Raw genomic sequence first — 57,671 nt, forward strand, 5'->3', positions numbered from 1 at the left:
AGCAGTGGGACGATGGCAACAACGTGGTGGCCTTGCAGCCCGGTGTCGTCATAGCCTACAACCGCAACGAGTGGACCAATGCGCGACTGCGCCAGGCCGGCGTCACCGTGCTGGAGATCGACGGCTCCGAACTGGGCCGCGGCCGTGGCGGCGGCCACTGCATGACCTGCCCGGTTTGGCGAGAACCTGCCTACGACTGACCAATGAATTGATTGGGATTAAGGAGTTTGAATGATGGCTGAAGTAAGCGAGCAGAAATCCAAGATCAAACCACCGTCGATGATCGATGCCCTGATTCCCGTCATCACTCTGGTTATCCTGCTGGCCTTGGCGGTCTATCTATACGGCGGAGATGCCACCGGCGGGCCGTTTCAGATCGCGCTGATTCTCGCCGCCATCGTGGCCAGCCTTGTTGCCCGCAAGAATGGCCATAGCTTCGAGAAAATCGGAAAGGCGGCTGTCGATGGTGTATCCACCGCGATGGGCGCCATCTTCATCCTGCTGGCGGTCGGGGCCCTGATCGGCGCCTGGAGTATGTCCGGCACCATCGCGACCATGGTTTACTACGGCATTCAATTCCTCAGTCCCACCTGGTTCTATGTGGCCAGTGTGGTGATCTGCGCTGCGGTGGCGCTGGGGATCGGCAGCGCCTGGACTGTGGTGGGTACGCTGGGCGTCGGGCTGGTCGGCATCGCCACGGCCATCGGCGTTTCGCCCGCGATTGCGGCCGGCGCCGTCATTTCGGGCGCTTATTTCGGCGACAAGGTCTCGCCCCTGTCCGAGACGACCAATCTGGCCCCAGCCGTGGCCGGCACCGACCTGATCACCCACATCAAAAACATGATGTCCACCACGGTTCCCTCTATCCTCATCGCCCTGGCGATATACGCGTTTATCGGACTCAGGGAAGATGTCGTGGCTACGATCGATCTGACGGTGGCGCTCGAGGTCATGGAGAGCATTTTTTCCATCAGTTTATGGACACTACTGCCGCTGGCTGTGGTGATGGTGCTGGCCTTCAGAAGATTTCCAGCAACATCTTCGATTATGTTCGGCGCCTTGCTGGGAGGGCTCGTTGCGGTGATCTGGCAGCCGGAAGTGGTTCTGGCGTTTGTGGACGACCCCAGTCTCAGCACGCCCTTGGCGATGGTCAAAGGCGTGTGGTCGGCCATGGCCACTGGATTTACCATCGAGACAGGGTACGCCGGCTTGGATGATCTGTTTTCCCGGGGTGGCATGGAGAGCATGTTGGGGACCGTCTGGCTGATTCTGGCCGCCATGGCCTTCGGCGGAATCATGGAATACACGGGCATGTTGGCCAGATTGATCAAACCGTTGGTGGATAGAGCCAAAACCGACAAGTCCCTCCTTATCGCGACCGGACTGACGGCCATCGGCATCAACATCGTCGCCGCTGACCAGTATCTGGCCATTGTCCTGACCGGCAACATGTACAAGCAGGAATACGAAGAGCGAAGCATCGCCCCCCAAACATTGTCCCGCCAGATCGAGGACACAGCCACCGTCACCTCGCCGCTGATACCATGGAACAGTTGCGGGGCCTACATGTCGGCCACCCTGGGCATTGCCACCGCCGCCTATTTCCCCTTTTGCTTCTTCAATCTCATCAATCCCCTGCTCTCCTTCACCTATGCACTGTTGGGCTTCCAGATTAAGCACGTGGAGCCGGGCGAGGAATATGAGGAAACGCCGGAAGAGGTCCGTTTCCATGGCATCGAAGGCCAACGCTCAGATACGATGACCCATGATGATGCGATGCCGATCTACGAGGTTTAAAATTTCGGTGTAGGAGGTTTTTAACAATGATCAAATCGATGAGACGAATGTTTGGGCTCACCAAACGATTCCGGGGCAGGTTGGTGGTCTCACAGCTTTTGCTCTTTATATCCGCCCTGACGACCGTTGGCTTTGCGACCCTGGTCCAGGGAATGGTGAACCAGGGGATGAAAGCGGGTGATCCCGAGGCTGTCCTGAGCATCGGGTTTTGGATGTTCGTCCTGGCCATGATCGGTGGCCTTTGCATGGCCGGTGCAGCTGCCCTGGCTGTCTTCTTTTCCCAGGGAATCTCCTACGTGATCCGTAGCATGTTGTACGAAAAACTCCAGACCTTCTCCTTCGGCAACTACGACAGGTTTTCTACCGGCGAGCTAATGGTGCGTTTGAATGCCGACGCGGTCAACGTCCAGAATGGCATGCTCTATGCCCTCATGCTGGGGCTTTACGCCCCCTTCATCCTGTTGATAACGCTGGTGCTGGTCATCATCACAACCCCCAGCCTGATCTGGCTACTGTTGGCAATAATAGCTATCATCGTAGTGCTGATGTTTCTCTTAATCCCCGCAATCTTTCGTAACTTCGAGCAGCGCCAGAAGCGCCTCGATGCGGTGAACAACACTCTTCAGGAGAACATCACCGGCATTCAGGTAGTCAAGGCCTTTGTACGGGAGGACTACGAAATCGAGCGCTTCAACGGTCGGGCGGATAAGATGCGCCAACCCGCATACGGCGCAGCCTGGCGCGTGGCGTTTCTCTCGCCGCTGCTTACCGGTGTGGGTCAACTGGCCATCATCACGGCCCTGGTGATAGGTGGCTATCAGGTGTTGGAGGCGGCCGAGCTGAATGTGGGGCAGGTGATTGCCTTCACCCAGTACCTCTCCCTGACCATCTCCCCCCTGGCGATGATGGCCATCGTCATTCCTATGGTCCTGCGTGGCGACACCTCTGCCCAGCGTATCCTCGAGGTATATGATGACGTGGCGGATATTCAGGACAAAGAAGGGATCGAACCCCTGGATATGGAGAAGGTCAAGGGACGTATCGCCTTTGAAAACGTCTCCTTTGCCTTCCGCCGGCCGGATGGCGAGTTGGACCCGCCCGCTTTGAAGAATATCAATCTGGTCATCGAGCCAGGCAAACAGGTGGGCTTCCTGGGCGCCACCGGCGCCGGCAAGTCGGCCCTGGTCAACCTGATCCCCCGCTTCTACGATGTGACCGAGGGGCGCATCACCATCGACGGTGTCGACGTGAGGGACATCCCGCAGGAGAATCTGCGCCAGATCGTGGGTATTGCCCTGCAGGAGGCGGTGCTCTTCAAGGGCGACGTCCGCTTCAATATGAAGTTCGGCCAGCCTGACGCGGAGGATGACGTGATGTTCGAAGCGGCCAAGGCAGCCGACTCATGGGGCTTCATCAATAACCTTCCCGAGAAGTGGCAGGCAGCAGTAGCCCGTCGCGGCTACAATTTCTCCGGCGGCCAGCGCCAGCGGCTCTCCATCAATCGCGCCCTCACTCCAGAACCGAGGATACTGATTCTGGACGACAGTACCAGCGCGCTGGATGCTTCCACTGAGGGGCGGGTGCAGGCAGCCATCCCCGGGTTCACCAACGGCAGCACCACGCTGTATGTGGCCCAACGCATCAGCGCCGTCATCGAATTGGACAACATCGTGCTGCTTGAGAACGGCGAGATCGTGGCCATGGGTAACCACGAGGAATTGCTGGCAAGCAACTCCCTGTATCAGGAGATATATGAATCCCAATTGGGCGGTGACGTCACCGCTGGAATCGATCTGGAGGTGCAAAAATGACCGCATCAGTCGCAGCTAAGAAAACGCTCGCATTGAACGAGGGTCGTGAGGCAGAGTCGCCAGGAAGAGCCATCGACCAAAAGGGAAGTACCGGTGCGACTCTGAAGCGGCTGTTGGAGTACATGGTCGGTGGCAAGGCACGGAGGAAATTCATCACGGGTATCATACTCCGCGTCGTGGCGCTACTTGGGTTGGTCACACTTCCATTCATCACCGGACAGGCCATGAACATCATCAGCGACGGCGGCGCTATGGATGAGCTTGTGCGTTGGGCGATTATCGGCGTTATCGCCGGCGTGGTTTACCTGGCGCTGAGTTTCTTCGCCGACAGAATGTTTGCTGACCTGGCAACGCATGGGCTCTATAACCTGCAGACCGATCTGTTTGCCCACTTGCAGACCCTCTCCATGAGCTTTTTCTACAGGACACCGGTCGGCGAGTTGCTCAGCCGGGTAAACAACGATGCCGAGGTGGTTGCGGTCTTCTACGAACAGGCGGTCGCCCAGCTCATCCGAGCCTCGTTGATGATCGTCATGCTGATTCTCGTGATGCTGCTCATCAACGTGAAACTGACTCTGGTCGCTCTGACCATCGTGCCCGTCTTACTTATCGGGATGTATGTAATCACACACATTGCCACGCCAGCCTTCGCCAGACTGCAGGAAGAGTTGGGTGAAGCCAGCGGGTTTCAGGAAGAGACCCTGGCCGGCCACAAGGTGGTTATCAGCAAACGACGCCAGGTCTGGGCCGACGAGGTCAACGAGGGCAACGCAGCCAACGTGTTCCAGGTGGGCAGCAAGGCGATGTTCACCTCGCTGATGCAATTTCCATTGACCCAGACGATGACCTACATGCAGATTGTTCTGGTCTACATCATCGGCTCCTTTATGGTCATCGTGGGCGAGACAAGCCTGGGCGTGGTGATGGCCTTCGCAGGTTACGTGGCGCTGATGGCATCGCCGTTGTCCCAGATATCGAACCTGCTCTCCAATGCCCTCAACGCCGTGGCCGGCGGCCAGCGGATCTTCGAGGTTCTCGATACGGAGCCGACAATTGTCGACGCGCCCGATGCCGTCGACTACGAGTTCAAGGGTGGCCGCATCGAGTTCAAGGATGTCAATTTCGGTTACGTTCCCGGTCAAAAGATCCTGCGCGATAACACCTTCGATGTGGCACCGGGCGAGGCCATCGGCATCTGCGGCCCCACGGGCGCAGGAAAGAGTACGATAATCAACATCCTGACTCGCTACTACGACATCGACAGCGGCGAGATTCTCATCGATGGCCAGGATCTGAGCAAGCTGACGCGCGCGAGCCTGCGCAAGCAGGTCGGCGCTGTCTTGCAGGAAGCATTCCTTTTCACCGACACGGTGATGAGCAACCTGAAATACGCCAATCCGGATGCCACCGACGAGGACTGCATTGAAGCGGCCAGGAAGGCCAACGCCCACGACTTCATTATGAATCTGCCCCAGGGCTATGACACTATGTTGACCGAGCGTGGCGCCAACCTGAGCCAGGGCCAGCGGCAGATGATTACCATCGCCCGGGCCATGGTGGCCGACCCCAGGATCATGATCCTGGACGAGGCGACCAGCAATGTCGACACCCGCACTGAGAAGCTGATCCAGGATGGTTTGCGCAACCTGATGCAGGGCAAAACCGGCTTCTCCATCGCTCATCGCCTGGCCACGATCCGCGACTCGTCACGAATCATGGTTGTCAATGGCGGCGAGATCGTCGAGTTCGCCTCCCACGACGAGCTCATGGCCGAAAAGGGCTTCTACTATGCCCTCTATATGAGCCAGTTCAAAGGGAAAGCTCCCGGTGGTGCAGAAGCGGCTGATGTCGATTTCGTGAATACTTGATAGAAAAAGTCATATCTTTCCTGGGCCAGACCGGCGACCGCTATCGCGCTTCCGGGAGCCGTCAGGGTATTTGTTGGAAGGAGGAAATCGTGAGTACTTCTAAACGAATCTTGCTGTACGCAGCCATAGTTCTCAGCGTCATCGCTCTGTTGATCTCCGTGGCTGGAATCATTGCCGTCTGGTACTACAACACACCTGTGACCGAGTCTATCCTCAGTTTGCTTGTGCCGGCAACCGATGCGATGGCGCGGGTGGAACAGAGGACAGGCGAAACAGGAATGACGTTGACCGACGTTTCCGCAGGACTGCAAACTGCCGGACAACAGGTCCAGGATCTTGGCGAAGAGGTCCTGGCAACTGACATCGCGCTGGAACTCATCTCACGGAAGGTGGGAGAGGATATCCGTCCGAAAATCCAGGAGACTGCCGTCAACGTCGAGTCGGTGTACGATACCGTGGTGGCTTTCGAGGAGGCGATCGTGACCTTCAATGAGATGCCTTTCGTTGATCTCGAACTTCCTGGTGCCGCGGAGATCGGCCAGATCCGGGGAGGTATGGAGGATGTCGCTGGTCAGATCGGGGATCTCAGCGAGCGGCTGCAGACCCAGAAAGAGGATATCGTGACCGACGCGGTGAACAAGATCGCTCAACCGCTTGCGCAGATCGACACCCGGGTGACCGAAATCAACACCCAGGTCGATGACATCCATGTGCGCGCTGGCGCCAGCCGTGAACAGTTGTTGTGGATGCAGGGTGAGGTTCCCGGCTGGATCGATATGTTCAGCGTCGCCACCACGCTGTTTCTGGGCTGGGTTATCATCTCCCAGGTGATAGTTATCCTGTGTTGTCGCAAGACGCTTCAGGGCAAGGTGGCCTGACTGATCGTCAACTGTCAACGGCGTTTCTTTGTTGATTTTACCTCCCGCTCAGGATCTGGCAGCATTGTCCAAAACAGTAAGGCTAGTAACACGATGATGAGAGGTATAGTCATTTTCCAGGTTCCCTTTCGATGTTTCGCTTCCAAGGCATGAGCTCGGTAGCGGCGATCAATGGTTTAACGACGCTGTGTCCACCAAGGTTCACATCTCTACAATAACACGACAAGATGAACTACGGATGAAACTTTTGTTAACATTAGCTTACAATTCTGTAACCTGACGTGGCTGTGCTACAATTGTGGCCATATTGTTGCGTGGCTACAGTACAATCAACACAATCAACGTGGCGTGCGCCCGTTTTGCAGCATTGGAGTACCTCTCTTTATCATGAAGGTGACCGTTCGTCTCGGTGAACCACTCTGGCGAGCCACAGGAAGCCTGCGCCACCATCTGGAGTTCCCGCAACACGCTGTCAGTGTCGCCGACGTGCTGGCCGGCATGGCGGCGACCTATCCCGATTTCCAGGGGCATGATTTGGCACGACCGCTGCCCTATCAGGTGTACCTGAACGCGCGCCTCGTGCCCGATGGCGAGGAAGAGACCTGGCAACTGCAGGATGGCGATAGACTCCATATCTTTCTGCCAGCGGCCGGGGGACAGCGCTCTGTCCTTTCCATGGATTTCTACGCAAAGCCGACGCTCGAGGTTGCGCGCTCGTTATTAGGCCAGCGGTTGGTGAGAAAACTGGGCGGCAATCGGCTCAGCGGCCGTATCGTCGAAGTCGAGGCCTATATCGGCGAGGATGATCAGGCCTGTCATGCCGCTTGCGGGCCCACCAAGCGCAATCGTATCATGTATGGCCGGCCCGGACTTGCCTACGTGTATCTCATCTACGGCATGTACTTCTGTTTGAACGTGGTAACGGAGAACGAGGGGCTTCCGGCCGCCATTCTGATTCGCGGCATCGAGCCGATCGAGGGGGAAGAAATCATGATGGCCCGGCGTTCGGGCCGGCCTCGCAGCCAAATGACCAATGGGCCGGGCAAACTCTGCCAGGCGCTGGCCATCGACCGCTCCTTCGCTGGCCACGATCTCACCGCGGGGACAGCACTGTGGTTAGAAGGAGATCAACCTCTTGGCGATGACCTGGTGGTCAGCACGCCGCGCATCAACGTGCGGGGTGACCAGCTAGCCCGCACCATTCCCTGGCGTTTCGTCGTTCGCGGTTTCTGAGATAGCGGGGGTTCGCCGCCGCCGGATCAGATCGGCGATCTCCTGGCGAGCCAGCAGGAACGCGACCGCGCCAAAGACCAGACCGCCAATCACAATGCCAGCCAGGGCTATGAGCCACGCCGGGAAACCAGCCAGCCGGGGGATCAACCAGAGCAGTACCACCGACATGACAACCGTTGCCAACAGACTTCTTCCCAGGGTTATCACCAGGCGCCGGCCCCCGAGGCCATTCAGGCGAGGTTTGAGCAACCACAACAGCGCCAGGGTCTCCAGGGTCGTTGCCAGTGTGTTTGCCAATGCCAGGCCACCATGGGCCAGGGGTCGGATCAATAACAGGCTGAGTACGATGTTCAGTGCCATTGCTATCAGGCCGATGCGCACCGGGGTCCAGGTGTCGTGCAGGGCGTAGAAGGCGCGAACCAGAATCTCCAGAACACTGTGAGCTACCAATCCGAGGGCAAAGAAGGCCAGCGCATAGGCCGTCAGTTGGGTCGACTCGGCACCGAATTCCCCGCGCTGCAAAAGGACGGTAATCAATGGGATACGCAGAATCACCAACCCGGCGGCAGCAGGTACCGTCAGCCAGAGCATGGCCCGCAGAACCCCGTTCAACGTCGATCGCAGCGAATCGATCATCCCTTGAGCCGCCTGGGCAGAGAGCGTTGGGAAGACAGCCGTGGCGATTCCCTGGGCGATGATTCCCTGCGGCAGCAACATCATCAACCAGGCGTAGTTCAAGGCGGAGATGCTGCCCTCCGAGAGATTCGATGCCAGGTTGGCGTTGACCAGAAAGTTGATCTGCACGGCAGCCAATCCCAGGACGCGGGGACCCATGAGCCGTCCTACCTCACGCACATCGGGGTCTTTCAACCCAAGAATCGGCTGGTAGATCGGGTGTCGCTGCAACAGGGCTGATAGCTGGACTAACAGATGGGCAGCCGCACCTGCCACAACACCCAGGGCCAACCCGCGCACACCCATGGTCGGTGCCAGGAAGAGGGCTGCCAGGATGATCGCCAGGTTGTACATGATCGGTGCCAGGGCAGGCGCCAGGAAGTGCTGAAAGCTGTTAAGAACACCCATGATGATGCCACTGACGCCAAAGAGTATCGGCGCGATGAGCATAATGCGCATTAGTTCAGCGGTCAGGATACGCTGCGCCGGATCGAAACCCGGAGCGATTACATGAGCAACCAACCATTCAGCCAGAATGGCCGCCAGGATTGCCAGCCCCGTGCTGATGATCAGGACCAGGTTGGTGACGGCGCTGGCAAGGCGCCAGGCGTTGACGTGGCGGGGATCACTGTCCCGGGAGAGGGTAGATGTGAAGGTGGGAATGAACGCCGAGGCCAGCGCGCCGCCGGCCACCAGATAAAAGATCATATCTGGCAGGCGAAAGGCAGCCAGGTATGCATCCAGGTCGGCGCCAGTGCCAAACTGCGCGCCAATGACAATCTCCCGCACCAGGCCCAGGAGGCGACTGACGGCGAATAGTATAGAGACGAGTCCGGCGGCCCGGGCAATCTGGCGGCGGGTGGCTATCATCTGGCAGGTGGGCGGGTCCCAGTCCCTGATCAACTGCAATGGAGACTTCTGGTCGATGTAGTCATCTGTGGTAGACTATGGATCAGGATTATAGCTCAGAGAGTGTAACGAAGGAAATGAACCGCAGGTGGTAGACCCCGGTGATCGAAAGTAGAAACATCGGTTCGCAAACATAGTGACAGGAGTGCTCTGTGAATAAACGAAATGGTCTTGGTATATTGCTGGTAGCAGGCCTGTTGATCGCTGCGTGTACACCCTTGGTGACACCTACCCCTGGTCCCGTGACTACGGTTCCTGAGCCTGCCTCTGGGAGCCAGTCGAGCCAGCCAGTTGATGAACAGGAATCGGGTGTCGGCGATGGCCAATTAGCAGCATTGCCCTCCCCGGGTCTTTTCGACGTGAGCTGGCAGGACCGTACCGCTTTCCGTGGCAATCTGCTGGAGGGTCAGCAGGCGGTTCTGGAGACATTGCCCGGGGCCAGCGTCTATCACATCGATCTTTCGATCGACGACACGTTGACCAGGGTGGAGGGAAAGCAGGAAGTTCTCTATACCAACCGGGAAGATGACCCTCTGGATCGCCTGGTGTTTCGCCTCTTCGCCAACCTGAGCGGTGGTTTAGCCACAGTGTCCAATCTGGCTGTCAATGGTCAGCCGCTGGCGTTCAACCTGGAGGGAGAGGAGAGTGTTTTGACCGTGCCCCTGCCTGAGCCACTTCAAACCGGTGATCAGGTCGTGGTCCAGATGGACTTTGCCGTGGAGATACCGGTCGACGGCAGCAGCAACTATGGAACCTTCGCTTACCTGGACGATGTCCTGGCCCTGGCCCATTTTTATCCCATGGTCGCTGTCTATGATGATAGGGGCTGGAACGAGGAGATTCCTTCCCAGGCGGGGGATATCGTGTACAACGATGCCTCTCTTTACCTGGTCCGAGCCGATGTGCCGGCGGATCTGCTGGTTGCTGCATCAGGATCAATGATTGATCGCGAACAAGTCGGCGGGCGGCAGGTGCTGACCATCGCCGCGGGTCCAGCACGCGATTTTTATCTGGCTGCCAGTCCTCGCTACCAGGTGGTTAGCGACACAGTAGATGGCATAACCGTCAACAGCTACGCCTTCCCTGAGCACCAGGAGGGGGCCGAGACCATCATGGGATTCGCCATCGAGGCGCTGGATAGCTTCAGCGATCGTTTTGGGCCCTATCCATATTCTGAACTGGATTTCGTGGGCACGCCCACCAGCGCGCTGGGCGTGGAATACCCTGGCATCATTGCCATGGCAAATCGGACCTATACCAGTGATAACGTGATCGGTCTGGAGGCGACCACGGCTCACGAGGTGGGCCACCAGTGGCTGTACAATGTCATCGGCAACGATCAGGTCGGTGAGCCATGGCTGGACGAGGCGATGGTGCAATATGCCACCATGCGTTACTTCGAGGATAGATATGGCAGGGCTGGATACGACGGTTTCCGGCAATCGCTGACCGATCGCTGGGGCCGGGTAGGCAATGAGGAGATTCCGATCGGACAGCCGGTTGATGCCTATCCGGGCGCTGCCTACGGTGCCATCGTCTATGGACGGGGCCCCCTCTTTTTCGAGGCATTGGAGAACGAGATGGGCCGGGAACGGTTCGACTCCTTCCTGCGGGATTACTACGAGGAATTCCGTTGGCAGAATGTCGCTGCCGGAGACTTGCGATCCCTTGCCGAGGCCCACTGTGACTGTGATCTGACGGCTCTGTTTGAAGCATGGGTTTACGGCCAGTAAACGGGAACAAGGACCAAGTAGACAGGGAACAAGGACCAAGTAGACAGGGAACAAGGAAACAAGTAGACAGGGAACAAGGAAACAAGTAGACAGGGACCAAGTAGACAGGGACCAAGTAGACAGGGACCAAGTAGACAGGGACCAAGTAGACAAGGACCAAGGAAACAGGTATGCGCTAGCAGTCTGTCAGAAAAAGACTTCTCCGACAGCCTGCCAGGCCTTGGTGCATCGGCTGACTTGCGCACTTCCCACTCGTCTACCTGTCTGCATGTTTACTTACCGATGTTACGCAGTTCTACCGACGCAGGACCGCTGACTGAGGACCGCCGACCGAGGACCGCTGACTGCCGTCCGTGGTCCGTCGTCTTCTGGCTGCCGTCCGTGGTCTGTCGTCTGTCGTCCGCGGTCTGCCCTTCTCGGCCAACAGCCCGGTGCCTGCTTTTGGCATCGGGACTTGTCGGCCTGGGAATTTTCGGTTAACATACCCTTGACACCGCCACATCGATATGCTATACTAGGATGGATGCGCACACGTGTGCGCTTGCATTTATCACTCCTCTATTCCCGGGATCCAGCAGCATGCCTGTTACAATCAAGGACATTGCCGAGGCAGCCAATGTTTCCCATACGACCGTCTCCAGGGCGTTGAAAGGGCGCGGCCGTATCAGCCAGGCAACCGCGGAACGCATTCGTGAGCTGGCCCAGGAAATGGGTTACAGGCCCAGTGCCGTGGCGCAAAGCCTGGTAACCCAGCGCACTCGTACCATCGGTGTCGTGGTGACGACCATTGCCGATCCCTTCGTCGTCAACATTGTGAATGGCATCGAGAATGCGGCCCACGAGGCTGGCTACAGTGTCTTCCTAAGCTCCTCCCACAAGAAACCCGAACGTGAGTTGGCCGTTGTAGAGACCTTTTACGAGCGCCGTGTCGACGCGGTAATCGTGTCCGCCTCTCGCGTGGGTAACCTCTATAGCCAACTTCCCGAGCAATTCCAGGTACCTATCGTCCTGATCAACAACCAGGCCGAGGGTGAGTATATCTATACGGTAGCCTCGGATGACATCCAGGGAGCCGCCTTGGGGGTTCGTCATTTATTGGATCTGGGGCACCGGCGGATTGCTTTCATTGGATCTGCCGCGCGTCCCTTTTCCTCCATTCGTCGTCAACATGGTTATGCACAGGCGCTTGCCGGGGCTGGGCTTTTCACTGCCTCGGAACTTGTCGTTTCTCCAGAGGCTGTCTCTGATGTCGATGCTGGCCGGATCGGCTTGATGGAACTCCTGCCGGCCAGGCCCAGCGCGATCCTTGCCTACAATGACATGACCGCGGTGGGGATCATGCAGGAAGCCCAGCGGCGCCAGATTCCAGTCCCGCAGCAGCTCAGCCTGCTTGGTTTCGACGATATCGAACTGACAGACTACCTGACCCCTCCCCTCACTTCGGTGAATCAACCCAAGGAGGCGATGGGACAGGCTGCCGTCGCTATGGCTTTGGATATGCTGGCGGAAAGACCGGTAAACGATCGACTGCTGCCATGTAGACTGGTTGTTCGGCACTCGACCGCTGTTGTCTCCAACGGATGACTCGATTGAGAAAGGAGGTGTCCCTGATATCCTGAGAAGCACCGTGAGAATAGCAGCTCACAAGAAACACGATGGAGTTTAGACTGATGAGTTTTCCCTTTTTGGAATCGCGCCGGCACTGTGCCGGCGACAATTGTCGATCTGAAACCGTTTTCCACGTCACAAGGAGGATGACACCATGTTGAAGAGATTAGTAGTATTGCTGATGATTGCTACGCTGGTTCTGACCGCGTGTGCGGTGCCGGCTGCTCCTGTACCGGCTCCCGTCGAGCAGGCAGCCGAACCGGCCGAACCTGTTGCCGCCGAGCCTGAGGAACCCCAGGTTACCCAGACTGGGCTGGTGATTGGCCTGGCTGTTCACGACAACCCCGCCGAATCAAGCTTCTGGGGTGTTGTCGAGACAGGTGCCAAGGATGGTGCTGCGGCCATGGGTGTGGAGTTGAAGTCGGGCGGCAGCCTGGATCCCGCCGAACAGGCCCAGTTGATTGAGACTTACATTGCCGACGGCGTGAATGGGATCATCGTCTCGTTGGCCAATCCCGATGCCATGAAGGACTCGGTCAAAAAAGCCACCGATTCCGGGATTCCGGTCATCACCATTAACTCCGGTGTTGACATCTTCAAGGAACTGGGCGCGATTACCCATGTCGGACAGACGGAGTTCGTCGCCGGCATCGGTGCGGGCGAACAGTTCAATGCTGCCGGCTTGACCAAGGCACTCTGTGTTATTCACGAAGAAGGCAACATCGGTCTTGAAGAACGCTGCGACGGCCTCGCCGAAAGCTTCAGCGGAGACGTTGTGCGCTTCAATGTGGCAACCACCGGTGTTCGGGATATCGCCGGTACGCTGGCAAGCATCCAGGATAAGCTGATCGCCGAGTCGGATGTGGATGCGGTGTTGGCGCTCAATCCCAACATTGCCACGGCTGCCCAGGACGCGATCGCCGCTGTTGGCGGTGGACAGATGTTGGCTACCTTCGACCTGAGTCCTGATGTGCTGGACGCCATCGAGGCAGGCAACATGATGTTTGCCGTTGATCAGCAGCAATATCTGCAAGGATACCTGCCTGTCGTGTTCCTGACTCTCTTCAACACCAATGCCAATACGGTGGGCGGCGGCTTGCCCGTACTCACCGGCCCCGGTATTGTCGATGCTTCCAATGCTGCGGCTGTGAAGGATCTCTCCGCTGCCGGCACCCGCTAATCGAAGTTGGTAGCATGAGGTGTTGCGAGATAGGCTCACTATCTCGCAACACCTGTTTCATGTTCTGAACGTATGGTCGCATCTTTCTTTTCAGGATACGACTGGTCGATGGAAGGAGGCGTTTTCATGGCGACAGGGACGACCACCGCCCCCGGATCTGACGAACGTGTAGCTGAGGTCGGTTTTGTCAGATCATTTCTGAGACGACCTGAAGTCGGAGCGCTGATCGGCGCCCTTGTAGTGTGGGTGTTTTTTGCTATCGTGACACCGGAGAATTGGATATCACTTACCGGCGTTGCCCGCATCCTTGACTCTTCCGCAACGCTGGGCATCATGGCAGTCGCCGTAGCGCTACTCATGATCGGAGGTGAGTTCGACCTATCGTCCGGCGTGATGACGGGTACGACGGGCATCATTGCCGGCTTATTGGCAACCAACCTGGACCTCAATATTTGGTCTGCGATGTTTGTTGCCCTTGCCTTCGCCTTGCTGGTCGGCTACCTCAACGGCTTCATGGTCATCAAGACAGGTTTGCCCAGCTTTATCGTAACCCTTGCGACCTTCTTTATCCTGCGGGGCGCCAATGTCGGTGTTACTCGGTTGATCACAAATCAGGTCCGGGTCGCAGGGATCGACGAAGCGGCAGGATTCATGGCCGCCCGAACGCTGCTTAACAACGAATTCACCCTTTTTGGCGTTGAGTTCAGGACAGCTATCCTCTGGTGGGTTTTCATTACGATCCTGGCAAGTTGGGTACTGTTGCGTACCAAGTACGGTAGCTGGATATTTGCTGTCGGCGGTGACGCCGAAGCCGCCCGCAATGTCGGCGTACCCGCCAATGCTGTCAAGATATCCCTGTTCATGACCACGGCGACTGCAGCCTGGCTCGTCGGCATGATGAACGATCTGCGATTGCGCTCAGCCGTCGCCAGCCAGGGTATTGGTCAGGAGTTTGTTTACATCATCGCCGCTGTGATTGGCGGCTGTCTTCTTACCGGCGGATATGGCTCTGCCCTCGGTGCTTCCATCGGGGCCCTCATCTTTGGCATGGTCCGCGTGGGAATCGTCTTTGCTGGTTGGGATACCGACTGGTTCTTTGCTTTCCTAGGAGTCATGCTGCTCGTGGCCGTTCTGGTCAACAACTTCACTCGCGCCCGCGCAGAGGCTGTAACCACCGCTGCCAAGTCGGGCACCGACAAGGAGGAGCAGTGATGGCCGAACCAATCCTCGAAGTTCAACACATCACCAAGATGTTTGGCAGTGTGATCGCGCTGAGCGACGTATCGGCCAAAGTATTTCGCGGTGAGGTCACCTGCCTTCTGGGCGACAACGGTGCTGGAAAATCGACACTGATCAAGATTCTTTCCGGCGTATACCAGCAGACCGATGGTGACTACTTCTTCGAAGGGGAGAAGGTATCGCTCAATTCGCCGCGAGAGGCGCTCAACATGGGCATCGCGACCGTCTATCAGGACCTTTCGCTGATTCCGCTGATGCCTGTCTGGCGCAACTTCTTTCTGGGCTCTGAGCCGGAAAAGGGCTGGGGGCCCTTCCGGCGCTACGATAGCGACTTCGCCAAACGAACCGTGCGTGAGGAGCTTGGCAAGATGGGGATCGATATCCGTGATCCCGAACAGCCGGTAGGAACCATGTCCGGTGGCGAACGCCAGTCGGTGGCCATTGCCCGGGCTGTCTACTTCGGTGCCAAGGTGTTGATCCTGGATGAGCCCACGGCGGCGTTGGGTGTGAAACAGGCTGGCACAGTCCTGCGCTACATTGCCCAGGCTAAGTCCCGCAATTTGGGTGTTATCTTCATCACCCACAACCCTCATCATGCCTATGCTGTCGGCGATCGTTTCATTATTCTGAAGCGCGGCAGGACTCTGGGTAACTGGACAAGGGATGAGATTACCCGTGAGGAGATGATCCGCAGTATGTCTGGCGCCGATGAGTTGGAGGCACTCAGCCACGAGTTGGACCGTATGTCCTATCAGGATGAGGGTCGCGAAGAGGAAGTGGCCGAGGTTGAACACGAAATTGCTGAGTCCTTGGAAGAGAGGTAACGCCTTTTTGTTGCCGGCGGCGAAACACTTGCCTCGGCGGAACTCCGCTGGCGGCGTTATGCTGACGCTGGCCATTCTGCTCCTGGCGGGGGTGGCCTTTTCAGGTTGTCAACAGCAATCGGCTTCGCCATCCGAGCCTTCTCCCAGGATCATCGTCGGGAACTCGGTGGCCAGCGATTTCAACGTCTTGGCTGAGACAACCTGGGCCGAGTTTCTGACTGTGTTTCAGGCGCGGCGCGGCTGCATCGGTGATGTGCGCCTGGAGGCGGCGCACTCTCTGGATAGCCGGGCCGCCTACGATCCGGAGACCGCCACAGTGACTGTACGTGTCCCGGGAACGCCCGCCATGCTCAAAAGCGCTCTGGTTCACGAGTGGGCCCACCACGTGGAGTTCCAGTGCGACGAGCACCGGGGGATGCGTCCAGTATTTCTGGCGGCGCAGGGCCTGGACCCAGACACGCCATGGCGACCTGGTACGGCGCTAACCACGGCTGAGGATCATTTGTGGCAGGAGATGCCTTCCGAGCTGTACGCGGAAGCGGCCATCGTGGCAGTGCTGGGAAGACGCCCGATCCCAACCCTCGCGCGTGTCAAGGCGGCGGCGGTCGATGTAGTTAAAGCCTGGGCAGAGGGGGGGACTCAACCCTGACGGTGAAGGAACAAGGGGCAAAAAGGATTCGATAGATTCGCCGCGGTAGATCTGTTCTGAGCGTAGCCGAAGTGTGACGAAGATGAACGCAGACGTGTCTTGAGCTTGTCGAGGGGCGTAGCTGAAGGGTGGACGCAGATCAATCCAAAAAAAGATCAGCGGCAATCTGCGCCGAAGGTCTGCGTGAATCTGCGGTGAAATCAGAAAAAATACACAACCGCAAGATGAACGCTGATCTACGCTGATCAATCCAAAAAAGATCTGCGATGATCTGCGCCGAAGGTCTGCGAAATCAGCGTTCCTCTGCTCCATCTTGAGAAAAGGGCTGAATGGTCCAGCAAAACTCTTGACAATCCTCCCGACATGTGATATTCTCTACACGAGTAGACTACTCGAGTAGACTACTCGTGTAGATGACAGAATTGACTACACGTTTCTTGCATTTGACCATGAAAGCCAAGCGCATAACCCGCAAAGATGTAGCTGAACGAGCCGGCGTGTCGGTAGCGGTCGTTTCCTATGTGGTCAACGATGGCCCCCGCCCTGTCTCGCCAGAAACTCGAGCCAGAGTAGAAATAGCCATCGACGAGCTGGGCTACTACCCCAATGAACTGGCCCGCAGTCTGCGCTCGCGTCAGACCTCAACTATCGGCCTGCTCATCCCCAGATTGACCAACCCAGTTTATGCAGAGATCGCGGAAAGCTTACAAAGTGTCTGTGCTCAAGAGGGATATCTGGTGCTGGCTGGTGCAAGTGGGCGCAACCAGGTCCAGGAAGAAGAGTTTGTCCGCATGGTTCGCGCCAAACAGGTCGACGGCGTGGTGATGATCCCCAGCCATGCTCCCATGGAACTGATCTGGCACTTGCAACAGGCACACATCCCTGTCGTCATATTGGAACATGATCTGCCAGGAATCCACTGCATTGACATCGATGACCTGAATGGTGGACTCATAGGCACCAACCACCTGCTAGATATGGGACATCGGCGCGTCGGGCTAATCAAGCGAAAACCCTCCAGCGCCAATAGCTCTCAGCGATATGATGGCTATCGGCAGGCTCTGGAGGATGAGGGTATCCCTTTCGACTGCACGCTAGTGGTGGAAAGCGGGGCCGGGTATACCGCAGGCTGCCAGGCGATGGGACAACTACTGGCTTTGCCAGAGCCACCTACCGCGGTTTTTACCCACAACGATGTACTGGCCATCGGTGCTATGCATGCAATCCATAGCGCCGGCCTCTTGATTCCCGAAAACATCTCTGTGGTCGGCTACGACAATACCATCAGCTCAGTCTATTCTTGTCCCCCTCTGACTACTGTGAAATTCCCCAAATCGCAAATGGGCGATCTGGCCGCCCACACCGTGCTGCAATTGGCCCGGCATGAGGAAGAATTGCCGGCTCGCACCATCACACTTCCTGCCGAACTGGTGGTCAGAGAGTCCACTGCACCACCTCCTTGACACTGGAACATAAATGGAGAGACAAAGACATGCTATTGGGCTTTCACGGCGCCACCACAATGACGTCCGACCTGCAGACAGACATACAGGTTTCCGCTTTTGCCGGCTTCAAGGCACTGGAGCTTTGGGCTGCCAAGATCGATCGCTATCTGGAAGACCACCCGATATCAGACTTGAAGGCACTGCTCGATGGCCATGGTGTCGCTCCCATGGCCGTCAATTCCATCGAGTTCATCGCCTTCCGCGGCGCTGAGTATGCTCAAATCCAGCACCGTTGCCGCCAATTGAGCGAGATTGCCCAGGCCATTGGCTGCCCCGCCGTGGTCGTCGTTCCCAGCCCGATCCCCAGCCACGAAACAACGTGGGAGGCGATCGTCGAGGAGTACGTCACCGTGTTGCGCGACCTGGCCGATATCGCCGCACCGTACGGCGTCAAACTAACCTTTGAGTCGCTGGGTTTCGGCTGGTGTACTGTACGCACACCTCGCGGGGCCTGGGAAATCGTCCAGAAGACGGGGCGGGACAACGTCGGCCTGACGGTCGACTGCGCCCATTTCTACGGCGGAGGCGGCCTACTCAGCGAACTCGACGTCCTGGATCCGGCCAGGATCTTCGCCTTCCACCTGGACGACGTCGAGGATGTGGCCAAAGAGGCCATCACCGATGCCCGACGCCTTCTGCCCGGTCAGGGCATCGTGCCACTGGACGATATCTGCGTCCGGTTGAAGAACATCGGCTACGACGGACCCTGCTCCATTGAGCTGTTCCGTCCCGAGTACTGGGAGTGGGACCCCCGGAAACTGGCGGTGAAGGCGCGAGCGGCAGCCATGTCGATCCTCTCGCCCCATTTTCAGGTTGCGTAGAGGTCCCAACAATAAGTTCAGGCGGTCGCGACTCCAGATGGAGTGCAACCGCCCCAGAGGCGGCAGCAGTCAGCAGTATGCCGTCCATCTCGATCGAGCAGCAAGGGAGAATGACAGTGGCGCCCAGGCTGCAGCCTGGCATCCACTGTGCCTGGCGAGTTCCCGTCGAGTTGGCTCGTATCAGCCAGCTCGTATCCGATTAGGCAAAGGAGACTTTTCATGAGAACCCGATTCCCTATCCTGCTTAGCCTGCTGCTAGCCCTTGGCATGGTCCTGGCAGCGTGCGTTGTCCCCGCCGCACCGGTTGCGCCTGCTGAGCCCGCGCCGGCCGAACCGGCTGCCGCCGAGCCCGAGCCAGCGGCACCGGAGGGCGAGAACATTGTCTTTGCCGCTCTCACAGGCGTTGAAATCGAGGGCATCAAGGCGGTCATTCCCGAGTGGGAAGCGCAGACCGGCAACACCGTGGAGGTCGTTGAGCTGCCCTACGCCAGCCTGCAGGAGAAGGTCTTCACCGACGTGCAGGCCGGTGCCGGCAGCTACGACGTGATCTTCATCGACGACCCCTGGTTCCCCTTCCTGGCCGGCAACGGCTACCTGACGCCTCTCTCCGAGTTCGGCTACGAGGTGGACAGCGACTTCGTGCAGCGCTCGCTGGATGTCTCCACCTGGCCGCCGCCCTTCGGCCCGCTCACCCCGGGTACCGATCCTGCGGCTGAAGGCGAGATCTACGCGCTGCCTTCCCTGGGCAACGTCCAGCTATTCTGGTACCGCAACGATATAATCACCGAGGAGCCCGAGACCATCGACGAGCTGATCGCCGTCCTCAACGAGCAAGCTGATCCGGACAACGGTCTGTATGGCTACGTCCACCGAGCCTCCCGGGGCAACCCCGTGGTCACCAACTTCAACGCCTGGAATTGGTCCTTCGGCGGTGACATCTTCGACGACGAGTGGAACGTGGTGGTCAACGGTCCCAAGTCCGTGGCCGCCTTGCAGACCCTCATCGACTTGCTGCCGCTGGCCCCGCTCGGCGCAGCCAACTTCAATGCTGACGAGGTGGGTGCGTCCATGTTAAACGGATCCTCCCTGGCAGCTATCGTCTGGCCGGCCTTCAACGTACAGATCGACGACCCCACCAAGTCGGCCGTGTCGGGCCAGATCGCCGTGATTCCCTTCCCCAAGGGTGAGATACAGACCTCGCAGATCGGCAACTGGCTGCTGGCGATCCCCACGGCCTCCCAGTACAAGGAGGCCGCCTTCGACTTCATCAAGTTCGCCACCGGCGCCGACGTGATGAAGAGCGCCGCGCTGGCCGGTGCTCCGCCGACCCGCAAGAGCGTTTTCGAGGATCCGGAGCTGATGGAGAAGTTCTGGTGGTACCCGGCCCACCAGCAGGCCCTGGCCAACGCCACCTGGCGTCCGCGTACGCCGGAATGGAACCAGGTTGAGGATGTTCTGGGCACCTATCTATCCAAGGCCATCACCGGCGAGATGGATGCCCAGTCAGCACTGGACCAAGCCGCCGAGGAAATCACGGCGGTGATGGAACGCGCCGGCTATTACGAATAACGTCCGAATCACAGCAAGTACGTCCTCGCCGTTTGAGCGAGGACGTACTTGCTCCGGTGGCTGACACTTTTCTGACGGCCAGACATTAGAGAAGCGGCTTGTCCTGGGAAATGATAAATGGCCTCAACCGTGACAGACGTCCCTGAAACAATGCTACCGCCACCGCTACCCTGGTATAGAAAGTTAACCGGCGATTGGTTTCCCTATCTGCTGCTAGCGCCGGCGGTTATCACTCTGGCCTCTTTAACGATCTATCCCTTCATTTACTCCATCTACATCAGTCTGTTTCGATACCGGGGTGGCATGCGGATGGATTTCATCGGGCTGGGCAACTATACGCGCCTGCTGACCGACGCCCAGTTCTGGAATTCGATGCGCGTCGTGATCCTTTTCACGGTTATTGCGGTGGCCCTGGAATTCGTGCTCGGCATGGCGCTGGCGCTCTTTCTGAGCCAGAGCATCAAGCTACGTGGCCTCTGGCGGTCACTGGTTATCGTGCCCATGATGCTCACGCCGGTGGTGGTCGGCGTGATGTGGCGGCTGATGCTTAACCCTGGCATTGGGATTGTCAACTTTTTCCTCGTGACTATCGGCCTGCAGCCGGTGGGATGGCTGAGCACCGGATCCTGGGCCTTTGTATCGATCGTGTTGGTCGACGTGTGGAACTGGACGCCGTTCATGTTCTTGATTCTGTTGGCCGGTCTCGAGTCCCTGCCCGTCGAGCCCTTCGAGGCGGCCCGCATAGACGGCGCCAAACCTGTGCGAATCTTCCTGGATCATACGCTGCCGTTGATGAAGCCCGCCATCCTGGTGGCCTTACTGATCCGCACCATGGATTGCCTGCGCATCTTCGACCAGATATTCATCCTCACCCAGGGCGGACCGGGCAATTCGACCGAGGTTGCCAGCCTCTATCTGTACAAAACGGCATTCAAGTTTTTTGATCAGGGTTACGCAGCGGCCGGCCTATTCGTGCTGATGGTTGCCGTCAACATCATCAGTATATTTTACGTGCGGTCCCTGACGCTGCAAGAGGAGGTTTGACCTGATGAACAGGAGCGCCACGGACTGGCTGAAGAGCGGAATCAAATATATAGTTCTGCTGGTGATCATCTTCTTCGTTTTGTTTCCCATCTACTGGATGGTCGCGACCTCGTTCAAGACCCGCCTGGAGCTCACCAGTTGGCCACCGACGCTGATCCCGCAGAATTTCACCTGGGAAAACTACCAGAAGGCTTTTCTAGGACGACCGTTTCCCAAATACATGCTGAACAGCGCCATCGTGGTGGGGATATCGACGACAGTTGCCCTGGTAATCGGCTCGCTGGCCGGCTACAGCCTGGCCCGCTTTCCCATGACGCCTCGCTTCAAGCAGAATGTCTCCTTCTGGATCCTCTCGACTCGCATGATCCCGCCCATCGTGACCATCATCCCCATCTTCCTGATCTTCAAGAACCTACACCTGCTGAACAGCTACCTGGGCCTGTCCATCGTCTACATCGGCTTTGCTCTGCCCTTCGCCACCTGGATGATGCGGGCGTTCATTCAGGAAGTGCCTGTGGACCTGGAAGAGGCCGCGCTGGTGGATGGGGACACGCGCTTGACGGCCTTCTTTCGCATCGTCTTGCCCCTGGCAGCGCCGGGTCTGGCTGCCACAGCCGTGTTCTCCATCATCGTGCTGTGGAACGAGTTCCTCTTCGCTCTCATCTTGACTACCACCTCCAAGACCATCACGCTGCCCGTGGGCATTGCCGGTCTGGTCTCCCAGTATGAGCTGCTGTGGGGTGAGATGGGTGCAGCCGGCACGGTGGCCATCATCCCGATCCTGATATTCGCCCTGGCAGTGCAGCGTTACCTGGTGCGGGGCTTAACTATGGGAGCTGTCAAATAGGCTGAAGAGCAGCCCAGCCTGACAAGCGGCAATTGCGGAGCGCTTCATGGACCTTCGATATGAACGTGTCACCAAGAAATTCGGTAGCGTCGTGGCTCTCGACGACTTCAACTTGCACATCGAGGACGGCGAGTTCATGGTGATGCTCGGCCCCTCCGGCTGCGGCAAGACGACCGCTCTGCGCTGCCTGGCCGGCCTGGAGAAGCCCACCAGCGGTATCATTCGCATAGGAGAACGGATCGTCAACAACCTGGAGCCGCGGGACCGGGACATCTCGCTGGTCTTCCAAAGTTATGCCCTCTATCCCCACCTGACGGTCGGCGAGAACATCATGTACCCCCTGAGGATCCGCAAGGTTCCCAAAGCGGAGAGGCAGCAGATGGCCCAGGAGGTTGCCGACAGGCTCCAAATTGGCGAGCTGCTGAACCGGCGGCCAAGGGAGCTTTCGGGCGGCCAGCGGCAGCGAGTAGCCCTGGCGCGGGCTATCGTGCGCGATCCGGTCGCCTTCCTGATGGACGAGCCTCTATCCAACCTCGATGCCAAGCTTCGGGTCCACATGCGCGCTGAGCTCAAGCATTTGCAGAAAAGCCTGGGCACGACCACCTTGTACGTCACCCACGATCAGACGGAAGCCATGACCATGGCCGACCGGGTTGCGGTCCTGCGGGATGGCCTGCTCCAGCAGGTGGGCACTATCAACGACATCTACTACCGCCCCGTCAATCTCTTCGTCGCTACCTTCGTTGGCAGCCCGGCCATGAATGTCATCCCGATTCAGTATGATCCGGGCGCCAGACAGTTCGTGATGCCGACCGATTTCGCCTATGAAGCCCGGCCGCTGCTCGATCGTTTCGCCGTGGATGGCGGGCAGGCAGGCCGTTATCTCCTGGGCGTCCGTTCGGAGAACATCTCGATTTCCCTGGAGGAGACCCCGTCCGGCGTCCCCTCCTCGATTTATGCCTTGGAGCCCATGGGCAACGAGGTGCTGGTGGCCGTCGATGTCGGCGAGTTGAGGCTGATTATCAGAGCCGAGCCGATGTTCCAAGCAGCGATTCGGGAGCGCTGCTGGCTGGATTTCGACCAGCGACTCGTGCACCTTTTCGACGAGAAGTCCGAACAGCGCCTGGCGGAAAGCTAAGGCCGGGCGAGGGCGACTTGAAGGCCTGATCGACCCGACCACCCAATGGTATGTCCAGTCATTAATCGCTAGAGGAAACAGGCCCATGAATAGTAAGGAACGAACCCTTGCCACGTTGCGAGGCCAGGAACCGGACCGCGTGCCCATGTACGTAACGGTCGTCTCGGAAGTGGCCGACCTCTTATCGCAGGAAATCGGTATCCCAGTCGATAACCTCGATGCCTATCTGACCAATCGCATCTCCCACGCCGAGATCCTGACCGCCTTGGGAAACGATATCGTCGGCATTGGCTCCACAGCGCCTCCTTCCCATCCGACGATCACCCGCTCGGATGGCTATCGAGTGGACGAGTGGGGCTTCGTCTATCGGCCTGTTCCCCACGCCTACGGCATCTACAATGAGGTCGTCGGTAGACCGCTGCGGGGAATCTCGTCGGCCCGGGAATTGGCCAAGTACCAGGTTCCCAATTCCCACGCGCCCGGGCGCTTTGATATCGCAAGACATCACAGTGAGCGCTTCGGCCATGAATATGCGCTGCTGGGGGTGATCGAGTGTACCGTATTCGAGATGGCGTGGAACCTGGTGGGGCTCGAGCAGTTCCTCACGGACATGGCGTTGGGCAAGGACTACGTGGAACCGCTTCTGGATGAGATCGCCAGTTACAGCATCAGCATCGGCCTGGAATTAATCAAGCTCGACGCCGACATCATGTTGACCGGCGACGATCTGGGTATGGACGTTGGCCCCATGATAGCGCCGCGAATGTGGCGTAAGTATCTCAAACCTCGCCTCCAGCGGGTGTTTGACGCCTACCGGCAGGCCAAGCCAGATATCATCATCGCCTACCACACCTGCGGCAGCGTTCTTCCCTTCATCGACGAGTTGGCAGCGATGGGCATGGACGTCTTGAATCCGATCCAGGTCACAGCCCGGGGCATGGATCCCGCCGCCCTGAAGGCGAAGTATGGACAGCGAATTGCCTTTTGTGGAGGCGTGGATCAGCGTCATGTGCTGCCAGAAGGGACCACTGCCGACGTGGAAGTCGAGGTCAAGAGGCGGATTGTTCAGTTGGGCCAGGGAGGAGGATACATCCTGGCGCCTACCCATGATATCCAGGCAGATACCTCTCTTGAAAACGTGTTGGAAGTGTTCAGCGCTACCAAGAAGTGGGGCGTGTATCCTCTGGAAGAAGGGCAATAGGGCAGATATCCCTCGCTCTTTCGATCCCAGATTCCCACCAATTCTCGCGGGGGTAAGGCCTTGACACGTCCTGGGATATATGTTATACTTTACACAACTGCGCACACGTGTGCGCAACAGGCGACATCCTGAACACCAATCGATCCTGTTTGACCCACCAATGGAGGTTTTTCAACGATGAAAGGTTTAGTACTGGATGCCCAGTGGAAACCCAAGGCAGACTATAAGGTCAGCGATTGGGAAAAGCAGACTGGCAAGGCGATCACCGGAAATAGTGTCTGGTACAATCCCAAGCTCGAGGTTCGGGAATGGCCCGATCCAGAGGTTGGTGTCCACGACGTGCTCCTGGAGATCCAGGCCTGCGGTGTGTGCGGTTCCGACATGCACTTCTACGAGACCGATGATCAGGACTACATCCTCTACCCCGGGTTGACCAAGTTTCCCACCATCCTGGGCCATGAATTTTCAGGCAAGGTGGTCGAGGTCGGAAAAGAGGTCACGACCCTGGTACCAGGTGATTATGTGACCGTCGAGGAGATGATCTGGTGCGGGCGGTGCATCCCCTGTCGCAACGGCTATCCGAACCACTGCACTAACCTGGAGGAACTCGGGTTCACTATTCCGGGTGCTTTCGCCAGGTATCTTGCCGTGGATGAGAAGTTCTGCTGGAACGTAGATGCCATCCTGGAGCGCTATGGAGTTGAACGAGGACTCGAGGTGGCGGCTATGTCAGAGCCCACCTGCGTCTCCTACAACGCCATGTTCGAACGAGCTGAGGGATTCAAGCCGGGACATTTCGTCAGCGTTTTTGGCCTGGGACCGATTGGCCTGGCAGCGCTTGGCCTGGCCGAGGCTGCCGGCGCCGGCATGATCGTTGGCTTTGAGATCTCGCCTCAACGCCGTGAGCTTGCCAGGGCATTGGGAGCCGATCACGTGTATGATCCTCGGGATGTTGTGCCTCACGAGGTTTTGCTGGAGCTAAGCCACGGCGCAGGTTTTGACTTCAACGTGGAGGCCGCAGGTGTGCCAGAGTTGACGGTGCCCGAGATGGAGAAGGCACTGGCAATCAACGGCAAGATCAGCCAGATTGGCCGCGCCGCCCAGCATGTGCCCATGTACCTGGAGACCTTCCAGGTGCGCCGCGCCCAATTCTACGGTGCCCAGGGCCACTCGGGCCATGAAACCTTCCCCAACGTTATTCGCATGGTGGCTTCAGGCCGTCTCGACCTGAGTTCGATAGTTACTTCCCGCTACGGACTGGAGGATGCCGTCGAGGCGATTGCCAAGTCGATCGATCGAGCCGACGGCAAGATCATGGTCAAGCCACAGATGAACGGGCGCAACGGAAACAACTAGACTCACAGGAGACTCTCACATGTCAACAAACGGAAAGATGCCCAAGGGTTGGATGGCTTCCAGCAATCCGACTGTCATCTTCGAAGATAATCGTATCGGCCACATGAAGAAGGATATCTTCGAGGCGAGTGAAGCGCAACTGGATGCCATTTTGGCGGAGTACGGCATGGCGTCCGGCAACGTGCCCCCGGTGGAGTGGAGCAAACCGGGAAGCTACCTTCAGATGATGACCCGGCGCCAGCTCATCGAGGAGCGACGCAAGAACGACATCATTCTGGTGCCCATCGGTTGCACTGAAAACCATGGCCTGCATCTGCCAAGTGCCACCGACACCTTATTCGTCAGCCAGATCATCGAGGGTGTGCGTCGTTACTTTCTTAAGCAGGATATCCCCGTGGCGCTGTCGTTGCCACCGCTTAACTTTGCCTCCCATCCCTACCATCACTACGGCATGCCCGGAACGGCTCCCGTCCGCGAGGATATCTCCCGCGAGATGTTGATCGATGTGATGCTGGGCCTGTGGAACGACGGTTTCCGCAAACAGATCTACCTCAACAACCACGGTCATCTGTGGATGCTGGAAAGCACGGTGCAGCAGTTCCAGAAGCGCTACCAGCTTCCTGGCATCTTCCGCGTCATGGATTGGCACCGGGCTGTGCGCGAATCCTTCTATACGGACGATCGGGGCGGCGACTACGGCAGCAATTTCGTTCATGCCGAAGAAGCCGAGACTTCCCTGGCTCTCTACCTCTTCCCTGAAATGGTGGAGATGGACCTTGCTGTTAACACCAGGGGCAAAGGCTATCTGCCCGAAGGGCACTTCGATACATCGGTGGACCCCTATCACCGGCCCGGTCGCTGGAGCGAGGGTGAAGGCCACTTTGCCATTGAGATCAGCGCCACGCCAGAAGGTGTGGTTGGCAATGCAGCCGATGCCACGGCCGAAAAGGCCAAACGCCCGCTGGCGGCCATCCTGAGCTACCTGACCATCCTCATCGAGGATATTCGGGAAACCTTCCCGCCCGGCACCTTGCCGCCGGTTGAGGAGGTCACCTTGCGCACTGCCGAGGAGATGGAGCCGTACCTGCGAGAACCACAGAGTGAGGGTTGGAAACCGGTTTACGCCCTGCCTCGCATCGGCCAGAGTACTACCTACTAGCGGATGCAAGCGACGTGCTGATCGGGCACGAAACCGGCTGACACCTGCACCTGTCTCCCGGTACGCCGCCCGACTGGGCCGCCTTTCGGCGTGTCGGCGTGCTGGCGTACCTCAGTACCTTTCGAGTCAGATTCTTGCACACTGTGCAAGAAAATTAGCCACGAACCTGACAAGAGATGTACCGCAGCACTGTCCTGCCCACTCCGGGGCACCTAACGGTGAGCGCAGTCGAAGTATGACGCAGATCGATCCAACCAAGATCGAAAAAGATCAGCGACCTCTGCGCCGAGGGTCTGCGTAACCAGCGTTTCTATGGCTTGTCCGGGTTAAGTGCAGTGCAGGTGAGCCTGGATTTCAGTGTCGTCGCAGGTATCAATCGCATCTGCCCCTTCCGGAATGCTGGCGCGAAGGATACTCGCTCCGCGGCAGAAACTATCAACAGAACCTGAGCAAGGGGTTGCTGAGAGACCGTCAAGCAACTCCTTGTTTTGTTGTGCCAGCCTGTCCCTCTTCAGATCACGCTTCCGGGAATCCCAGGGCTCATGGTATACTCTGGCGAACAAACTGAAGGAGGAGGTCGATTGAATATGGAGAAAGCGGACGTTATTCTGACGGGTGGTGTGGTACTTACCATGGATTCCGGCGGCGCGCTGTTTGATCCTGGCGCTGTGGCGGTTATCGGGAGCGATATCGTTGCTGTGGGTCCGGCGGAAGAAATCGCGGCCAGATTCGAATCTGAAGAGAGTGTCGACTGCCAGGGCAAGGTGGTCATGCCTGGTCTGATCAACGCCCATACCCATGTGCCCATGTCGCTGTTGCGCGGCCTGGCCGACGATTTGCGCCTTGACGTCTGGTTGATGGGCTACATCATGCCGGTCGAACGCCGTTTCGTACGGCCCGATTTCTGCTGGTTGGGCACCCAGCTGTCCTGTGCCGAGATGATTCGCACGGGAACGACTTGCTTTTGCGATATGTACTACCACGAGGAAGCTGTAGCCGACGCGACGGCCCAGGCGGGGCTGAGGGCCATCTGCGGCCAGACCATTCTTAAATTCCCGTCGCCCGATGCCTTGAGTTTCGAAGAGAGCCTCGCTCGTACTCGTGATTTCATTCAGCGCTGGAAGGGGCATCGTCTCATCACCCCGTCGGTTGCACCCCATGCGCCCTACACCGCGACGCCCGAGATGTTGCAGGAGTCGGCAGCGCTGGCGATAGCCTATGACGTGCCACTGCAAATACATGTTTCCGAGACAGCGCACGAGGTTGAGGAAATGCGGGCCACCACCGGTATGACACCCGTGCCCTGGATCAAGAATCACAACATTCTCGAGGCCAAAACAATCGCGGCCCACTGTGTCCATGTCAACGAGGATGAATTGCTGACATTGCGCGAGCACAATACGGGCATTGCCCACAACCCCACCAGCAACCTCAAGCTTTCCAGTGGATTCGCCCCGGTGGCCCATATGCTCGAACTGGGCCTCAACGTTGGCATTGGCACCGATGGGGTTGCAAGCAACAATGACCTTGACATGTTCGAGGAGTTGCGTTTGGCGGCCTTGCTGGCCAAGGGCGTAACCTTGAATCCGACGGTGTTGCCGGCCCGACAGGTCCTGGAAATGGCGACAATTATGGGCGCGCGGGCTTTACACCAGAATGAATGGATCGGGTCCCTCGAAGTGGGCAAAAAGGCCGATCTGATCATCGTCGATATTAGCACCGTTCATAATTCCCCTCACTTCCGGCGGGAAGAAGCTCAGATTTACTCGCAATTGGTCTATGCGGCCAAAGGCTCCGATGTGATGGATGTGATGGTCGATGGCGTGTGGTTGATGCGGAATCGCCACCTCCTTACGGTCGACGAAGAGATCCTGATGGCAGACGCAGGCAAGCTTGCCCGGAGAATCGATGCTTTTTTGATCGAAAGGGAGGAGAGTGCCCTGCGCAAACTGGCTGTGATCGGCGGTCTGGAGCCCAAGGAGACCTTCGAGGTTCAGGTAAAGTTCCAGGTTTCAGAGGAAAAAGCGTTGGAGATTGAAAAGGCGTTGACCGGACCCGAGTTTGCCATGGGCAAGTCAAGCCTGCGCCGGCAGTTTGATACCTACTTCATCTTCGACGACAAGTGGGCCAGCCGCATTCGCTACCGCGAGGACGAGGTGTTGGCCCGGGATAGCATGGCTCCTGTGCCAGAGGGAGAGGTAGAAGAGATCATTTCCCGGTTGACATTCACCAACGAAACCAAGGAACGCGAATACGCCAACTATGTAACCCTGTCTCGTTCCCACATGGATGCATTGGCCGACCGCAGCCTGCGCTTCTACCGGGAATACTTTAAGCCAGACGAAGAGCGGGAGGTGTTCAAGGAAAGGCGCCGTTTCCATGTGCGTTTTGGCAACACCGAATTCACCGTCAATATCGACCAGATGCTGCAACCGGAGATCCCCGGCAGAGTTGTGGAATTCAAGAGCCGGACGTGGAGCGCTCAGGACGCCGAGCGGAAAGCGGTGCTGATCGGTGACCTGCTCGATTATTTTGACATTGCTCAGGATAAATTGCTGCGAGAGGAATATCAGAGCCTGGCGGCAGATACGTAGTCCTGTTTCGTGATTTTTACGCTGTGAAGACGCGGGAGCGAGGCGCCCTGCTGGAATCCAAGAGGTTGATCAACTATGACTACTAGCGGTTTCCTGCCCGAGAAGGGCAGTGGTCCTGATACAGGCCAGTTAAAGTTCTCCATCGTGCTTTCCACCCATCAGGCAGAGTTCCAGGCTGTGGCGTTCAAGGGAGATTTTGAGGGCAACGTCAAACGCATTGCAGAATTGGGTTACGACGGCGTGGAGTTGGCTATCCGCGACCCGGAACTGGTGGACGCAAACGCGCTGATCGCCACCGTCAAACAGGTCGGGTTGTCTGTACCTGCCATAGGCACTGGACAGGCATGGGGCGAGGAGGGACTCTCCTTTACCGACCCCGATCCTCAGGTGCGCCGGGCGGCCGTAGAGCGGGTCAAGTCCCATGTGCCGCTGGCGGCTCGATTCAACGAGGCTTTCCAGAATCCGGGTGGAACGGCCATCATTATCGGGCTGCTGCGGGGGCTGGTGCGACCCGGGATCAGTCATGAACAGGCCATGGCATGGCTGGTTGAGGCGCTGCAGGAATGTAGTGCTGCAGCGCAGCCGGAAGGCGTGCAGCTCGCGCTGGAACCTATCAATCGCTATGAGACCACGCTGATTAACAATGTGGCCCAGGGTATGGCGTTGATCGACAAAGTCGATTCATCGGCCTTTGGCTTGCTGCTTGATACCTTTCATATGAACATCGAGGAACCAACCATCGAGGGCAGCATGCGCCTTTGCAGCGACCGCCTGTTCCATTTCCACGTGGCCGACTCCAATCGATGGCCCCCGGGCGGCGGACATCTGGATTTCGGCCATCTCCTGGGGGTTTTGCAGGAAATGGCTTACCAGGGATATGTCAGCGGTGAGTTTCTGCCCGAGCCCGATGGAGATACCGCGGCCCGCAATGCCATTGAACATCTACAGACGGTCATGCCCGGCTAAAGTCAGTCCGCGTCATTGGTACCACCACTTGCCGCGCTTCCAGGAGTAATCCGTTCATGGACATCCGCTACTCCATTATTCTGGGCTTTTTGGGCCAGTTGACCGACCGTTTTGCTCGCTATCACGAACCGAGAGAATTGGCAGAAAAGCTGCAACTTGCCGCTCAGATCGAGGGCGTGACCGGTGTCGAGCCCGTTTTTCCCTTTGATTTCCGCGACATAGACTATGAGTCCTTCCGCCAGCTTCTTGCCAAAAACAGCCTGGCAGTTTCTTCGATCAATGTGAACATCAAGGCTGAACCCAAGTTCCATCAGGGGGCTCTCACATCTGTCGACCACGGCATTCGAGCCGAGGCTGTCCAGTACCTGAAGACCGGCATGGACTGGGCCGTTGAACTGGGCGTAAACCTGGTAACAGTCTGTCCCCTCTCTGACGGCCACGACTATCCCTTTGAGATCAATTATGGAGATGCCTGGCGCTGGATGCTGGATTGCCTGGGTGAGGCTGCCGCCCATCGTCCGGATGTCCGCCTGGCGGTTGAATACAAGCAGAGCGAGCCGCGATCTCGTGTGATTATCCCCAACGCCGGGATCGTGCTTTTTTTATGTCAGCAGTTGGGCATGGATAACGTTGGCTTGACCCTGGATACCGGCCATGCCCTCTACAATGCCGAAACCCCCGCCCAGGTTATCCGTCTTGCTGCCGACGCCGGCCGGCTTTCCCTGGTACATATCAACGACAACTACCGCAACTGGGATTGGGATATGATGCCAGGCACCGTCAATTATTGGGACTGGCTGGAGACTCTCCTTGTGTTGGATGAGGTCGGCTACGATGGCTGGTTGGTTTCCGATGTATTTCCTGCCCGTACAGATCCATTGGAGACACTTTCCGCCAGCTATCGATCGATTCAGTACGCGGAGCAATTACTCGATGCGTTCGGGCGTGATCGGCTCCGCGGGATGACCCGCCGTCGAGAGGTCATTACAATCTTCGACGAGTTCCAACGGATGTTTCTCGGAAAAGGGACCTTGTGAGAAGGGGGGATCAATTCGCCGAGTCTGGACCCTATCTGGAAGTGATCCATAAGTACGGCCTGACCACACCTTATATCATCGATGCTGTGCGGCAGGTTATCAATCGCAAGTAGCACTTTTTTGCACCGGTGGTGCTCAGTATTCTCGCCATTCTGCGCCAGATCACAGGCGCCTGGCCGGCTAGGTGACCATGACGACAACAGAAACAACCATCGCCTCTGCATCTGATCGCATCAAGCGAACTCAAACTGCTGCCTACTTTGCTTCCTTCATCGTTTTGGGACTGGTGATGGCAGCCCTCGGTCCAACCTTGCCTGGATTGGCCGAGAATACTCGCTCAACCGTCGGGCAGATCGGTATTTTGTTTACAGCCCAGGCATTGGGTGTGCTGGTCGGGGACTTGATCAGCGGCCGGTGGTATGATCGGGCACCGGCCCACCCGTTCCTTGCCGTGGTCATGCTGCTGGTTGCGGTGACGTTGCTGCTGACCCCCATCCTCTCCAGCCTGCCTGTATTGGCTGTGGTCATGTTTCTTATGGGGATTGGCCTCGGGTCCACCGATGTGGGCGGCAACACATTGTTGGTGTGGGTCCATCGCGACGATGTGGGTCCCCGCATGAATGCCCTGCACTTTTTTTTCGGCCTGGGTGCGCTGCTCGTTCCGCTCCTGGTTGCCCTGGTCATCTCGACTACCGGTGAAATAACCTGGGCCTATTGGCTGTTGGCCATAATTGTTGTGCCTGCTGCCCTTATGTTCATGCGAGTACCAAGCCCAACTCGCCTTCAGCAGTCGGCTGAGGTGTCGACGGCTGAGGCGCGCTGGCTGCTGGTCTTCCTCATCGCCGCCATGTTCTTTCTATTTGTGGGCGCAGAGCTCTCGTTCGGCGGCTGGATCTATACCTATGCCATCTCCCTTGATCTGGCGACTGTCACCACGGCCGGGTACCTGACATCCCTGTTCTGGGGTGCATTGACCCTCGGCCGGCTGCTTAGCATTCCGATTGCTGCCCGGGTGCGGCCTCGCTATATCCTGATGGTTGATATTGCCGGCATGATTCTCTCCCTGGCTCTCCCACTGCTTGTGCCGGGCACCAGTTGGGCGCTGTGGCTTTCAGCCTTCGGGTTTGGCCTGTTCATGGCCAACGTTTTCCCCACACTGATGGTACTGGGCGAACATCATCTTACAATCACCGGCGGAATCACCGGCTGGTTTTTGGTGGGAGGAAGCCTGGGCAGCATGACTGTGCCCTTGCTGATCGGGCAGCGCTTCGAGGCTACCGGTCCCCAGGCAACCCTGATTGTTATTCTGGCGACCGTACTGCTGGCGGCGGTGGTGTTAGCTGCCTTCCTGGTGGCCGTGAGAAATCCTTCTGCGTCCCGTTGACAGGGATTACAGGTAAGACCCTGGCAACGCTCTAACCTGCATCTTCTCGTTCAGCCCGGTGCGAACTGGCCAGCCCTCCCACGATGTCCGCGTCCCAGGCAGCGGCATCTTCTTGAGGTTCCACGTGAATGGTTACGAAGGCATTGGACAGGTGTTCATCGATCTCGGCCTCGATGCGCTCCGAAAGGTCGTGGGATTCCTGCACCGTGGTTTGGCCGGGAACCAGCAGATGAAAGTCGATGAAGCGGCGGGAGCCTGATTTCCGCGTGCGCAGACCGTGATAGGGGATGTCGTCGCCAGCCACCTGGCTGATGGCGTCGCGTATCTGGTCTACCTCGTCCAGTGGCAGCGCCGTATCCATCAATCCTTGCGCTGAGCGGCGCAGCAGTTTGACGCCGGTCCAGATAATGTTCAGTGCCACAGCGATGGCCAGCAGTGGATCAAGCCATTGCCAACCCGTGAAGCCCGCCAACAATACGCCACCGACCACGCCTATCGATGTCCAGACATCAGTCATCAGGTGATGGGCGTCAGCTTCCAGCGCAATGCTGTCATACCGGCGGGCGGCTCCTATCATGACCCGGGACACGCCGAAGTTGATCGCTGATGCAATGAGGGCAATAACGGCGCCGATTCCCAGGTTTTCCAGCGGGGCTGGATTCAGGAAGCGTTGGACGGCGGTATAGATGATAGTGATCGCCGCGATCAGGATCAGCGCGCCTTCAGCACCGCTGGAGAAGTATTCAGCCTTGTCGTGGCCGTAGGCGTGCCGGTCGTCGGGCGGTCGATCGGCGATGCTGATGGCGGTAAAGGCAATCAGTGCCGCCGTCAGGTTGACTACCGACTCCAGGGCATCGGAAAGAAGGCCCACGGAGCCGGTCAGAAAATAGGCACCAAATTTGAGCAAGAGGGTCAGGAGGCCCGCACCGACTGATAAAAGGGCGACCCGCCGGACCGCGGACAGGTTATCCAACCTCACTGAGCTTCACCGGCCTGTTTTCTCGATAGGATTGCCAGGCAGCCAGACCCATCACCACGGGCATCCGGCCGTCGGTTCCTGTCACCAATGGTTGTCTGTCGGTCAGCACGGCATCGACAAAATCACGCATCTCCAGAAGAAACGACTCCGCGTAACGTTCCAGGAAGAAGTAGAGGGGCTTGCTGCGCTGAACCGCGTTGGCGTCCATGACCGTCACACTGTTGGGATAGTTGTTGGATGCTGACACATTGCCCAGCGATCCCAACAATTCCACCCGCTGATCGTAGCCATACCTGGCCTCGCGGCAATTGGCGATCGTGCCGATTGCTCCATTCTCAAATCGCAGCACGGTGAGGGTTGTATCCACATCCCCTGCGGCGCCGATGGCAGGATCCACCATGATACCTCCTGCCACAAAGACCTCCTCTACCTCGCAGCCCATCAGGTAGCGAGCCATGTCGAAGTCGTGAATCGTCATGTCGAGAAAGATTCCCCCTGAAACCTTGATATAATCGATGGGCGGTGGTTCGGGGTCATGGCTGGTGATATGAAGGAGTCGCGGCTCACCAATGCGGCCCTCAGCTACCAGATCGTGGACCCGCTTGAAGTTCGGATCGAAACGCCGGTTGAATCCCACCTGGAGCTTGACGCCCGCAGCCGTAACGGCAACGAGGGCTTGATCGATTTTCTTCAGGTCATGGTCGATGGGTTTCTCGCAAAACACATGTTTGCCTGCTGCTGCAGCCTCTTCTACGATTTGTGCATGGGTATCGGTGGCGGAGCAAACGATTACGGCATCGATGTCATCCCGTTTCAATAGATCGTGGTAATCCTCTACAGCGAGAGGAATCCGGAAGGCATCGGCGGCTCGTTGAGCAGCCTCCTGGAAGATATCGGCGACGGCAGCCAGATTTGCTTCTGGAATGCGAAAAGCCAGGTTCTCGGCGTGTAGGCGGCCAATCCGTCCGGCGCCGATGAGTGCAATGTTAATTTGGTCAGCAGGCATGGGTGCAACCTCCTTGAAATGGCATATTCTCGCGGGGAACTCTGCGGATTAAAGTGTACCATCACTTATGGGCAGTGTCCAGACCCTGTTCCTGTTGTCACGATCCTGCAATCTGCACTACAATGCCGTGCATGGTGATCATCGATATCCTGGCTCCGATTATTATCCTGGTGGCGTTGGGCACACTTCTGCACCGAACAGGTTTCCTCTCCAGGGATTTTTTCCGGAAGGCCAATCATCTTGTCTACTGGGTTGGATTGCCCAGCCTGTTGTTTCGCAAGACGGCCAATGCAATGCCACAGTTTGGCGCCGCTGTCAGCATTGTTTTCATGTTGTTGGCGGGCATGGTGGGTTGCCTGATCCTGGGCTATCTGGTGGCTGGGCGATTGGGGCTGAACAGACCGGCCAGGGCTTCGTTTATCCAGGGCACCTATCGCAGCAATCTGGTCTATGTGGGATTGCCAGTGGTGCTGTATGCCCTGGCGGCCTTTGACACCAATACACCCGAGACGGAAGCGCTGGCTTTGCTGGCTATTGCGCCTATGGTTCCCTTCTACAATGCTGTTGCGGTGATGCTCCTCCTTGGAGCCGAAGAGCGGCTGGAATTTAATGTTCAACAGCAGATGATCCAGATGCTACGAGGTGTGGTTACGAATCCGCTGGTCATTGCCTGTGTGCTGGGCGTGGCGTTTGCCTACGCTGGCTGGTCGTTGCCGTTGTTTGTCGACCGAACCCTCGAGGCACTGGGCCAGATGGCCTTGCCGTTGGCCCTTTTGGGCATTGGAGCGTCGCTGCGGCTACGGACGATCCGCGAGGGTGGCAGGGTGGCGCTGGCTGGCTCCCTGATCAAAATCCTGTTTGCCCCTCTGGTAGGATTGTTGGTCGCCCTGGCCGTCGGCATATCAGGGATAGAAATGCAGATAGGACTGCTCTACCTGACAATGCCAACGGCCGTCATGTCCTACGTGATGGCTGATCAGATGGGGGCTGATGGGAGGTTGGCAGGCAGCATCGTCGTCATCTCCACGGTCCTCGCGATGCCCGCTCTTTCGGTTGTGTTGGCACTGACCGCGTAAGGCACGGTCAAAACCCCATTTTTTGTGGTATAATTGACTTGTGCCTTTTTCAGCGAATCGGTATTGGTGAGACCGGTAAGATCGACAACAGGTGACCAGCCAGTCAGAAAAGAATGAATCGTGACTCAAAATCCTGTGGATACGGTCTCTGCCCTGATCGAAGAGAGTTACGCCCTGGAGCGGACAGGGCAGATTGGTCCCGCGTTGCGACGTGCGCGCAAGGCTCTGGAAGAGGCACATGTTTCTGGAGCAGATGAAGAGGTCGCCGCGGCACTGACTGGCGTCGCCCATTGCCAACATCACCTGGGTCATTACGAACAGGCGTGTGCCCTGGCTGAGCAAGCCCTGGCCCACACTTCCCCTGATTCGCGAGCCAGAGTCGATGCCCTGCGGATTTTGGGTAGCTGTGCCCACGAGTCCGGCGATCTCACAACAGCCGAGCAGTTCTTCCATTGTGCCATCGACATCGCCCGCGAACTTGGACACTACCATGCCTTGCAGAGCTGTCTCCATAGCCTGGCCGCCTGCGTTTACATACCGCGCGGCCAGTTCGAACTGGCCCAGGCCGCCGACGAGGAGTCGCTTCGCCTGGCGTTGGAATTGGACATGTCAGAGGTGGTCTGGTTCCCGCTGGCAACGATGGGCTGGGTCTACTGGGTGACGGGCCAGCGGAAGCGTGCCCTCGCGGTCACCGAAGAGATGCGCGGCTTCGTCCAATCGGGTTCTATGGCCGAAGGCTATTACTATTGCCTGCGGGCCGATCTGGCCCAGGATGGCGAAAACCCCGAATCTGCTCTGCCCCTTTACACCCGCGCCCGTGCCATTGCTGAGGTGATCGGCGACCCAGGCCTGAATGCTGAATTGCGAGTGGGGTTAAGTCGTTACCACCGCAAAACCGGCAATGCGCCTGCGGCCTACAACTGGGCCGACGATGCCTTGACCATCGCGCAACGCTCAGGGTGCCGCGACCTTCAAGGATGGGCGCTCATCGAGCGGGGGCGGGCTGCCTGGGAGATTGGCGATCTCACCCAGGCCGAGTCCGATCTGGTTACCGCCATCGGGGTGCTCACGTCCATGCAGGCGCATTATGACTTGGCGCGGGCCAATTTTCTTTTGGCTGCGCTCTACCAGCAACAGGGACGGCCCGAGGCAGAATCCATCTGGCTGGAGGCTGTCGCACCGATCGTAAATGGCGGATATGCCTTTCTGTTGGAGAGAGAACAGACGCTGGCCTTCCCTTTGCTGGCTCATTACCTGAACAGCGATGACCCGCACGTGGCAACCCTCTCCATCCGGTTATTGGATCACCTGATGTGCGTGCCCCCACCGCCCCTCCATGTCTATGCCCTTGGACGCTTCCATGTGCGGCAGGGCAGGCGCGCCATCCCGGACCAGACCTGGCGGCAGCGTAGAGCCGGGGAGTTGTTCCGGCTGTTGCTGGTCAGTTTCAATCGTACTGTTCTGCGCGATCAGGTTATGCATGCCTTGTGGCCCGACAAATCCCCAAGATCGGCGCAATCGCTCTTTCACCAGGCGACCTCGTCTCTGCGCAGGGCATTGGAACCCGATTTGCCGGACAAGTTCCCGTCCCGTTACCTGACCGTAGACGGGGGTCGAGTTACCCTCCAATTGCCGGAGGACTCGTGGGTAGATTTCGAGGCCCTCGAAAAACACATCGGAAACCAGGATTGGCAGGCGGCCCTGGAATGTTACCGGGGCGATCTGTTCCCAGGTGATCTGTACGCCGATTGGCCGGTGGCGCGGCGTGAGCGTTTGAAGCAACACGTCATCCGGGCGGCCCTGGCAATAGCGAAGGATGCACTGCCGGAGCACCCCGACAAGGCGTTGAACGCCAGCCGCCGTGTCCTGGCGCTGGAGCCGTGGCAGGAGGAGGCTGTGCTGTTGGGAATGAAGGCGTGCGTTGCGCAGAACGACCGTGCCGGGGCAATACGACTCTATCAAGAGTTGGAGCGCTCTTTACGGGAAGAACTCGCTATCATGCCCCAGAAGGGGGTACAGGACTATTACCGATCTGTGGTTTCAACTTGAGACCTGACATTGGGGGGAAAGCAACCGGTTACTCTCCCGTTGTTTGAAAGGATACTGACGAAGACCTTCGAGGATTTCAAACCTCGGAGGTCTTGTATTTCTGTCAGTAAAGTGTCAGTTCGGTCTGATACAAAAGAGGTATTTGGAGGCCCTATGCGCGAGATTCAGACGTTTGTTCTTCGACTGCTGGTGGATACAGATGAGCCGCACGCCCTGCGTGGCGTGCTGCGCGCTGTTGTGGACGACGAAGAACACTCGTTTACCGACGAAGAATCGTTGTTGCCGTTGCTGCTGCGGATGAGTCGCGGAACGGTAGGATCTCTTGCAGATTGTGATGGCCAGGAGAGTTCCCCACAGGACGATGATCAACCCCAGTAAGATGGTTCCCCTGAAATCTGGCATGCTATTCAAAGGAGAGCGAATCATGAAAATCCCAATGCGAATGACTCTTTTCACAGTTAATCTGGGCCTGTTGATGGCTGGGATCTTCATGCTGGGGGGCGCCGGTTTGCCAGAAGTTACCCTGGCCGCGCCCCAGGTCTGCGTGCCCGGCCCCCACAGCGGGATCATCACCGGTACACAGCAATGGTGTGCTGCTGATAGTCCCCACCTGCTCACCGCTGATGTCACCGTGCCCGCCGGGGTGACCCTAACGGTCGAAGCCAACGTGACCGTACAGGCTGCCAACTACGTGGAGCTTCTGGTGGAAGGCCACCTGGCAGCGCCGGGCACGCCCACCCAGCCCATCACTTTCACGTCGTCCACTGACAGCGGCCCCGGCCAGTGGGCCGGTATGGCCTTTGACGGCGGCACTGGACACATCAGCTACGCCACCGTGCGCTATGCCGGACATCGTAACTATGTCACCGACGCTGCCTTTGGAGCTTGGGCGCGCAGCAATATCGCTATCAGCAATGTGCTGTCCGGCGAGGTGCGCCTCGAGAATGTGACCATCAGCGATATCACCTCAACCAACCAGGATATGGGCATTTACGTTGGGAACAGCAACCTGGTCGTGACGGATTCGCTGTTCACCGGGATCGGCAACGGAAGTGTTTACGTCTTTCCCGATACCCCTCTCTACATCGCCGGGGGTGACAGCGAAGTGACCCTGTCCAACAATACTTTTACTGCCAACGATACCAACACCATCGTTCTGCAAGCGGGCGCCATGATGAACCACGACACGACCCTGACCCAGCAAAATGGCCTGGATGGGTACGTGCTGGAACAGGATTTCACAGTGCCACCCACCGTCACATTGACCCTGGAACCGGGCGTGACATTCATGAGTGGCCATGTCCACGGGGAATTTGTGATAGAGGGCCACCTGGAAGCCCTGGGCACACCGGCAGAGCCCATCACTTTCACCTCGCTGGCTGACAGTGCTCCTGGTCAGTGGACTGGCCTGGTGTTCGACGGTGGTACGGGTCACCTTCGCCACGCCACGGTGCGTTACGCCGGGCAGCGTAACTATGTCACCGACGCTGCCTTTGGAGCTTGGGCGCGCAGCAATATCGCTATCAGCAATGTGCTGTCCGGCGAGGTGCGCCTCGAGAATGTGACCATCAGCGACATATCCATGGGCCCGGCCGAGCAGGAGATGGGCGTTTACGTAGGGAACAGCAACCTGGTCGTGACGGATTCGCTGTTCACCGGGATCGGCAACGGAAGTGTTTACGTTTTTCCCGATACCCCTCTCTACATCGCCGGGGGTGACAGCGAAGTGACCCTGTCCAACAATACTTTTACTGCCAACGATACCAACACCATCGTTCTGCAAGCGGGCGCCATGATGAACCACGACACGACCCTGACCCAGCAAAATGGCCTGGATGGGTACGTGCTGGAACAGGATTTCACAGTGCCACCCACCGTCACATTGACCCTGGAACCGGGCGTGACATTCATGAGTGGCCATGTCCACGGGGAATTTGTGATAGAGGGCCACCTGGAAGCCCTGGGCACACCGGCAGAGCCCATCACTTTCACCTCGCTGGCTGACAGTGCTCCTGGTCAGTGGACTGGCCTGGTGTTCGACGGTGGTACGGGTCACCTTCGCCACGCCACGGTGCGTTACGCCGGGCAGCGTAACTATGTCACCGACGCTGCCTTTGGACATTGGGCGCGCAGCAATATCGCTATCAGCAATGTGCTGACCGGCGAGGTGCGCCTGGAGAATGTGACCATCAGCGATATCACCTCAACCAACCAGGATATGGGCATTTACGTTGGGAACAGCAACCTGGTCGTGACGGATTCGCTGTTCACCGGGATCGGCAACGGCAGCTATTATGTCTTTCCCGATACCCCTCTCTACATCGCCGGGGGTGACAGCGACGTTTCGCTGATCAATAACACCTTCACTGCCAATGATTTCAACAATGTCGTTCTGCAAGCAGGCGCCATGATGAACCACGACACGACCCTGACCCAGCAAAATGGCCTGGATGGGTATGTGCTGGAACAGGATTTCACCGTGCCGCCAACAGTTACACTGACTGTTGAACCAGGCGTGACTGTGAAAGGGGGGCTGGAGAGCAATCGCGCTGAATTGCGAGTTGAGGGACACCTGGACGCCATCGGCACGCCGACACAACCAATTACCTTCACCTCTTTTTACGATAATGCCCCGGCCCAGTGGCCCGGTCTGGTCTTCGAGGGCAGCGCGGGCGCCGGCACGGGGCTTCTGCGACACGCCACCGTTCGCTATGGGGGAATCGGGAATAGCGTGCTGGACTCATCGGGTGACTATCATAGTGGCAGCAACATCACCGTCTCGAATGTGCTGACCGGCGAGGTGCGCCTGGAGCACGTGACGATCGAGGAGGAATATCACTGGGATGGCTGGCACCATTATGGGGACCATGGTCTCTATGTCAACGATGGGATTGCCTCCATCGCTTCATCGATTATTGAGGATAACTGCGATAGCGGCAACGATGACAGCGGTATTTACGTGGCCGGGGACAGCCGCGTGCTGATCGACGACAGCGTGATCCAGGCCAACATCGCCCCCGGTATTGTCGTCGAGGGCGATGTTGCCTTTGTCAGGGTAATGAGCTCAAATGTTGCTGGTAACGCAGGGGATGGCGTGCGCAATATCGGCGATGCAACGGTTATCCTTAGCGGCGATCCGGACGAGGGCAACGTCATCGCCTATAACCAGGACTATGGTGCCAATCAGACCAGCCTGACCGGCCTGATTATCGCTACCAACAATTACTGGGGAGACCCGAGTGGCCCCACGCATCCTGGAAATCCCGCAGGAACTGGGGAGCCGGTCACGGATCGCGTGCTTTACGATCCCTGGCTTACAGAGGTTCCCTCGGGCGCACCTCCCAACGATGGGCTGGTTCTGGCGTTTGGTCCCAGCGTTGTCAGCGCGGGTGAGTCCGTGAACTTTGGGTTCCTCGTACCCAACCTATTGCCCAACACGCTGGAAAATGCCGTCGTTGTGGCCCAGCTTCCCGAAGAGGCGAAACATGGTTTCAGTTGGCCCCGCGGCGAATACTGGGCCGATAGGCACCAGGTTGTATGGAAGCTGGGAGATGTGGCGCCGGGCGAGGAGGTTCACCTGGGCGTACAGGTGCATTATGTCTGGGGCATCGATCCTCACCAGATAACCTATTTGACCGGACTTATCGTGGCCGAAAATTTACCCAACGATCTGCTGGACCTGGACGAGTACCTGAACTATGAAGAGGTGACGATCACCTCCTTCGATGAGTTGAGCGAGCAGGAGCTTCAGGATATTCTCGATGTCGAACCAGAGGTGAATGCCCTGTTCATTGATTCCGAGACCCAGGGGTTTGCCTACTATGGCGCTGCCAGGCTCGAACAACTCAGCGATGGAACTGAGCAGCTATCGTTACCGATGATCGACAGGGCCAAATCGGGCGAGCAGATCTTCATCCACCAGGTCGTCAGTCAGCCCTTCAGATTTCATAATCTCCCGGCCTCGGTGATCGGCGATATTTCGGACGCAAGCTTTGCGCTGGACTACCAGACCAAATGGGTGGACATACTTGACCCATTCCTTGACCCACCCGCACTGCTCGTCCCGACTGGAGAGGCCAGGTGTACGGAGTTAACATGCGGCCAGTTCAGCTTCTTTGACTGCCTGCGCAACTGCCTGATCGATAACGTTCCGGCACGCCAGTTCAGCCCCTCCTATTCAGAAGCGTGTTTCGAGTGCTATCAGCACGGCGGAGCTGCCTGCAGCACGTGCGCTGCGCATATGGAAACGCAGCGCAACGATTCACTGAAGTACTCAACCCAGTGGTGTCAAGATATATGCACCCTTGATCCCAACAACGGCCAGTGCGACCCGGACCAGGAGACACGGGAATGCAAGACCAGCCACGTGGTCATGGTCACACCCTGCGGCGATGATTGCAAGTTTCGTCCTCAAGACATGTACTACGAGTCATGCCACGCCGGTGAACGGTGTATCGCTGGAGTCTGTGAACCAATCGATTACCCCGATACGATCCCCATCGAGGTCTTGGTCGGAGGCGATCCCAACGCCATGTATGGGCCTATGGAAGTGACCCCTAACCAGACCATTAGCTACGCGATCAGTTACGAGAACGTGGGTGAAGGCACGGCCTATGGGGTACATGTCGAGAGTCGGCTTCCAGAGGTGTTCGATCCGGACACGCTCCTAATTCACAATGATGGTGTCTACTTTCCCTCGACGCGTGCTTTGGTGTGGCAGGTCGGTGAGTTGGCGTCGCAGGCGGGCGGCATGGCAAGTTTCGAGGTTCAGGTTCCCTCTGACGCTATCAGCGGGACTATCATTATCGCCAATGCAACAGTCTACTTCCCCAGTGTGCCAGAAACGACGCCCACCAATGACGTGGTCACCATCGTGGGCGATGTGGTGGGGCATACGCAGCTAGTAGAGACGGTCGAAGGTACACCGGTAGCCATCACTCTCAGCGGCCACTCGCCCACGGGCAACCCGCTGACGTATGACGTTGAGCGGCAACCGCTGAACGGCGAGTTGAGCGGCGCCCCGCCCAACCTGACCTACACCCCGGCGGACAATTTCGAGGGGCAGGATAGCCTGTCCTTCCGCGTGGATGACGGCGTAAACACCAGCCTGCCTGCCGAGGTGAGCATCCTCGTAACCACGGGCGTTGAAACCATACCCCCGGAGGTGTATGCCACCTCACCCATCAGCGGTGCAATGGATGTCCTAGTGTTCGTCAGGCCACTGTATGACAACATCTACCAGCCAACGATCCAGGCATGGTTTACGGAGCCGATTAACGAAACCACGGTCAACACGGCCACCCTGACTATTCACGATTCCCAGGGCAACCAACTCAATGCCGACGTCGCATATGACGCAACGTCGAACCGCTCAAGCCTGTTGCTGCACGAAAGGCTCACCTGGCGCCAGATGTACACCGCTACCATGACAACTGGCGTGCATGACACATCTGGCAATCCCCTGGCCGCACCCTACGCGTGGGCCTTCACCACCAGGGCGCCCTGTTTCGACCTCGATGGCGACGGTGGCATGGACATCGTCGATATTATGGCCGTCGCCGGCCACTGGAACATGGACGCTGTATTGTTCCCGCAGTACGATCTGAACGGTGACGACGCCATCGACGTTTTGGATATCGGCCTGGTTGCCCAGGAATGGGGTGAACTCTGCCCGTAGTCATTATTGGATGCTTTTGAGCTTGTAGCCATTGCGTTATTTGATCACGCATGTGCGAAAACCTGCGGACACTACCCGTGGAGAAATCTTCTGATGAAACGAACACACCTTGCTATCGGGCTATTGGTAATTGGGATACTCCTGGCAGTTCCAGCAGCGGGATTGGCAGGGAGCGCTATTCGTTCGTGGCCGGGAGATGGCAATCCCCTGCCCGCAGCGCCAAACGATGGCTGGGCCATCGAGTGCGCCGATTGCCCGCATTACTTCACGACAGGAACCGACCGCAGCCTGCAGCTGGACAGCAACAGCCATCCCCACGTCACCTACGGCAACGATTACCTCTACCACGCCTGGCACGATGGCACAACCTGGCACATCGAGGTGGCGGACGATGCGCCCGGCGTGGGAACCTTTTCCTCGCTGGCCCTGGATGACGCCGGCTACCCCCACGTCAGTTATTACGACGACAGCAACGACGATCTCAAATACGCCTACCAGAACGCATCCGGCTGGCACAGCGAAACCCTGGTCACCAATGGCAACCCCGGCTACTACACCTCGCTGGCCCTGGACGGCGACGGCTACCCCCACATCGCCTACGGCGACAACACCGCCAGCCACCACGGCGCCTACTATGCCTACAAAGATGCCGCCGGCTGGCACTTCGAGACGTTGCAGACTGAGCACGTGGCGTTCTACGTTTCCATAGCGCTCGGCGCGGACGGATATGCCCGAATCGCCTACCAGGACAGCTACTGGCGTTATCTCATGTTTGCCTACCGAGATGCGTCCGGCTGGCATATCGAAACCGTGGACGACGGCTCTCAGGCAGGCGCAGGCGCCTCGCTGGCCCTGGATGGCAGCGGCTATGCCCACATCTCGTATGACAGCTCTGGGGCGCTCACTCATGCCTATCAGGATGCGTCGGGCTGGCATACCGAGCAAGTCGCGGCCAGCAGCGCCAGCGGCTCCATAGGCATCGATGGTTCAGGCTACGCGCATATCGCGGGCAGCAGCGGCGATCAACTCCGGTATTGGTATCAAGATGCGACCGGCTGGCATGGTGCGACCGTCGACAGCGGCACCAGCCAGTATTACTACTCCTATTCGCTAGCTTTGGACACGAGCGATTCCCCCCATATCATCTATGTCGATAATGGCAGCAGGGAACTAAAATACGCTATCCCGAACGGCGCCAGTTGGGACATCCAGGCCGTGGACGAGAGTGTGATGGTGGGCTGGGATGCTTCGCTGAACCTGGGGCAATCGGACTATCCCCACATCGCCTATCACGATCCCACCTATGGCCACTATTGGGTGAAGTACGCCTATAAAGACGCAACCGGCTGGCACACGGAAGCCGTTGAAACCGGGGCCTACGCCGTGGCCCCCGCTATCGCGGTAGACGATAACGACCACCCCCATATCGGCTATTACGCCTCAGTTTCCCCGAACACATACCTCAAATATGCCCACAACGATGGTGGTGGCTGGACGATCGAGACTGTGGATTCGAGCGCGGGCCAATATGCCTCGATTATCACCGATGACAACGACTATCCGCACATCAGTTACCACGGCTCCTCTGCGCTCAAATACGCCTATCAAGACGCGAGCGGGTGGCACACCGAGGTCGTGGATGGCGCCACCGGCTCCTATTCAGCCGGGCTATACACGTCGATAGCCCTGGACGCCAACGGCTATGCCCACATCAGCTACCTTGCAGGAGGAAACGATCTCCACTACGCCTACCTGGACGCATCCGGCTGGCACACGCAAACGCTGGAAACTGAGCACTTCGTGGGCATGAATACATCGCTGGATCTGGACGCGGCCGGCTATCCCCACATCAGCTACTACTACAGCCAGTATTGGAACGATTTCTGGACTCTCAGATATGGCTACATGGACGCTTCCGGTTGGCACTCCGAGGATGTGGATGGCGGCAAGTATTTCTCCTCCCTTGATCTGGACAGTAGCGGCTATCCACACATCGGCTACTACGCTGATGGCCTTCAGTACGCCTATCAAGATGCCGACGGTTGGCACATCGACGTGGTGAGCGGGGACGCAGGGAACTACGGCTCTCTGGCCCTCGCTTCGACCGGCCAGCCCAAGCTTTCCTTCTACGACGGCGTCACCAAGGACTTGAAAGTCGCGTCTCCTGGATCACCCTGCTACGATTTCAATTTCAACGGCAGGATCGACGTGGGGGACATCGAGATCGTGGCAAGCCACTGGGGGCTGGATCCCCTGGTGTTTCCCGAATACGATTTGAACGACGATGGCGCCATCGATACCTTGGACATCACAATAATCGCCCTTCAGTGGAACCAGGTTTGTTCTGGCTGAGGCAGATGAGGAGGCCGGAGGGAATGAAGCGTCTACGGGACTTGTTTGCTTCGGTGCTAGTACTTGCCGGGCTGGTCATCGCGCCGCCCGATGCCTGGCAAGCCTTGTCCCCCGCCCTACAAGCCCGCAGCGTCCAGCCGATCTCCCCCGCGGCCATCCACACAGCAACGGTGTTCGTGATCTCATTCCCAGGATTCGGCACTCCTCGTGACGACATCGATGCGCTGACCGCGGAGCTGATCGGCCTGTTCAAGCGCGGCAGCATGTACCACGGCTATAACGACCCCTGGACTGAGCCCTATCTGGCCTACGAGGTGTACGGAGGACTGGTCGTCGAAGACCCGGTGCTTCCCCTCGTGCTGCCTAACGGCATGGCCGATTATAGCAACATCTATGAGCGCTATGATCTCTGCCCCCTGATAGCAAGCGGAGAGGTGGACGAAGTTTGGATATGGATCGCCGGCGGCAATGGGATCGATCTGGCCCATTTCGGCGAATGGGTCACCACCGGGCCCGGCTGGCCCGGCGGCTTCTGGCCCACCCCCCAAATGGTCAACGCGCCCGACTGCGGCCAGATCGTGACGACCATGGCTTTCAACTACGAACGAGAAGTGGACGTGGCATTGGAGAGCTTTGTGCATCGCCTGGAGGGATTCTCCATGACCTACTTCCCCTGCGATTTCTATACCCACACCTGGCCCTGGACTGGCGCGCCGGCTGTATGCACGGGCCTCGTGAGCGATCGCTACGGCTACGTGGCCAGGCCCTTCGCCGGAAACAACGACGTCGGCGGTTGCGGTGACGCGCACCATCCGCCAAACATTCTCGATGATCGTGAGTACATCTACGACGATCTCACGGTCGTTCAGTCGACGTGCAGGGACTGGGGCCAGGACGGCTCGGCTCAAGTCAGCTCAGTAAACTGCACGGCCTGGCAATGCACTCATTGGGGCTATCACGTTTGGTGGATGCAAAACCTGCCGGGGTATGCTAATACCAATCGAGATCGCAATGGCGATCTGCATCCCAACTGGTGGGCATGGATATTTGGGCCGTGCTACGACTTCAATGGCAGTGGCGATGTGGGCATAGGAGATGTTCAGGCGGTGGCATCGCATTGGGGAATGGTCGCAACCTATCCCGGCTGGAATCCTCATCTGGACCTGGATCAGGATCGGGATGTCGACGTGTTCGATATCGCAACAGTGGCCGCAGAGTGGGCGCAGCGGTGTCCCAATTGATACACGTCTGGCAATCCCATGGTCGCCCCCTACACCTGGTCCTTCACCACCCGTGTGCAAAGCCGGCCAATCCCCTATCCATGGCCACGCCTGCGCCTGCGGGAGTTTCCCTGGCTTCCGGTGGCTATTCCGAATTGTGTGAGCAATTGCTGCCACCCGTCATCGGGCTGTGTCTCAGTTGGCGGTGACCAGTTCTGGGCGGCGCGGACCATGGCATCCAGATTCTCCGCGGGGGTGTCCGGGGAGATTCCTCCTCCCATCGAGAGAATCATGCCTCCTCCCGGCGCTGCTCTATCCAGGCAAACAGCCGAAAACTTGGACACGACTGCGGGGGACTGGCGCACGGCAACGTGCAGCGGTGGCACATTGCCCATCAGCGCAACGCGGTGGCCCATTTTGGCCTTTGCCCAGGCGATATCCGTCTGGAAAGCCCAGTTGAACACGTCGAAATTGGCGTCAGCCAGTGCCTCGAAGAGATGGGGGCAGGGCGTGTCGTTGTGATAGACCCGTACCATCCCTTCAAAATGATCAAATATCCGTCTAAGGCGGGGGGCAACGAACTGCTCGTAATGGGCCAGGGATACCATGCCGACGATGTCATCCAGCAGCATGATGCCCTCGGGCTCACGCAGTGTGTCCAGCTGGGCCTGCAACCAGGCAATGATCGTGTCGGTTACCTTGTCCAGGATCTGATGGATCAAGGCCGGTTCCTCGACGAGGCCTATCATGAGGGCAGGCAAACCCATGATCCAGCCGGCCGTGACCATGGGGCCACGGGCTGCCACCATGGGAATGTTCAGACCTTCGGCCTGTAACCGGGTTTCAGCGCGTTGATAGAGATGCAGGACCAGGGGCATCAGACCATCTTCCCTGACATTGGGCAGGGGAGCATCAGCCCAATGTCGAAGGTCGGTGACTACCGGCTCGATGGATGGTGGACGGTCGTGATGCCAGTGCATGCGGCAGCCAAAGGCCGACGGTTCGGCTGCCATGCCATACTCCACCCAAAAGCCGGGAATCCAGGCAACCTCGGGCCAACGCGTTACCAGGCCCAGATGGGTGTCAAACCAGAGGTCGGGGTCAAGGAAATAGTCCAGGGCATGAACGCCGGCATAGCCAGTTAGCCAGGGGCTGTCGACGATAAAGGCGACTGGAACTTGCTCGACCGGTTCCAGTCTCGCCGCCTGTTTGAATCGCTGCCATGGGGTGGTCATGGTTTGTTGCTCCCTGTTGAACAGTGAGAAAAAAAAAAGGGCTGTTTTGGCCGGCAGACTCCGGCATTATAGGAGAGCTGTAGCGCTGCGTCAAACCCGCGACTTGCCGGGATCTGTCAGTGCGCTCTTGACAAGACCGTTTTGGCAAGGTATCATATCGTTAGCGCTAACAACCGGTGCAAGCCCAGGCGAAGATTTCCCATGTCCAGTCGTGTCACGATGGCCGATGTTGCCAAAGAGTCTGGCGTCTCCTTGATGACAGTGTCCCGAGTCGTCAACAACAAGGGAGATGTCAGCGAAGAGACGCGTCGGCGGGTAATGGAAGTCATAGAGAGGCTGGATTTCCGGCCCAGTGGCATTGCCCGTGGCCTGGCAACCAGGCGCACCGGCACAGTGGGTCTGGTGGTTCCCGACGTCTCCAACCCCTTTTTTTCCACGGTTGCCCGAGGCGTTGAACGGGAAGCCGATGCCAACGATTACAGCGTTTTCCTCTGCAACAGCGACGAGGATCCGCAACAGGAAATCGCTCATCTCAAATCACTGGAGGAGAACCGGGTCGACGGTGTGATCATCTGCAGTTCGCGCCTCCATGCCGAGGACCTCACGAGCTTGCTCCACCGATACGCAGCAGCTGTCCTGGTCAATCGGCGGCTCGATCAGCATCGAGTCAGCACGGTGATATGCGATGACGGCGCCGGTGGTCAATTGGCAACGCAATTCCTGTTGGAAAGCGGTCATCGTGCTATCGGTTTTGTGGCTGGACCGCGCGCTTCCTATAGCGGGCGATCCAGAGTTCAAGGGTATCGGGAGGCGATGGCTTCTGCCGGCATAACCCCCGAAAACTCGTGGATTCGATACTGCCCACCGATGGTGGAGGAAGGACGTGAAGCATCCCTTGTTCTGTTGGCCGAGGTGCCCGAACTGACCGCTCTGTTTTGCTACAACGATCTGGTCGCGGTTGGCGCTCTGCAAGCCTGCGCGGCATTGGGTTACGACGTTCCAGATCGCATCGCTATCATCGGGTTCGACGATATTGCGTTGGCTGCGCTGGTAGACCCACCCCTGACGACCTGCCATGTACCTCGTCTGGAGATGGGTACCAGGGCATTTACACTGCTGCTGGACCAGATCAATGGCTGTACCGGTGGTTGCACTGAAGTACTGCTGCAACCCCGGCTCGTCATTCGGTCCAGTGCACCACTTCCGGATGGATCATCGCGCTCGACTTCCCTGCTGCAAACCACCCGGCCGGCATATCCAACTGCAGATTCACAGAGGAGGCTTTTATAAAGTGAGTTTCAAAGAAATCCAGCGTTAGTTTTTCCAAAGTCGTGGTCTTCGCCTTGGCAACGATGCCAGGGCCTAATAAAACTCTGAGGAGGAGTTCCCATGTCTACATCCACCCGTCGCAGTTTGTTGCTTGTTAGCAGCCTGCTGCTCATTTTTAGTATGCTATTGACCGCATGTGCCGTCCCTGCGGCTCCAGCTCCGGCGCCACCTGCGGAACAACCGGCCGTCGAAGAGCCTGCTGCAGAGAGCATGTACCAGGAAGCGCCAAAGCTGGCCGAGATGGTAGCAGCCGGCGAACTACCCTCAGTCGATGAACGCCTGCCCGGGGATGTTCTCGTGCAGGACGTCGCCGACGAGATCGGCACCTATGGTGGTACGCTTCGCCGTGCCTTCCTTGGACCATCCGATCACAACAACTACACCCGCCTGAGCTACGATGCCCTGGCACGCTTCTCACCCGACGGCGGCCAGGTGATCCCTCATGTCGCCAAGGGCTGGGAGTCCAACGACAACTTCACCGAGTGGACCGTCTCCCTTCGCAAGGGCATGAAATGGTCGGACGGAGAGCCCTTCTCAGCCGACGACATCATGTTCTGGTACGAGAACATCCTCCAGAACGAGGATCTGATGCCCAATGTGCCGCTCTGGATGCAGAACGCGGATGGCTCGACCGTCAAGGTAGAGAAGTTGGACGACAACACCGTTAAGTGGACCTACGCAGAGGCCAACACCGCCTTCCCGCTTAACATCGCCAACATGGATGGCGCCGACAAGTCGATTGCACTCCTGGCTTACGCGCCTGCCCATTACCTGAAGCAATTCCACCCGGCCTTTGCCGATGAGGCGGAATTGCAGGCCAGGGTCGAGGAGCGTGGATTCGAGACTTGGATTGAACTGTTCCAGGTCGAAGCCTTGCCGCATGTTAGCGGGAATCGACCCAGCACTGCCGCCTGGGTGCCCGTGGGCGGCTCTACAGTTTCCGACCAGGTTTTCAGGCTGAAGCGCAATCCCTACTACTTTGCTGTGGATGGCGAGGGCAATCAGTTGCCATACATCGACGAAGTAACCTTCACCTTCTTCGCGGACAAGGAAGCGCTGAACCTGGCCGCGGTGGGAGGCGAGATCGACTTGCAGGGCCGCCACATCAACATGAGCAGCTATCCCGTGCTCAAGGAAAACGAGGACAAAGGTAACTATCATGTGGTTACCTGGCCGACCTTTGGCGGCTCCGATGCGGTACTGATGTTCAACCAGACCTACCAGAACGACCCGGCAATCGGCGAGATCCTGCAGAACCGGGACTTCCGCATCGCTCTCTCCCACGCCATCGACCGTAACGCTATCAAGGAATCGGCTTTCCTTGGTCTTGGTGAGGCCCGCCAGCCCGTACCCTCGCCCGGTCATCCTTTCTATCCTGGCGATGAGCACGCCTTCAAGTACACCGAACTTGATATGGACACAGCCAATGAGTTGCTGGATGGTATTGGTCTGACGGAGCGGGATTCCAATGGCTTCCGGCTGCTTCCCAATGGCGAACCCCTGGACATCGAGATCCAGGTAATCCCTGCCTTTGGCAACTGGGCCGACGTCGGCCAGATTGTCGTCGACAACTGGGGAAAGGTCGGGGTCAAGGCGCACATCGAGATTCGCGAGCGAGCGCAAGGCTTCCAGATGCGCGACACCAACGACTTGATGGTCGAGATCTGGAACGAGGACTCAACGCCCTTCCCCTTCAGCGGCCAGCCCAAGATGGATCCCCGCAGTACGGTGGCCCTGACCTTCGCTCCGCTGGTCCGTAAGTGGTATCAGACCGGTGGCGAAGAGGGTGTGGAACCTACGCCCGAGATCGCCAAGATCGTCGAGATCATCGACGAGGGCAAGATCTCCGGGCCGGAGCGGCAGGTTGAACTGGCTCAGGAACTGTTCAGACTATGGACGGACAACGTCTGGGAGATCGGCACAGTAGGCCTGACGCCCATGATCCAGGGTGTGCTGGTTGTCAACGACAACATGCGCAATGTCCCCGACACGGCCGGCAACACCTGGCCGCTGCGCACGCCCGGCAACACCCGTCCGGAGCAGTACTTCTACGCCCAGTAATACTCGCCAAGTGACTGCCATCTTCCGAGGTGATAGCTACTCTTGAAATTTGCTTTCTCTCCACGTGTGCAGAAAGCCCCGATTTCTGCACACGTGGTCCCTTTTTGAGGTGAGCATATGCTCCAGTACATCGCAAAGCGACTGTTGCTCCTGCCGGTACTGCTCTTCATCTTCTCAGTGTTTGCCTTTATTATCATCCAGGCTCCGCCGGGCGATTTTGTGACCGGCTATATTGCAGAACTGGCAGCCTCCGGTTCAGCCGTTGAGCAGGAGCAAATCGATGCATTGCGGGAGCTGTATGGTCTGAATCAACCGGCCTATGTTCAGTACTACAAGTGGATGGGGCGCATCCTGTCGGGCGATTTAGGTGTCTCACTGGACTGGCAGAAACCGATCTCTGAGTTGATCGGTGAGCGTCTGACCCTGACCGTGTTGCTCGGTCTGTTCACTTTTGCCTTTACCTGGGCCCTGGCCATCCCCATCGGCATTCTATCCGCCACGCGCCAGTATTCATTCTTTGATTATTTTTTTACCGTCTTTAACTATTTCGGCGTAGCGACCCCCACTTTTATGACCGCCCTGGTGCTCATGTGGCTGGCCTTCTCCTGGTTTGGCGTCAGCGTCACCGGCCTGTTCTCGGCAGAGTACGTCGACGCGCCCTGGACCACCGCACGCGTGTGGGATATGCTTAAGCACATGTGGCTGCCCATGGTCATCCTGGGCCTGGACGGCACGGCACGGCTGGCTCGTATCATGCGAGCCAATCTGTTGGACGAACTCAACAAGCCCTACATGGAAATGGCTCGAGCCAAAGGGATGTCCGAATGGCGGCTGGTGATGAAATACCCGGTGCGCCTGGCCCTTAACCCATTGATCAGCACCATTGGCTGGTATCTGCCCCTTATTTTCTCCGGCAGCGTGATTGTAGCCACGGTGTTGAATCTTCCCACTATCGGGCCCCTATTGCTGAGATCCCTGACCAACCAGGATATGTTCCTGGCCGGCACTATTGTCCTGATCTACTGTTCTCTGGCCATCATCGGTACTCTCATTTCTGACATCCTGTTGGCCTGGCTTGATCCACGCATTCGTATGGAATAGCCTGCCCAGGTGAAATCGTGTTGACGCAAAACCTTCTTTGAGATCTATGCCAACAAGTTCAGATCCTCAGCCCACTACCTCTTTGGGCGACGATGTAATTCCAGAACCGATCGGTGAGCCGCCTGCTGATGTCTTGCCCAATCTGGCAGACGAACCCGATTCTGTTTACGTTGCAGCCAACTGGCAGTTGGTCTGGTGGCGGTTCAAGAAACACAAGTTGGCTATGGTGAGCGGCGTGATTGTCATTCTGATCGCCATTGTAGCCATTATGCCGGGTTTCTTCAGCACCCAGGATCCTCACGAGCCTGATGCCACTCAGTTATTCATTCCTCCCCAACGCCTGCGTTTTTTTGATGATGGCAGGCTTCAGCTCTACGTCTATGATGTTGTTGGCAAACGGAATCCCGAGACATTGCGCATGGAATGGCAGACCGATTACGAAAACAAGGTCTATTTGCAATTCTTCGCCACAGGTTTTTCCCATGAGATTCTTGGCCTGATCGAGAGCGACCTTCATTTCATAGGCCCAGCTGACCCGGAGGCCGAGGAAAGCTTTCACCTGTTGGGAACCGATCGATTGGGCCGGGATCAGTGGTCGCGTTTGATGTTTGGTACCCGCACATCGCTCTCCATCGGACTGATCGCGGTCGCAATCAGTACGGTCCTGGGTATTGTTTTGGGCGGCATATCAGGCTATTTTGGTGGCACTGTCGACATGATTATCCAGCGCTTGATCGAGATATTGCAGTCCCTGCCGGCGATTCCAATCTGGCTGGCGCTCTCTGCAGCTCTACCGCGCACCTGGTCTGTGGAGCGGACTTATTTCGCTATCACTATCATTCTGGCCCTGCTGGGCTGGACAACCCTGGCCCGTGAGATCCGTGGGCGATTCCTCTCCTTGCGCGAGGAGGATTTTGTAGTCGCGGCCAAGTTGTCCGGATCGTCGGAGGCGCGTGTGGTATTTCGCCACATGATGCCGACCATGTACAGCCATATCATTGCGGCTGTCACATTGGCCATCCCGGTGATGATCATCAGCGAAACCTTCCTGAGTTTCCTGGGATTGGGATTGCGACCGCCGGCTATCAGCTGGGGTGTGTTGCTTCAGGAGGCCCAGAACCTTCAATCGATCGCCCTGGCACCGTGGCTTTTATTGCCTGGTTTGGCCGTGATTATCACTGTGCTCACCCTGAATATCATGGGAGACGGCCTACGGGATGCTTCAGATCCCTATAGTCATTAGACAGTGGATGGCGTTCAGTGGTGAGCTGGATCAACCATCCACTGACCACTACTCACTACCCACTGACCCTTACCTACTGATTAACTACTCATGGACAACGAAAAAGAACCGCTTCTCTCGGTCCGCAATCTAAAAACCTACTTCATGATGGATGAAGGCACGGCCAAGGCTGTGGACGGCGTCAGTTTCGACGTCTACCGCGGCCAGGTGGTGGGCATCGTGGGCGAAAGTGGATGCGGTAAGAGCGTCACTATCAAATCGGTGCTTCGTATCGTGCAAAAACCGGGCGAGATCGTTGACGGCGAGATATTGTTCCGCCATCAGGAGTCGGACGGACATGGCGGATTCTTCTCCCAGACCGAGATCGTAGACATGGCGCAGATGGATCCGCAAGGCAAGGAGATACGTTCCATCCGGGGCGGAGAGATCGCGTTGATACCACAAGAGCCCATGGCTGCGTTCAGCCCGGTGCATACGATCGGTAACCAGATCGTGGAAGCTATCCGTTTGCACATGGATGTCAATGAGAAGGAAGCGGAACGTATCGCCGTCGAGCGTCTGCGAGAGGTCGGCGTTCCTGCCCCGGAGCAACGGCTCGAATCCTATTCCTGGGAGTTGAGCGGTGGGCTGCGCCAACGCGCCATGATAGCGATGGCCTTGTCCTGCAATCCCAAGTTGCTGATTGCGGATGAGCCCACTACCGCCATTGACGTGACTACCCAGGCCCAGGTTCTGAAACTGCTTCGCGGACTGCAGCAAGAACATGATATGTCCATAATCTTCATCACCCACGACCTGGGTGTCATTGCCCAGATTGCTGATTTCGTGGTAGTGATGTACCTGGGGCGGGTTGTCGAAACGGGGCCGGTGGATGATATTTTTCACAACCCGCAGCATCCATATACCAGGGCATTGCTTGAGTCGATTCCTACCGTTCATTCCGAATCAAAAGAGTTCTTGCCGACGATCGAAGGGTCGATTCCCCACCCGTTCCAGAGGCCGGATGGCTGCCCCTTCTATCCTCGTTGCACCTCATTTATGCCGGGCACCTGTGATAAGGGGACGCCCAGACTTTTGCCCGTCAACCAGAGTCAATCGGCCAGTTGCTTCCTCTACCACGAACTGTCGGAGCAAGTGTAGGAATTGGGCCAGGCCGATCGGGCCTGCCAGAAGGTTGATCTCCGAGAATGGTTGATTTTTGGCCGACAAACTCAGGGTACGTAAAAAAGCTGTGCTACCTGGTTAAGACCACGTATGACAAGCCATACTCGATCAATTGATTATCTGCTGAAGAGACATGTCAATTAACAATCCCAGTGAAAAAAAGCCGGTACTTCTGGAAGCCAAGGGCCTCAAGAAGTACTTTCCTATCAAGAAGGGTTTCTTCAAACGGCTCGTGGGCTACGTGCGGGCGGTTGACGACATAGACTTTTTCATCAACGAAGGTGAAACCCTGGGCCTGGTAGGTGAGAGCGGCTGCGGCAAGACCACGACGGCGCGGTGCATTCTGCGCGCCATCGAACCTACCGAAGGACAGTTGCTCTTTCGCACTGCATCAGGGGATGTAGTGGACATCGCCGTACTGCCTGAAAAAGAGATGAGAGTGTTGCGGGCCGAGATGCAGATGATCTTTCAGGACCCCTATGCATCGTTGAATCCCCGCATGAATCTCTTTGATATCGTCGGCGAGCCGCTTTTTGTTATCGACGGTATGACCGATCGCGAGGAGCGCACAGCACGGGTGGCAGAGTTGCTCCAACTGGTGGGGCTGCGGCCTGAGTATATGCAACGCTTTCCTCACGCCTTCAGTGGCGGTCAGAGACAGCGTATTGTCATTGCCCGCGCGCTGGCCTTGAACCCCCGCCTGGTGGTGGCCGATGAGCCTGTCTCGGCTCTGGATGTCTCGGTACAAGCGCAGGTGTTGAACCTGATGCTCGATCTACAACGGAAACTCAACCTGACCTACCTGTTTGTTGCCCATGATCTTAGCGTAGTCAAGCACATCAGCGACCGGGTCGCAGTCATGTATGTAGGCAAGATCGTCGAGATCGCGCCAACTATCAGCCTGTTTTACTTTCCGAAGCATCCTTACACGGCCGCATTGATGGCGGCAGTGCCTGTAGCTGACCCTCGCATCCGCTCAGCCATGACTCCTCTGGAGGGAGATGTGCCCAGTCCGGCCAACCCACCGTCGGGTTGTTATTTCCATCCCCGTTGTTCCTACGCGATCGATATCTGCTCCACCGAAGCTCCGGTCCTGGAGGAGATTATGCCTGACCACTATGTCAGTTGCCACCGGGCTGCCGAGTTGGACCTCGCTGGTGTCGATGAACTACCCAGCGCCTGATCCAGTTTCACAACGAAAACCCTGCAAGCAGAATTTCGAGAGGACACCATGAACGGACGAGAGCGAATCCTGGCAGCATTTCACGGCAGACAACCCGATTTTGTTCCCTTCGCACCCAATATCTATCAGTGGTTTTTTGTGAACCACCGGCAAGGTACACTGCCTGTTGAAGTGGCTGATGCCATGCATCCATTCGATGTGTTGCGCCAATTAGGTGCGGATATTCTGGCGCGATGGGACGCACAGGGGTTGACGAGAGCAGTTTACTCGGATGGTGAATTCACAGAGGAATGGTCAGGTGAGACCGAATGGAACCAGCCGATGGTGACCGCGTTCAATACATACCCTCCCCGCTGCACAGAATGCCGTCGCACCTTCAGGTCACCTCATGGCACGTTGACCAACAGATGGTTCTTTAGCGATCAGGCCGTCGCCGACTTCGAGACCGATCATTGGTGGACCAGCTGGGATCAGTACGAGGCTATCCGTTTCATGTTGGAGGCCAGGGACTATGTTTTCGACGCCGACAAGTTCGATATATTGGTGGAACAGGTGGCTGATGACGGTGTTTTCATGGTAAATCTCACCGAGGTGCCGCTGAAGACATTGCACTGGCTGGCAGGCGCTCAGAATGCCACCTATTTTCTGATAGACCATCCGGCAGAGATGCAAGTGCTTGCCCAAATCCAAAAAGAGAAAGTCCTGGATTTGCTGGAGCGTATCGTCGATCATCCAAGTGCAGAGATCTTCATAACCCACGACAACCTGGACACGGCCTTCTTCCCACCCTATTTCTACAAGACATATTGCCAGGACTTTTTTACTGAGGTGGCCGAGATCGTCCATAGTCGAGGAAAGATTTTTGTCTCTCATGCTTGTGGACGCTCGCGGAAGCTATTGCCGCTGGTGGGACAGTCCAGGATCGACTGCCTGGAAGGCATCACACCGCCGCCTGCTGGTGACGTGCAATT

43 protein-coding genes (1 of these 43 running past the window's edge) are annotated in these 57,671 nt (G+C 57.7%); 39 read left to right on the forward strand and 4 right to left on the reverse strand.

Annotated features, from left to right (window positions below; genetic code table 11):
* The 6 genes from U9R25_02885 to U9R25_02910 all read left to right on the forward strand — a co-directional run.
* A partial coding sequence (locus tag U9R25_02885) for an arginine deiminase family protein (protein MEA3334826.1) occupies positions 1–200 on the forward strand: 200 nt, incomplete at its 5' end.
* Between the two features lie 31 nt (positions 201–231).
* Positions 232–1,797: a Na+/H+ antiporter NhaC gene (nhaC, locus tag U9R25_02890; protein MEA3334827.1), complete on the forward strand. Its 1,566-nt coding sequence runs from the start codon at positions 232–234 to the stop codon at positions 1,795–1,797.
* Positions 1,798–1,823: 26 nt separating this feature from the next.
* Complete coding sequence (locus tag U9R25_02895) at positions 1,824–3,608, forward strand: ABC transporter ATP-binding protein (protein ID MEA3334828.1); 1,785 nt, start codon at positions 1,824–1,826, stop codon at positions 3,606–3,608.
* Entirely contained in the window at positions 3,605–5,476 is a 1,872-nt protein-coding gene (locus U9R25_02900; protein MEA3334829.1) for an ABC transporter ATP-binding protein, read from the forward strand. Before U9R25_02895 ends, U9R25_02900 begins: the two co-directional genes overlap by 4 nt.
* Positions 5,477–5,565: 89 nt before the next feature.
* The gene (locus tag U9R25_02905) at positions 5,566–6,354 is read left to right on the forward strand and encodes a hypothetical protein (protein ID MEA3334830.1); all 789 of its coding nucleotides are present in this window, start codon (positions 5,566–5,568) and stop codon (positions 6,352–6,354) included.
* 387 nt (positions 6,355–6,741) lie between these two features.
* Complete coding sequence (locus U9R25_02910) at positions 6,742–7,587, forward strand: DNA-3-methyladenine glycosylase (protein MEA3334831.1); 846 nt, start codon at positions 6,742–6,744, stop codon at positions 7,585–7,587.
* Here U9R25_02910 and murJ read toward each other — a convergent pair.
* On the reverse strand, positions 7,543–9,171 hold the full coding sequence (murJ, locus tag U9R25_02915; protein ID MEA3334832.1) for a murein biosynthesis integral membrane protein MurJ: 1,629 nt from the start codon (positions 9,169–9,171) through the stop codon (positions 7,543–7,545). The two genes, U9R25_02910 and murJ, sit on opposite strands and share 45 nt — an antisense overlap.
* A gap of 152 nt (positions 9,172–9,323) precedes the next feature.
* Between murJ and U9R25_02920 the strand changes: the two genes are divergently transcribed.
* The 20 genes from U9R25_02920 to U9R25_03015 all read left to right on the forward strand — a co-directional run bounded on the left by U9R25_02920 (position 9,324) and on the right by U9R25_03015 (position 33,025).
* Positions 9,324–10,904: a M1 family metallopeptidase gene (locus U9R25_02920; GenBank protein MEA3334833.1), complete on the forward strand. Its 1,581-nt coding sequence runs from the start codon at positions 9,324–9,326 to the stop codon at positions 10,902–10,904.
* A 579-nt stretch (positions 10,905–11,483) separates the two neighbouring features.
* On the forward strand, positions 11,484–12,488 hold the full coding sequence (locus U9R25_02925) for a LacI family DNA-binding transcriptional regulator (protein ID MEA3334834.1): 1,005 nt from the start codon (positions 11,484–11,486) through the stop codon (positions 12,486–12,488).
* A 178-nt stretch (positions 12,489–12,666) separates the two neighbouring features.
* Complete coding sequence (locus U9R25_02930) at positions 12,667–13,692, forward strand: substrate-binding domain-containing protein (GenBank protein ID MEA3334835.1); 1,026 nt, start codon at positions 12,667–12,669, stop codon at positions 13,690–13,692.
* Between the two features lie 126 nt (positions 13,693–13,818).
* Complete coding sequence (locus tag U9R25_02935) at positions 13,819–14,904, forward strand: ABC transporter permease (GenBank protein MEA3334836.1); 1,086 nt, start codon at positions 13,819–13,821, stop codon at positions 14,902–14,904.
* Positions 14,904–15,755 carry an ATP-binding cassette domain-containing protein gene (locus U9R25_02940; GenBank protein MEA3334837.1) on the forward strand — a complete coding sequence of 284 codons (852 nt, stop codon included), beginning with the start codon at positions 14,904–14,906 and terminating at the stop codon, positions 15,753–15,755. Before U9R25_02935 ends, U9R25_02940 begins: the two co-directional genes overlap by 1 nt.
* A 58-nt stretch (positions 15,756–15,813) precedes the next feature.
* Positions 15,814–16,404 carry a hypothetical protein gene (locus tag U9R25_02945; protein MEA3334838.1) on the forward strand — a complete coding sequence of 197 codons (591 nt, stop codon included), beginning with the start codon at positions 15,814–15,816 and terminating at the stop codon, positions 16,402–16,404.
* Positions 16,405–16,853: 449 nt separating this feature from the next.
* Positions 16,854–17,867, forward strand: a complete 1,014-nt coding sequence (locus tag U9R25_02950; protein MEA3334839.1) for a LacI family DNA-binding transcriptional regulator — start codon at positions 16,854–16,856, stop codon at positions 17,865–17,867.
* A gap of 29 nt (positions 17,868–17,896) precedes the next feature.
* Complete coding sequence (locus U9R25_02955) at positions 17,897–18,730, forward strand: sugar phosphate isomerase/epimerase family protein (GenBank protein MEA3334840.1); 834 nt, start codon at positions 17,897–17,899, stop codon at positions 18,728–18,730.
* 77 nt (positions 18,731–18,807) lie between these two features.
* Positions 18,808–18,933: a hypothetical protein gene (locus tag U9R25_02960; protein ID MEA3334841.1), complete on the forward strand. Its 126-nt coding sequence runs from the start codon at positions 18,808–18,810 to the stop codon at positions 18,931–18,933.
* Between the two features lie 16 nt (positions 18,934–18,949).
* Positions 18,950–20,299 (forward strand): extracellular solute-binding protein, encoded by a 1,350-nt coding sequence (locus U9R25_02965; protein MEA3334842.1) that lies wholly within the window; start codon positions 18,950–18,952, stop codon positions 20,297–20,299.
* A 117-nt stretch (positions 20,300–20,416) separates the two neighbouring features.
* Positions 20,417–21,343 carry a sugar ABC transporter permease gene (locus tag U9R25_02970; protein MEA3334843.1) on the forward strand — a complete coding sequence of 309 codons (927 nt, stop codon included), beginning with the start codon at positions 20,417–20,419 and terminating at the stop codon, positions 21,341–21,343.
* Positions 21,344–21,347: 4 nt separating this feature from the next.
* A complete protein-coding gene (locus tag U9R25_02975; protein MEA3334844.1) occupies positions 21,348–22,190 on the forward strand; it encodes a carbohydrate ABC transporter permease in 843 nt (280 codons plus the stop codon).
* Between the two features lie 46 nt (positions 22,191–22,236).
* The gene (locus U9R25_02980) at positions 22,237–23,328 is read left to right on the forward strand and encodes an ABC transporter ATP-binding protein (protein ID MEA3334845.1); all 1,092 of its coding nucleotides are present in this window, start codon (positions 22,237–22,239) and stop codon (positions 23,326–23,328) included.
* 85 nt (positions 23,329–23,413) lie between these two features.
* On the forward strand, positions 23,414–24,529 hold the full coding sequence (locus tag U9R25_02985) for a uroporphyrinogen decarboxylase family protein (GenBank protein MEA3334846.1): 1,116 nt from the start codon (positions 23,414–23,416) through the stop codon (positions 24,527–24,529).
* Between the two features lie 177 nt (positions 24,530–24,706).
* Positions 24,707–25,885 (forward strand): scyllo-inosose 3-dehydrogenase, encoded by a 1,179-nt coding sequence (iolM, locus tag U9R25_02990; GenBank protein ID MEA3334847.1) that lies wholly within the window; start codon positions 24,707–24,709, stop codon positions 25,883–25,885.
* A gap of 19 nt (positions 25,886–25,904) precedes the next feature.
* Positions 25,905–27,044, forward strand: a complete 1,140-nt coding sequence (gene iolN / locus U9R25_02995) for a 3-dehydro-scyllo-inosose hydrolase (protein MEA3334848.1) — start codon at positions 25,905–25,907, stop codon at positions 27,042–27,044.
* Between the two features lie 587 nt (positions 27,045–27,631).
* Complete coding sequence (locus U9R25_03000) at positions 27,632–29,638, forward strand: amidohydrolase (protein ID MEA3334849.1); 2,007 nt, start codon at positions 27,632–27,634, stop codon at positions 29,636–29,638.
* Positions 29,639–29,713: 75 nt separating this feature from the next.
* Positions 29,714–30,604 (forward strand): 5-keto-L-gluconate epimerase, encoded by an 891-nt coding sequence (gene iolO / locus U9R25_03005; protein MEA3334850.1) that lies wholly within the window; start codon positions 29,714–29,716, stop codon positions 30,602–30,604.
* A 56-nt stretch (positions 30,605–30,660) separates the two neighbouring features.
* On the forward strand, positions 30,661–31,641 hold the full coding sequence (locus U9R25_03010) for a sugar phosphate isomerase/epimerase family protein (protein ID MEA3334851.1): 981 nt from the start codon (positions 30,661–30,663) through the stop codon (positions 31,639–31,641).
* Between the two features lie 190 nt (positions 31,642–31,831).
* Positions 31,832–33,025, forward strand: coding sequence for an MFS transporter (locus U9R25_03015; protein ID MEA3334852.1), 1,194 nt, complete (start codon positions 31,832–31,834; stop codon positions 33,023–33,025).
* A gap of 31 nt (positions 33,026–33,056) precedes the next feature.
* Here the strand turns inward: U9R25_03015 and U9R25_03020 are convergent, their stop codons facing one another.
* Together U9R25_03020 and iolG are read right to left on the reverse strand one after the other, a co-directional pair.
* Entirely contained in the window at positions 33,057–33,998 is a 942-nt protein-coding gene (locus U9R25_03020; protein ID MEA3334853.1) for a cation diffusion facilitator family transporter, read from the reverse strand.
* Positions 33,991–35,010, reverse strand: coding sequence for an inositol 2-dehydrogenase (gene iolG / locus U9R25_03025; GenBank protein ID MEA3334854.1), 1,020 nt, complete (start codon positions 35,008–35,010; stop codon positions 33,991–33,993). The genes U9R25_03020 and iolG overlap by 8 nt, the downstream gene beginning before the upstream one ends.
* A 131-nt stretch (positions 35,011–35,141) precedes the next feature.
* Here iolG and U9R25_03030 point away from each other — a divergent pair, with 131 nt between their 5' ends.
* From U9R25_03030 to U9R25_03055, 6 genes are all read left to right on the forward strand, one after another.
* Positions 35,142–36,086 carry an AEC family transporter gene (locus U9R25_03030; protein MEA3334855.1) on the forward strand — a complete coding sequence of 315 codons (945 nt, stop codon included), beginning with the start codon at positions 35,142–35,144 and terminating at the stop codon, positions 36,084–36,086.
* A gap of 120 nt (positions 36,087–36,206) precedes the next feature.
* Positions 36,207–38,135 (forward strand): tetratricopeptide repeat protein, encoded by a 1,929-nt coding sequence (locus U9R25_03035; GenBank protein ID MEA3334856.1) that lies wholly within the window; start codon positions 36,207–36,209, stop codon positions 38,133–38,135.
* Positions 38,136–38,288: 153 nt separating this feature from the next.
* Positions 38,289–38,513, forward strand: a complete 225-nt coding sequence (locus tag U9R25_03040) for a hypothetical protein (GenBank protein ID MEA3334857.1) — start codon at positions 38,289–38,291, stop codon at positions 38,511–38,513.
* Positions 38,514–38,559: 46 nt separating this feature from the next.
* Positions 38,560–43,812 carry an Ig-like domain-containing protein gene (locus U9R25_03045; protein ID MEA3334858.1) on the forward strand — a complete coding sequence of 1,751 codons (5,253 nt, stop codon included), beginning with the start codon at positions 38,560–38,562 and terminating at the stop codon, positions 43,810–43,812.
* A 93-nt stretch (positions 43,813–43,905) separates the two neighbouring features.
* Positions 43,906–46,164 (forward strand): hypothetical protein, encoded by a 2,259-nt coding sequence (locus U9R25_03050; protein MEA3334859.1) that lies wholly within the window; start codon positions 43,906–43,908, stop codon positions 46,162–46,164.
* A 23-nt stretch (positions 46,165–46,187) separates the two neighbouring features.
* Positions 46,188–47,405 (forward strand): hypothetical protein, encoded by a 1,218-nt coding sequence (locus U9R25_03055; protein ID MEA3334860.1) that lies wholly within the window; start codon positions 46,188–46,190, stop codon positions 47,403–47,405.
* Between the two features lie 74 nt (positions 47,406–47,479).
* On the opposite strand, the gene U9R25_03060 is transcribed toward U9R25_03055, so the two are convergent.
* Positions 47,480–48,619 carry a uroporphyrinogen decarboxylase family protein gene (locus U9R25_03060; GenBank protein ID MEA3334861.1) on the reverse strand — a complete coding sequence of 380 codons (1,140 nt, stop codon included), beginning with the start codon at positions 48,617–48,619 and terminating at the stop codon, positions 47,480–47,482.
* A 201-nt stretch (positions 48,620–48,820) separates the two neighbouring features.
* On the opposite strand from U9R25_03060, the gene U9R25_03065 reads away from it, so the two are divergent.
* The 7 genes from U9R25_03065 to U9R25_03095 all read left to right on the forward strand — a co-directional run.
* Positions 48,821–49,909, forward strand: coding sequence for a LacI family DNA-binding transcriptional regulator (locus U9R25_03065; GenBank protein MEA3334862.1), 1,089 nt, complete (start codon positions 48,821–48,823; stop codon positions 49,907–49,909).
* Between the two features lie 99 nt (positions 49,910–50,008).
* On the forward strand, positions 50,009–52,009 hold the full coding sequence (locus tag U9R25_03070) for an ABC transporter substrate-binding protein (protein ID MEA3334863.1): 2,001 nt from the start codon (positions 50,009–50,011) through the stop codon (positions 52,007–52,009).
* Positions 52,010–52,126: 117 nt separating this feature from the next.
* A complete protein-coding gene (locus tag U9R25_03075; GenBank protein ID MEA3334864.1) occupies positions 52,127–53,110 on the forward strand; it encodes an ABC transporter permease in 984 nt (327 codons plus the stop codon).
* 46 nt (positions 53,111–53,156) lie between these two features.
* Positions 53,157–54,353 carry an ABC transporter permease gene (locus U9R25_03080; protein MEA3334865.1) on the forward strand — a complete coding sequence of 399 codons (1,197 nt, stop codon included), beginning with the start codon at positions 53,157–53,159 and terminating at the stop codon, positions 54,351–54,353.
* Positions 54,354–54,443: 90 nt separating this feature from the next.
* Positions 54,444–55,493: an ABC transporter ATP-binding protein gene (locus U9R25_03085; GenBank protein MEA3334866.1), complete on the forward strand. Its 1,050-nt coding sequence runs from the start codon at positions 54,444–54,446 to the stop codon at positions 55,491–55,493.
* A gap of 157 nt (positions 55,494–55,650) precedes the next feature.
* Positions 55,651–56,700 carry an oligopeptide/dipeptide ABC transporter ATP-binding protein gene (locus U9R25_03090; protein ID MEA3334867.1) on the forward strand — a complete coding sequence of 350 codons (1,050 nt, stop codon included), beginning with the start codon at positions 55,651–55,653 and terminating at the stop codon, positions 56,698–56,700.
* A 48-nt stretch (positions 56,701–56,748) separates the two neighbouring features.
* Positions 56,749–57,671, forward strand: the 5' portion of a protein-coding gene (locus U9R25_03095; GenBank protein ID MEA3334868.1) for a uroporphyrinogen decarboxylase family protein. 244 nt of this gene lie beyond the right edge of the window; only the first 923 of its 1,167 coding nucleotides appear in the window; its start codon is at positions 56,749–56,751; the stop codon falls past the right edge of the window.

Source organism: Chloroflexota bacterium, assembly GCA_034717495.1.
In the GTDB taxonomy this organism is placed as follows: Bacteria; Chloroflexota; Anaerolineae; order JAAEKA01; family JAAEKA01; genus JAYELL01.

Coding starts and splice junctions, on each gene's coding strand:
- nhaC (MEA3334827.1), top strand. CDS start 232: ATGATGGCTGAAGTAAGCGAGCAGAAATCCAAGATCAAACCACCGTCG.
- U9R25_02895 (MEA3334828.1), top strand. CDS start 1,824: ATGATCAAATCGATGAGACGAATGTTTGGGCTCACCAAACGATTCCGG.
- U9R25_02900 (MEA3334829.1), top strand. CDS start 3,605: ATGACCGCATCAGTCGCAGCTAAGAAAACGCTCGCATTGAACGAGGGT.
- U9R25_02910 (MEA3334831.1), top strand. CDS start 6,742: ATGAAGGTGACCGTTCGTCTCGGTGAACCACTCTGGCGAGCCACAGGA.
- U9R25_02925 (MEA3334834.1), top strand. CDS start 11,484: ATGCCTGTTACAATCAAGGACATTGCCGAGGCAGCCAATGTTTCCCAT.
- U9R25_02930 (MEA3334835.1), top strand. CDS start 12,667: ATGTTGAAGAGATTAGTAGTATTGCTGATGATTGCTACGCTGGTTCTG.
- U9R25_02935 (MEA3334836.1), top strand. CDS start 13,819: ATGGCGACAGGGACGACCACCGCCCCCGGATCTGACGAACGTGTAGCT.
- U9R25_02940 (MEA3334837.1), top strand. CDS start 14,904: ATGGCCGAACCAATCCTCGAAGTTCAACACATCACCAAGATGTTTGGC.
- U9R25_02945 (MEA3334838.1), top strand. CDS start 15,814: ATGCTGACGCTGGCCATTCTGCTCCTGGCGGGGGTGGCCTTTTCAGGT.
- U9R25_02950 (MEA3334839.1), top strand. CDS start 16,854: ATGAAAGCCAAGCGCATAACCCGCAAAGATGTAGCTGAACGAGCCGGC.
- U9R25_02955 (MEA3334840.1), top strand. CDS start 17,897: ATGCTATTGGGCTTTCACGGCGCCACCACAATGACGTCCGACCTGCAG.
- U9R25_02960 (MEA3334841.1), top strand. CDS start 18,808: ATGCCGTCCATCTCGATCGAGCAGCAAGGGAGAATGACAGTGGCGCCC.
- U9R25_02965 (MEA3334842.1), top strand. CDS start 18,950: ATGAGAACCCGATTCCCTATCCTGCTTAGCCTGCTGCTAGCCCTTGGC.
- U9R25_02970 (MEA3334843.1), top strand. CDS start 20,417: ATGGCCTCAACCGTGACAGACGTCCCTGAAACAATGCTACCGCCACCG.
- U9R25_02975 (MEA3334844.1), top strand. CDS start 21,348: ATGAACAGGAGCGCCACGGACTGGCTGAAGAGCGGAATCAAATATATA.
- U9R25_02980 (MEA3334845.1), top strand. CDS start 22,237: ATGGACCTTCGATATGAACGTGTCACCAAGAAATTCGGTAGCGTCGTG.
- U9R25_02985 (MEA3334846.1), top strand. CDS start 23,414: ATGAATAGTAAGGAACGAACCCTTGCCACGTTGCGAGGCCAGGAACCG.
- iolM (MEA3334847.1), top strand. CDS start 24,707: ATGAAAGGTTTAGTACTGGATGCCCAGTGGAAACCCAAGGCAGACTAT.
- iolN (MEA3334848.1), top strand. CDS start 25,905: ATGTCAACAAACGGAAAGATGCCCAAGGGTTGGATGGCTTCCAGCAAT.
- U9R25_03000 (MEA3334849.1), top strand. CDS start 27,632: ATGGAGAAAGCGGACGTTATTCTGACGGGTGGTGTGGTACTTACCATG.
- iolO (MEA3334850.1), top strand. CDS start 29,714: ATGACTACTAGCGGTTTCCTGCCCGAGAAGGGCAGTGGTCCTGATACA.
- U9R25_03010 (MEA3334851.1), top strand. CDS start 30,661: ATGGACATCCGCTACTCCATTATTCTGGGCTTTTTGGGCCAGTTGACC.
- U9R25_03015 (MEA3334852.1), top strand. CDS start 31,832: ATGACGACAACAGAAACAACCATCGCCTCTGCATCTGATCGCATCAAG.
- iolG (MEA3334854.1), bottom strand. CDS start 35,010: ATGCCTGCTGACCAAATTAACATTGCACTCATCGGCGCCGGACGGATT.
- U9R25_03030 (MEA3334855.1), top strand. CDS start 35,142: ATGGTGATCATCGATATCCTGGCTCCGATTATTATCCTGGTGGCGTTG.
- U9R25_03040 (MEA3334857.1), top strand. CDS start 38,289: ATGCGCGAGATTCAGACGTTTGTTCTTCGACTGCTGGTGGATACAGAT.
- U9R25_03045 (MEA3334858.1), top strand. CDS start 38,560: ATGAAAATCCCAATGCGAATGACTCTTTTCACAGTTAATCTGGGCCTG.
- U9R25_03050 (MEA3334859.1), top strand. CDS start 43,906: ATGAAACGAACACACCTTGCTATCGGGCTATTGGTAATTGGGATACTC.
- U9R25_03055 (MEA3334860.1), top strand. CDS start 46,188: ATGAAGCGTCTACGGGACTTGTTTGCTTCGGTGCTAGTACTTGCCGGG.
- U9R25_03060 (MEA3334861.1), bottom strand. CDS start 48,619: ATGACCACCCCATGGCAGCGATTCAAACAGGCGGCGAGACTGGAACCG.
- U9R25_03065 (MEA3334862.1), top strand. CDS start 48,821: ATGTCCAGTCGTGTCACGATGGCCGATGTTGCCAAAGAGTCTGGCGTC.
- U9R25_03070 (MEA3334863.1), top strand. CDS start 50,009: ATGTCTACATCCACCCGTCGCAGTTTGTTGCTTGTTAGCAGCCTGCTG.
- U9R25_03075 (MEA3334864.1), top strand. CDS start 52,127: ATGCTCCAGTACATCGCAAAGCGACTGTTGCTCCTGCCGGTACTGCTC.
- U9R25_03080 (MEA3334865.1), top strand. CDS start 53,157: ATGCCAACAAGTTCAGATCCTCAGCCCACTACCTCTTTGGGCGACGAT.
- U9R25_03085 (MEA3334866.1), top strand. CDS start 54,444: ATGGACAACGAAAAAGAACCGCTTCTCTCGGTCCGCAATCTAAAAACC.
- U9R25_03090 (MEA3334867.1), top strand. CDS start 55,651: ATGTCAATTAACAATCCCAGTGAAAAAAAGCCGGTACTTCTGGAAGCC.